The following is a 57671-nucleotide window of genomic DNA, read 5'->3' on the forward strand; positions in this document are numbered from 1 at the left end:
GTATTATCTGCGCTTTTGGCTTAGCATCTGCCGCACCTCGCTCGCCGTATCGGCACTTAGAATTATGCGGTATTGCCGGTATTTTTGCCCGCTTTGTGCATAAATCCAATCTGTCCGCGCAACACTAATGGCATACACAACACGAACGGTGCGGTTGAAAATTCCGGGCGGCAGGTTTTGCGCCCGATGTTTTGGCCGTACGGCAAGCAAAGGACGGGGGAAGATGAACAGCATTAAAGCATTTTTGAAGGCAAAAGGGCTATATCTTGTCTGCCTTGCGCTGGTGTTTGCGGCAACCATTACCGGAATTGCCGCCATCCGCAGCGTGGTGCGCGGGGTCGAGGACCTGACCCGCATCCAAAAGCAGGCCCTGGAGGAGGGAACAGACGTATGGGATTCACCGGATGCCGCCGTAAACCAGCCCGCACAGGATGTTCCTGTGGCGACAGCGCAGCCATCGCCCGCGCCGTCAGCTGCGGGGTCTGCATCGTCATCCTTGCAGCAGGGGGCTGGGCAGTCTGGCAGCGCCTCCGGCGGGACTGGCAGCTCTGCTGCTTCGTCCGCGCAGCAGGGAACCTTGCCACACGCTGGCTGGAACGGTAAAGTCAGCCAGGCGTTCAGCGGGAATACGCTGGTGTATAACCCCACCCTGGGGGACTGGCGCACCCACAACGGCACGGATTATACCGCCGAACAGGTAACGGCGGTGGCCGCCGGTACCGTGACCGCCATTGCGGATGACGCTCTGTGGGGCCGCGTGGTGGAAGTGACCGACGCGCAGGATCGCGTGTGGCGCTACTGTGGGCTGGAAGAAGTTGCCGTGACCCAGCGCGAAAAAGTAACCGCCGGGACCCGCCTTGGCACCACAGGCAACGTGCCCGCCGAAGCCCAGCAGGGCAGCCACCTGCACCTGGAATGCCGCAAAGCCGGCGCCTGCCTGGACCCGGAAAAAAATTAACACAGGCAATGCCGCTGCACCGTGGATGGTGCGGCGGCATTGCTCTGCCATGAATTCGGACAAGCTCTTAAAAAATATCCTGCTTGCCAGCAAATCCCGTTGACAAATGCACGAAACATGTGTATTCTTATGGTAAAGATATCTTACCATGTCTTATTTTATAAATTTTCTTACAACTCATTCCATACAGAAAGGAGCCCGCCATGACACGCCAGCGTGCCTTGATTTTGGAAATTTTACAGCACAGCCCCAAACATCTGACGGCGGACGAAATTTTTGCCATTGCCAGGGAGAAGATGCCCGGCATTGCCCGCGGCACCGTGTACCGCAACTTAAAGCTGATGGAACAGGCCAGGGAAATTGCCCGGCTGGAAATGCCGGATGGCCCCGACCGGTTTGATAAAACCTCCAACCCGCACGGCCATTTGTACTGTGATTGCTGCGGCAGCCTGCAGGATCTGCCGGTGATCGGCCTGGTGCGCGAAATTGAAAATGCCATTGGAACCGAAGTGCGTTCCTACCAGTTGACCATCCATTACATCTGCCCTGAATGCCGCGAAAAACAGGCTGAACTTTAACAGCGGAGAAATACGCCACAAACTGTGCTTCCCTGATTATATTTAGGGAGCACAGTTTTTTATTTTGTCATCATGCTCCGAAGCGTCAAAAAGGCTGCCGGACAGCCCTGCAGATGAGCAGGACGGGCGATATTTTAGGCAATACCGCATAATTCTAAGTGCCGATACGGCGAGCGAGGTGCGGCAGCTACTAAGCCAAAAGCGCAGATAATACTTTGTGTATTATCGAGCATTTTGGCAACGCAGATGCCGTACCGCAGCTGCCGGGGCGGTACTTAAGCCGTCAGGCGGGAATTGTGCGGTGTTGCCTTTATAAAATCAGGCATAGTATTGAATATTAATATATAAATGGTGCGGGAACATACAGGATACTCTGCTGCCGGGTGGAATATATGAAATGCGGGTACAGCACTGTGACATGGCGTTGCAGGGAAAAATGCAGCCGGAATGGGCATAACATACAAAAACAGAACACAAAGATGTTGCAATATGCCAGATACGTACAAAATTCTGCAACTATTTTAGTCAAAATGCGCCTTGCTTTTCCTCCGGTGTTGCTATACCATAAAAACAATGAGCGGGAGCGAAAGAAGCATCCCGACCTATAAAGAAGGAGAACCATTATGAAAAAAACATTAGCGTTGACCTTGGCAGCTGCAATGACCTTGAGCCTGGCTGCCTGCGGCAGTAGTGCCTCCAGTGCCTCCAGTGCCGCAACATCCACGGAAAGCACATCTACCGATACTTCGGCAGCTACCTCTACGGCTGCTGAAAGCGGTACCGTTGAAAATAAGGATAAGCCGCTGGTGTGGTTTAACCGTCAGCCTTCCAACAGCACCACAGGCGAGCTGGATACGGAGGCGCTGAACTTTAACGGCAATACTTATTATGTCGGTTTCGATGCCAACCAGGGTGCTGAACTGCAGGGCAAGATGATCGCAGATTACATTAAAGCACATGCTGACACCATCGACCGCAACGGCGACGGCGTTATCGGCTATGTTCTGGCAATCGGCGATATCGGCCATAATGACTCGATTGCCCGTACCCGTGGCGTTCGTAGCGCTTTGGGCACCGCAGTGGAAGGCAGCAGCGGCATTGTTTCTGATCCTGTCGGTACCAATGCGGATGGTTCCGCTACCCAGGTTCAGGACGGCACCATTGATGTGGATGGCACGACTTTCGCCGTTCGTGAGCTTGCTTCTCAGGAAATGAAGAATTCCGCCGGCGCTACCTGGGATGCCGGCACCGCCAGCAACGCCATCAGCGCCTGGGCTTCTTCTCTGGGAGATTCCATCGATATCGTTATTTCCAACAATGACGGCATGGGCATGGCAATGTTTAACTCCTGGTCGCGGGAAAATGGCGTTCCCACCTTTGGCTACGATGCAAACGCTGACGCAGTTGCTGCCATTGCCGACGGTTACGGCGGAACGATCAGCCAGCACGCTGACGTGCAGGCCTACCTGACCCTGCGCCTGCTGCGTAATGCACTGGACGGCGTGGACATCAACACCGGTATTGCCACTCCGGATGCTGCAGGCAATGTCCTGAGCAGCGATGTTTACTATTACAATGAGGACGAGCGTTCCTACTATGCTTTGAACGTGGCAGTCACGGCAGACAACTACACGGACTTCACCGACTCTACCAAGCCGTATGGGCCTGTTTCCAACCAGCTGGATGCCACTACCAGCCCGGAAAAGAGCGTTTGGCTGGATATCTACAACTCCGCGGATAACTTCCTGAGCGCTACTTACCAGCCCCTGCTGGAGAAATATGATGATCTGCTGAACCTGAAGATTGACTACATCGGCGGCGACGGCCAGACCGAGGCCAACATCACCAACCGCCTGGGCAATCCCAGCGCATACGATGCCTTTGCCATCAATATGGTTAAGACCGATAACGCTGCTTCGTACACTTCTCTGCTGAACCAGTGATCCAACGGCAACAGCAATAACTGACAGTTAAGTAACGGCAACGCTATTAGGGAGAATGTATTTCTCCATAGGGGAGAATGAAGTTTTCTCTAATAGCGTTTTTTTATGAAAACAGGTGAGCAGCCGTAGGGCAGTTTGCCAATTTGCAAGACGGGAGTGACGAGAATGGCAGAAGCGAAAGACGATATTGTCTTGTCAATTCGCGGTATGTGCAAGTCGTTTGGCCGCAACCGAGTACTTGATCATATCAATCTGGATGTAAAACGCGGTACAGTTATGGGGCTTATGGGCGAAAACGGCGCCGGTAAGTCTACCATGATGAAATGTCTGTTCGGTACTTATCAAAAGGATGAGGGCAAGATTTTCCTCAATGGCAAGGAGATCAGTTTTTCCGGCCCGAAAGACGCGCTGGAAAACGGAATTGCAATGGTGCATCAGGAACTGAACCAGTGCCTGGAGCGCAGTGTGATTGATAACCTATTCCTGGGGCGGTACCCGGTCAACTCTATGGGCGTGGTTGACGAAGGGCAGATGAAGAAGAAAGCAGCCGATCTGTTCCGCAAGCTGGGCATGACTGTCAATCTGACCCAGCCCATGCGTAATATGTCGGTTTCGCAGCGGCAGATGTGTGAAATTGCCAAAGCCATCTCTTACAATGCCCAGGTCATCGTTTTGGATGAGCCGACTTCTTCGCTGACGGTGCAGGAAGTGAATAAACTCTTTGAGATGATGCGCATGCTGAAAGAACAGGGCATTGCGCTGATATACATCTCACATAAGATGGACGAAATTTTTGAAATTTGTGATCAGATTTCGGTTCTGCGTGACGGCAACCTGGTTATGACCAAGGACAGCAAGGACACCAACATGGGCGAGCTGATCACTGCCATGGTTGGCCGTTCGCTGGAAAGCCGCTTCCCGCCGGTGGACAATATCCCCGGGGATCCGATCTTGTCCATCCAGCATCTGTCCACCAAATATGCGCCTTATCTGCAGGATATCAGCTTTGATGTGCGCGAGGGCGAAATTTTTGGTCTGTATGGCCTGGTGGGCGCCGGACGTACAGAGCTGCTGGAAACCATTTTCGGTGTGCGTACCCGTGCGGCAGGTCGTGTGTATTTCCGCGACCACCTGATGAACTTCAACAATGCCCACGAAGCGATCGAGCATGGATTTGCCCTGATTACCGAGGAACGCAAAGCAAACGGCCTGTTCCTGAAGAGCGATTTGACATTTAATACTACCATTGCCAACCTGGACCAGTACAAAGGTGGCCTTGGGCTGTCAATGCCCAAAATGGTAAAAGCCACAAGCAAGGAGATCAAGGTCATGCACACCAAATGCATGGGACCTGACGATATGATCACCAGTTTGTCTGGCGGCAACCAGCAAAAGGTCATTTTTGGCAAATGGCTGGAACGCGAACCCCAGGTCTTTATGATGGATGAACCTACGCGCGGTATAGACGTTGGCGCAAAGTACGAAATCTATGAGCTGATCATCAAGATGGCCAAACAGGGAAAGACGGTTATTGTTGTTTCCTCTGAAATGCCTGAGATTCTGGGTATCACCAACCGGATCGGCGTTATGTCCAACGGACATCTTTCCGGCATTGTGAATACCAAGGAAACAAATCAGGAAGAGCTTTTGAGACTCAGCGCAAAATACCTGTAATGGGGGATAATGATCTATGGCAACTGCAACACAAACTTCAAAAATTCTTTCGGCGGAGCAGGAAGCCAAGCTTCGCCAGCCAATCGATGAATATGTTGGGAAAATCCAGGCGCAGATCGATGAACTTCGTACTGACGGTACTGAAAAAGCTGTCAATATCCAGAATGAGCTGGATAACCTGAAGCGCGACCGCATCTATACCGCGCAGGAAAAAACGGAACGTGAGACCAAACTGAAGGCTGAATTGGCAGCGGCCAAGGCAGTTGAAGAAAAAAACAAGGGCCAGATCAACAAGCTGATCGCTGATGCCGAAGCCTATTTGAAAGCCCATTATGACAGCGACTATTACCAGGCGGTGGTGGCCAGCTGCAAGCAGGAAAAGGTACAAGCCCAGCAGAAATATCAGGCAACTGTAGAACAGCTGAAAAAGGAACACGAGACGGCGCTTTCCAAGCTGAGCAATCAGCAGGAAATCAAGGACGAAAAGTATGTCCACAAGAACCGCCTGTTCGACGCCAAAATGCAGTTGGATAAGGACTGCCAGGCAATCAAGGACCGCCGGCATGCCGCGTTTGATTACAAATATCACCTGATCGATATGCTGCGCCTGTCCAAGTTTACGGTTGGCGAGTCTCTGGCGCAAAAGTGGGAAAACTACAAGTACACATTTAATCGCCGTGACTTTTTGCTGCGCAACGGTCTGTACATTGCAATCGTTATCATCTTTATTATACTGTGCCTGATTGCCCAGTTCGGCAAGAAAGTGCCGCTGCTTACCGTCAACAATATTTTGAACATTCTGCAGCAGGCTTCGCCGCGCATGTTCCTGGCTTTGGGCGTTGCCGGGCTGATCCTGCTGGCCGGCACGGACCTGTCCATTGGCCGTATGGTTGGTATGGGCATGACTGCCGCTACCATCATTATGCACAAGGGAATCAACACCGGTGCGGTTTTTGGCCATGTGTTTGATTTTACCGGGCTGCCGGTCGTTGCCCGCGTTATTTTGGCGCTGCTTGTCTGCATTGTCCTGTGCACAGTCTTTACCACCATCGCAGGTTTCTTTACAGCCAAGTTCAAAATGCACCCATTCATTTCTACGATGGCGAACATGCTGGTCATTTTTGGCTTGGTCACCTATTCAACCAAGGGTGTTTCCTTTGGCGGTATCGAAGGCAACATCCCCAGCATGATCATCCCCAAGATTGGCGGTTTCCCCACCATTATCCTGTGGGCTATCGCAGCTGTGATCATTGTGTGGTTCATCTGGAACAAGACGACCTTTGGTAAAAACCTGTTCGCAGTCGGCGGCAACGCCGAAGCTGCTGCTGTTTCCGGCATCTCGGTATTCCGCGTTACGGTAGGCGCGTTTATTTTGGCAGGCATTCTGTATGGCTTCGGCTCCTGGCTGGAATGCATCCGTATGGTGGGCTCCGGCTCCGCTGCATATGGTCAGGGCTGGGAAATGGACGCCATCGCGGCCTGCGTTGTGGGCGGCGTTTCTTTCACCGGCGGTATCGGCAAGATTTCCGGCGTGGTTGTCGGTGTGTTCATCTTCACCGCGTTGACTTACTCTCTGACCACTTTGGGTATTGATACGAACCTGCAGTTCGTGTTCTCCGGTATCATCATTCTGGTTGCTGTTATGCTGGACTGCCTCAAGTACGTTCAGAAGAAATAATCTATACCGGCTGTACGGCAAAAATTCGGCTGTGTTTATAAAAAACAGGCTGAATTTCCGGCGCTCCGGTGCCTCCCGGCATAAACCGCAGCGTATCATCAGATAACACAAAAGCATGTGCATGACAAAACAAATCGAAAATTTTGGGTTTTCGAGGAGGGCGGGTGCACATGCTTTTATTTTTGACCCGCAAAATCTTTGCCGTATCCCCAAAACCGCTGCCTGTATGCAAGGCATTTGCCTTTACCCGGCGGTATGGTATAATTTGAGAAAGAAACCGGAAGGGAGGAGAGCGATGTGATTTATCTTTCGGAATTTTATTTTCCCAGCCAAAACAGCGAGGCTAACTACCTTGCCGAGTCGCCGCGGGCCAAAATGACCTGCTATGATTCTTTCTACCCCTTTGGCCTGTTTGCGGGCCGGGGCTTGAAAGCACTGGACCTGGCGGATGTGACCATTTTGTACGGCGGCAACGGCTCCGGCAAAACCACAGCGCTCAACGTGATGGCGGACGCTTTACGCCTGCAGCGCGGGGCACAGTATAACCGCAGTGATTTCTTCCCGGATTATGTTTCCCTGTGCCAGTTCCACACCCTGCATGCCATCCCGGCGGGCAGCCTGATTTTGACCAGCGACGATGTGTTTGACTATATGTTGGATGTGCGCGCCATCAACGATAACATTGATACCCGCCGCGGCAGCCTGTTTGATGAATACACCGAGGCCCGCACCGCCAAATTCCAGATGCACAGCATGGAGGATTATGACCGGCTCAAGCAGGTCAGCGCGGCACGGCGCTATTCCAAATCTCAGGTGGCGCGCAAAACTTTGTCTCCCAACATCCGTACCCACTCCAACGGCGAAAGCGCCTTTTTGATGTTCCAAGAAAAACTGCGCGGGGATGCCCTTTATCTGTTGGATGAACCGGAAAACAGCCTTTCTGCCGCGCGGCAGATCGCTTTGGCGGATTTTTTGGCAGATTCGGCCCGGTTTTACGGCTGCCAGTTTGTGCTGGCCACCCATTCGCCGTTTTTGCTGGCAATCCCCGGTGCCCGCATTTATGATCTGGACAGTGACCCGGTGCGCACCCGCCGCTGGACCGAGCTGGAAAGCGTGCGGGATACCTTTGAGTTTTTCCAACAGCACAAGGAGGAGTTTTGATGGCGGAACGCCGATTTTATCAAGGGGAAACCTTTGCCAATTATGACCCCGGCGAGCTGCTGGAAAACGCCGAGTTCGAGGACTGTGTGTTTGACCACTGCCGCTGGCTGGGCACGCGGGTGCAGAACTGCCGCTTCAACGCCTGTACCTTTGACCACTGCAATTTTTCCGGCGTGGTGTTCAGCTTTACCACCATGAAAGATGCCTGGCTGCTGAACAGTGCGTTCCGTTCCATGGCGTGGGGCGGGCTGCAGGGCAAAAGCGGGGTGTTCCAGCCGTTTGGCAAAATCAAAAACTGCGCGTTCCGCTACAATGATTTTTCCGGCATGGCACTGAACGGCTTTGACTGGACCGGGGCGGAACTGCAGCAATGCACCTTTGATGATACCCGCCTTGCCGGGGCCAGCTTTTACGGCGTGCGGCTGGGCGGAACCCGGTTCACCCGCTGCGATTTGCAAAAAGCCGACCTGCGCACCGCCGAAGAATACGCCATTGATTTGGAGACCAACAAGTTGAAAGGCGCAAGGTTCAGCTTTCCTGATGTGGTAAGGTTACTGGATGGAACGGGGATTGTGATCGAGTGAGGCGCTTAAAACGACCCAACGTAAGGTGCTTTGATAAAAACCCAAATAGGAAATTGGCTTCCCTCTGAGGGGCCGTTCTCTTTATAATGCACTACCACCATTTAACCTGCCTCTTACCCGTTGGGGCGCCCATTGTGCGCCCGCTAACCTGACAGGATAACGATTTTTAGAAAATGATAAACCGGGTAAAAAACCCAAAAACTCGCCCTGAATTTTTACAATTCGAAAATGGTGAAAATGTTGTGGAATTTTTTGGCGTGTGGTATAATAAATGAAATCGCGGTTTATGGTTGATTTTTCGGCCCGGCCGCATTTGATTAAAAAAGCAACGCGCGGCCGAACAGGCTGCCGGGTGCAGCCGGAAAATCCCCGGGTACGCCCATTTATAAGGAGGAACGAACGGAACATGCAGAAGAAAAAAATCACCGCATTCCTGCTGGCGCTGGCAATGGTGTCCGCTATGGCACTGCCCGTTTTTGCACAGGAGCCGAACCCGCAGGCTGAAACCGCTGCAAGCATTGCAGTGGTGGAAACTGCTACCCCGGAAACCGCAGCCACCGAGAAACCGGAAGTTGACGCTGAACCGGCAGAGGACAACGTGAAAGAGGATGCCGCTACCTATGATGCACCGCCGGAGAACGGCTGGTATCAGGAATACCCCGGCGGCCCCTGGTATTGGTACGAAAACGGCGTGCGCCAGGGCACCACTGGCCGCGGCAAGGAAATCTATGACCCCAAGAGCGATGCCTGGTACTGGCTGGATGCTGTTCAGGGCGGCGCTATGACCACCAATAAGGACGTCTATCAGGACTCCAACGGCGGCAAGTGGGTGCGTTACGATGCCAACGGCCATATGGTCAAGGGCTGGAATACCAACGAGAAGGGTACTTACTACTTCGATCTCGTGACCGGTGCTATGGTAAAGGGGATGTGTACGATAGACGGCATTCCCTGCGCATTTGATACCACCACAGGCATTGGCCTGGATAAGCAGTGGGTCAACATTAACGGTGACAAGTTCTGGTACGAAGGCGGCAAGCGCCAGGGCACCACTGGCCGCGGCAAGGAAATCTATGACCCCGCTTCCGATGCCTGGTACTGGCTGGATTCCGTCAATAACGGCGCAATGGCTGTCAGCAAGGATGTCTATCAGGACTCCAACGGCGGCAAGTGGGTCCGCTATGATGCCAACGGCCATATGATCAAGGGCTGGAATACCAACTCTCAGGGTACTTATTACTTTGACCTCATCACCGGCGCTATGGCAAAGGGCACCGTTGTGATCGACGGCATTACCTGCGTGTTTGATTACAACACCGGCATTCTGCAGTCCACCAGCGTGGATGTGACCAAGTACCGCGAGATCAAGCGCACCAACTACTATGCTGACGGCAGCGTGATGAATACCCTGACCACCGATTACGATGCACAGGGCCGCCTGCTGAAAGAGCAGCGCCGCGATAAGTCCGGCAACCTGCAGGTTCAGGACGACTTCTATTATGAATACAACGGCATGCTGACCAAGCATACCCACCGCGAGTACGGCAACGACAACTACTCTTACGAGTATCGCTATGAGTATGATAACAGCAACCGCTTTGCCAAGATCTCCGTTTACCGCTACAATGGCGGCTGGTACCTGTACAGCTACTGGACTGCCAAAGAGTGGGACAGCCTGGGCAGCGTTTCCAAGTTCTGGGAATACAACGGCCAGAACAAAGTTACCTGCATCGTCAACCTGACCAGCAGCGGCAGCCGTAACCGTTACACCAAGATGACCATTGTGAACAGCAGCAACAAGACCGTGCGTACTGACACCTGGAGCTATGACAGCAACGGCCACCTGGCCGGCTGGACCAACAGCGGCAACTCCAACGGCTATTCTAACGTGCTCAGACTCTCCAGTGATAACAATATTGGTGCTGGCAACCCGCTGTTCGACCGTCATTGCGGCAAATTTGTCACCGATGACAAGATCACCAGCGCTTCCATCAAGTTCCAGAACGATGAAGTTGTCGAGATCCGCCAGAACAACCAGCGCATCTCTTACACCAACCAGGAAAGTATGGGTATGAACAGCAGCAACAATCTGACCCGTACCTTTGCTACCTACACCGATGGCGGCAACTTCCGTTACCGCACCCTGGTTGAGTACTTCAAGTACAAGAACTAAGGCAACACCGCACAATTCCCACCTGACGGCTTAAGCACCGCTCCGGCGGCTGCGGCACGGCGTCTGCGTTGCCAAAATGCTCGATAATACACAAAGTATTATCTGCGCTTTTGGCTTAGCAGCTGCCGCACCTCGCTCGCCGTATCGGCACTTAGAATTATGCGGTATTGCTCTAAGCGTAACAGCTTAGCTTGATGTTGGCTTAACCCTAAAACCACGGCCCCCGGCAGAGTATTTTACGCTCTGCCGGGGGCTTTTTGTGTATTGCCGCCCATTTGCGGGCATACTGAACAATGAACCCCGATGACGAAAGGAGCACTGTATATGCCTGCAAAAATGAACCCCTTTGAGGTAAAAACCAAACCCGCCGACCGCTACTATATGGACTGGCAGAAACTTTACCCCCGCCCCTATGACAAAAACGAGGTGGACCCCTACACCCGGCTGCGTATTATTTTAATGAACGGCACCGAGTACGAGGCCAACTGGTTCTCCCACCAGTTCCACCGCCACTGCACCAACAACGACCTGCGCCGGGAACTTGCCGTGCTGCGCCGCACCGAGCAGCAACAGCAAAAGCGCATTGCCTGCTTAAAGCCGATCGACGAAAGTATTCTGGAAACCACCATCGGGTACGAGCAGCTGGCCGTGGACCTGACGGCTATTCTGGCCCAGCGGGAGCCGGACGCCTATGTGGTGCAGGTGATGAACCTGGCTCTGCTGGAGGATTTTGACCACCTGTACCGCTATGCGGATCTGCTGGAACTGGAACGCGGCATCCACGCCGAGCGGCTGGTGGGCTGCTATACCGAGATCATGCCCGGACGCCCCACCATTGCGGAGCACCGCCACCCGCGGGACAGCGTGCGCAAGCCCATCAGCGCGGCCACGGCGGCCCCCATCACCAAGCTGAACGCCGCCATTATCACCGCCGCCGAACAGCAGACGATGAACTATTATATGAACATCGGCACCTTTTATGATAGTGACCTTGGCCGCAGGCTGTACCAGGAGATCGGCATGATCGAAGAACAGCATGTGACCCAGTACGGCGCTCTGCTGGACCCCGGCATGACTTGGCTGGAAAACCTGCTGCTGCATGAATATACCGAGTGCTACCTTTATTGGTCCTGCGTGGAGGATGAAACCGACCTGCATATTAAAAAGATCTGGGAGCAGCATTTTGAGCAGGAGTGCAGCCACCTGCATGCCGCCGAAGCCCTGCTGAAACAGTACGAGGGCAAGGAAGCCTGCCAGATCATCCCGGATGGGACTTTCCCGGAACTGCTGCGCTTTGGCCCCCAGAAAGAATATCTGCGCAAGGTGCTCAAAACCACCATGTTGAACACCGCTGTGCAGGATGACCCCGCCATTCCGGTGGAGACCCTGACCAAAGATGCACCCTACTATGCTTACCAGGCTGCCGTCTGCCCGGATGCTGCCCGCGTGGCCAGCCACCAGGTGATTGAAGAGCACATTGGCACCAGCGGCAAGGACTACCGCTTTGAAGAAAAGCCCCATCCGGTTGAAGCCCTGCGCGACCGCACCCAGGATAATACCACGATTGCCCGAGGCAAAATCTGAACCACCCGAAGGGGCAGAGGATGGCAAACCGCCATCCTGTACATGAAAACAGGCTGTTTTTTGTAAAAAATGCCGGAGTGGATGGGAGGGCCTGCCCTCTTGAACTGCCGTGCCGGGGAACGTATAATAATAACATTGCTGTGTAAGCAGCCGGCAGTGGTTACCGGGCGTTGAAAAGTGATGTTGCGCGGGGGTGATGGGAGCATGATGTACGCCCGCTGACCGCGCCCCAACAATGCTTTTTGACATGCGGCAACTACCTGCCGCTGCTTACAATGAGGGAGGATGTTGAGATTGAAACGTGAATCATTTGCTTCACGCATTGGCTTTTTGATGGTCAGCGCAGGCTGCGCCATCGGCATTGGCAATGTGTGGCGCTTCCCAACCGTAACGGGCCAGTATGGCGGCGGCGTATTTGTGCTGTTCTACCTGCTGTTCCTGGTTTTGATGGGAGCACCGGTGCTTACCATGGAGCTGGCTGTTGGCCGTGCGGGCCACGGCAGCGCGGGCACAGCCTACCGTGCGCTGGAACCCAAAGGCAGCAAGTGGCACCTGCACGGCTGGGCCTGCCTGATTGGCTGCTGCGTGCTGATGATGTATTACACCACCGTCAGCGGCTGGATGCTGGCCTATTTCTTCCGGTTTGTCAAGGGTACATTCACCGGTCTGGCCGCCGATGCCGTCAGCGGCGTGTACGCCGACCTGCTGGCCGACCCGTTCGAGCAGATCGTCTGGATGGCCATTACCGTGCTGCTGGGCTTTTTTGTCTGCAGCCGCGGTTTGCAGAACGGCATTGAACGCATTGGCAAATGGATGATGGGCGCGCTGTTTGTGCTGATCCTGGTTCTGGCTGTGCACAGCTTTGTGCTGCCCGGCGCGGGCGAGGGCCTGGCGTTCTACCTGCTGCCGGACTGGAACCGTGCCGCCGAAATGGGCATTGGCAATGTCATTGTGGCTGCCATGAACCAGGCGTTCTTTACCCTCAGCCTTGGCGTTGGCGCTATGGAAATCTTTGGCAGCTACATGAGCCGGGATTATACCCTGGCGGGCGAGTCCCTGCGCATCTGCGCGCTGGATACCTGCGTGGCCATCTGTTCCGGCCTGATCATCTTCCCGGCCTGCTTCTCTTACGGGGTCAGCCCGGATGCAGGCCCCAAGCTGATCTTTATCACCCTGCCCAATGTATTTGCCAATATGGCGGGCGGCCGCCTGTGGGGTACACTGTTCTTTGTATTTATGACCTTTGCCAGCTTTTCTACCATCATTGCTGTGTTCCAGAACATTCTGGCCTGCCTGCAGGAAAGCTTTGGCTGGAGCCTGAAACGCGCCTGTGCCGTTGGAACGGTGTTCATCCTGCTGGCCAGCGTGCCCTGCATTCTGGGCTTTAACCTGTGGAGCGGTGTGCAGCCCATGGGTCCCGGCAGCACCGTGCTGGATGCTGAGGACTTTTTGGTCAGCAACCTGCTGCTGCCCATTGGCAGCTTGATCTACCTGCTGTTCTGCGTAACCAGGTGGGGCTGGGGCTTTGATAACTACTTAACCGAAGCCAATACCGGCAAGGGCCTGCGCCTGCCGCGGTGGTTCAAGCCGTATTTCAGCGTGGTGCTACCGCTGCTGATCGTGTTTATTCTGGTGCAGGGCCTGTAAAATAAAGCCGTACCGGAACCCGGCAAACCGCAAAAAAATACCTGCCTGCTGCAAACTGCCCAAAAGGCATGGCGTGGCGGGTGGTATTTTTTTGAGGGATTTTGTTAATAATGTGTCAAATACCCCTTGCGCAAACCGCAGATTCTGCGTATAATATAGGCAGGGCAAAAGGGGCTGTCTGCCCCCTGTGCCAAACAGTACCAAAGCACAAGGCTAATATAAATTACCGAGAGGAGTTTTTTACCATGGGTTTGGGCAAAAAGACGATTGATGACGAAAACTACGCTGGCAAGCGTGTGCTTGTCCGCTGCGATTTCAATGTCCCGATGAAGGACGGTGTGATCACCAACGACAACCGCATCAATGCGGCTCTGCCGACCATCAAAAAGCTGATCGCTGACGGCGCAAAGGTTATCCTGTGCAGCCATCTGGGCAAGCCGAAGAACGGCCCCGAAGCCAAGTTCAGCCTGGCTCCCGTTGCTGTTCGCCTGAGCGAAAAGCTGGGTCAGCCGGTTACCTTTGCTGATGACGACAACGTTGTTGGCAACCAGGCCAAGGCTGCTGTTGCCACCATGGGCAACGGCGATGTTGTTCTGCTCCAGAACACCCGTTTCCGCAAGGAAGAAACCAAGAATATCGACACCTTCAGCGAAGAGCTGGCCAGCCTGGCTGACGCTTACGTTGACGATGCTTTCGGCTCCTGCCACCGTGCACACTGCTCCACCGCAGGTGTGACCAACTATGTTAAGGATACCGCTGTTGGCTACCTGATGGAAAAGGAAATCAAGTACCTGGGCAACGCCGTCAACAACCCGGAGCGCCCCTTCACCGCTATTCTGGGCGGCGCTAAGGTTGCTGATAAGCTGAACGTTATCTCCAACCTGCTGGAAAAGGTCGATACCCTGATCATCGGCGGCGGCATGGCCTACACCTTCCTGAAGGCACAGGGCTATGAGATCGGCAAGAGCCTGGTTGACGATTCCAAGATCGACTACTGCAAGGAAATGATGGCTAAGGCACAGGAAAAGGGCGTTAAGCTGCTGCTGCCCGTTGACGCTGCCTGCGTTGCTGACTTCCCCGATCCCATCGACGCACCTGTCGAAGTTAAGGTCGTTCCCGTTACCGCAATCCCGGCTGACATGGAAGGCTGCGATATCGGCCCCGAGAGCATGAAGCTGTTTGCTGATGCCGTCAAAGCTTCTAAGACCGTTGTCTGGAACGGCCCCATGGGCGTGTTCGAAAACCCGACCCTGGCAGCCGGCACCCTGGCCGTTGCCAAGGCTATGGCTGAAAGCGGCGCTACCACTGTGATCGGCGGCGGCGATTCTGCAGCTGCTGTGCAGCAGATGGGCCTGGGCGACAAGATGACCCACATCTCCACCGGCGGCGGTGCTTCCCTGGAATACCTGGAAGGCAAAGAGCTGCCCGGCATTGCCGTTATCCAGAACGCATAATTAAAAAACCGCAGGAGCGCGGCGGCTTAGCCGCTGCGCTCTTTTTGTTATGTGGCCCGCATGGTAGACAACAAAGAAAATCCACGCAAGCAAATAAGTAGTTAATAAGAAGGAGTTTTTATCATGGATAAACAGAACCGTAAGGCAATTATTGCCGGTAACTGGAAAATGAACAAGACTGCTACCGAGGCTGCTGAACTGATTGACGCCCTGATCCCCGCTGTTAAGGATGCAGGCTGCGAAGTTGTGATCTGCGTGCCGTTCACCGACCTGGTGACCGCCGTTGCCAAAACCAAGGGCACCAACATCCATGTTGGCGCTGAGAACGTTCACTTTGAAAAATCCGGCGCTTTTACCGGCGAGATCAGCGCTGACATGCTGACCGACCTGGGCGTTGAGTACGTTGTGGTTGGCCACAGCGAGCGCCGCCAGTATTTTGCTGAAACCGATGAAACCGTCAACAAGCGCGCCAAGGCTGCACTGGCCGGCGGCCTGAAGCCCATCATCTGCGTGGGCGAAAGCCTGACCCAGCGCGAACAGGGCGTGACCGAAGAGCTGATCCGCATGCAGGTCAAGATCGCTCTGAACGGCGTGACCGCTGACGAGCTGAAGAACGTTGTTATCGCTTACGAGCCCATCTGGGCCATCGGCACCGGCAAGACCGCTACCGCTGACCAGGCTGAGGAAGTCTGCGCAGCCATCCGCAAGGTGGTTGGCGAGCTGTACGGCGCTGACGCCGCCAAGGCACTGACCGTTCAGTACGGCGGCAGCATGAACCCCAAAAACGCAGAGGAACTGCTCTCCAAGCCCGATGTTGACGGCGGCCTGATCGGCGGCGCATCCCTGAAAGCAGACCAGTTTGCTGTTATCGTGGAAGCTGCTACCAAAGGCTGAGAATGAATGAGCAATTAGGAATGAGAAATTAGGAATTGGCTGAACCGGAAAGGCTTGAGCCGATGGAACCACCTTTCCGTCTGCTGCGCAGACAGCTTCCCTCAAGGGAAGCCAAGTGTGGCACCAAAATGGTATCTATTATTCTGTGCGCCCCTACGGTGGGATGCGTAACGAGCCTTTGTCCACCACAAACTCCTAACTTCTCCCTCCTAACTTCTAACTTCTAACTAAAACTAAGGGAGAACCAATCAATGGCAAAGAAACCTGTAATGCTCTGCATCATGGACGGCTTCGGCTGGACCCCGGACGAAACCTATGGCAACGCCGTTGTTGCTGCCAACAAGCCGCATCTGGATGCACTGATGAAAAATTACCCTATGACCACCATCAACGCATCTGGCATGGCTGTCGGCCTGCCAGATGGCCAGATGGGCAACTCTGAAGTTGGCCATACCAACATGGGTGCTGGCCGCATCGTGTACCAGCAGCTCACCCTGATCACCAAGTCCATCAAGGACGGCGAAATGTTCAAGAACCCTGTGCTGGTCAAGAACATGAAAGCTGCCATTGATGCCGGCAAGGCCATCCACCTGATGGGCCTGGTTGGTACCGGCGGCGTTCACAGCCATGCCGATCACTGGTTCGGCGTGCTGGAAATGGCTAAGCATATGGGCGCAACCAAGGTTTATCTGCACTGCATCATGGACGGCCGTGATACCGACCCCCATTCCGGTAAGGGATTCCTGGCTGACCTGCAGGCCAAGCTGGACGAGCTGGGTATTGGCACCATCGCCAGTGTCAGCGGCCGTTACTATGCTATGGACCGTGACAACAACTGGGACCGTGAAGAAAAGGCTTATGCCGCTTTTGTTTACGGCGAGGGCAACCATGCCGCCAATGCACAGGAGGCCATTGAGGCTTCTTATGCGGACGGCAAGACGGATGAATTCGTGATCCCTGCCGTTACCTGTGAGGGTGGCCGCGTGGAGGATGGCGATACCATCATCTTCATGAACTTCCGCCCCGACCGTGCCCGCCAGATGACCCGCATTTTCTGCGATGATGCCTTTACCGGCTTTGAGCGCCGCGGCGGCCGCAAGCAGGTTCACTATGTCTGCATGGCCGAGTATGATGCTACCATGCCCAACTGCGAAGTTGCCTACCCGCCGGTTGAGCTGAGCAACGTTCTGGGCGAGTATCTTTCCAAGAACGGTAAGACCCAGCTGCGCATTGCCGAGACCGAGAAGTACGCCCATGTGACCTTCTTCTTCAACGGCGGTGTGGAAGCCCCCTATGAGGGCGAGGACCGCAAGGTGATCCCCAGCCCGAAGGATGTGCCCACCTATGACCTGAAACCCCAGATGAGCGCCCCGGAGGTTGCTGACGAGTGCAAGGCCCGCATTGAGAGCGGCAAGTACGATGTGATCATCCTGAACTTTGCCAACTGCGATATGGTCGGCCATACCGGCGTGTTTGATTCCGCTGTCAAGGCTGTGGAAGCTGTTGATGCCGCTGTGAACGAGGTTGTGACCGCTGTGCTGAACGCCGGTGGCTGCGTGTTTCTGACCGCTGACCACGGCAACGCCGAAAAGATGAAGAACCCGGACGGCACCCCGTTTACCGCCCACACCACCAACCCGGTGCCGTTTGTGGCCATCGGCTGCGGCGATGTGAAGCTGCGTGAGGGCGGCTGCCTGGCAGATATTGCCCCCACCATGCTGCCTTATATCGGCCTGCCGGTACCCTCGGAGATGACCGGTAAGAGCTTGATCGTTGACTAAGCACTCAAATAAAGTAAAAGAGGCCCGGAACTGTCGAAAAGACAGTTTTTGGGCCTCTTTTTTGTGCAAAATGGAAATAATGAAGAAAAAATTTCAATGTTAACATATGATAATGAAATGCGGAAGTCATATGTGTTATAATACCGAATATGTTGGCTATGAACAAAAACGAATAAAACAGGAACACATATTATTTATGGGGGGGGGGGGGGTAACACTGCCAGCAAGTTGCGGGCTGGCTGTGTGCCCCGGATGCGAAGAGACAAAAAAAGATATGCCTGAAGGGGAGAAACACACATGGAGAAAGCACGGAATGTTGATATCCGGCAGTTCTACCGGGAAGATCTTGGGGTCCATTCCGAAGAACTGTTGGATAAGCTGGAGGCGGTATCCCAGGCGGTAACGCTGCAAAAAGGGGAGATCCTGAATAAAAAAGGGGAACGCCAGACCATGCTGCCGTTTTTGATCGAAGGCATGATGCGCTGCGTTACCTTGGATAGTGAGGGCAAAGAGAAAACCCTGGGCTTTACCATGAACCGCGGCGATGTGGTGCTTTCCAACATGGACCTGACCGGCTGCCATATCAGCACGGACCAGGCACTGGTTCCATCAACCCTGATTTTGCTGCCCATTGATTATGTGTTGCAGAACATGAAAGATGAGCCGGAGGTGATCCGCGTCTATCAGGAGCAGATCGTCAAGTGGGGCATGATCTATCAGTCCCGCGCCGTGAGCCTGAGCCAGGGGGACGCGACCGAGCGGTTCGAATGGTTCTGCAAGGAGTATCCCGGCATGGTAGATATGGTCAATAACCGCTATATTGCATCGTTTTTGGGCATTACCCCGGTCACTCTCAGCCGCCTGCGCCACGGCGTTGCCACAAAAGTGGGCCGCGAAAAGCGGACAGACGAAGAATAAAGAAATAATAATCCTGATATGCAGCAGCGCCCGCACCGGACTGTAAGGATCCGGTACGGGCGCTGATTTTTCTTTATGTGGTTTTGCCTGTGTATATCACTGGATCAGTACGCCGGTGGTTTCATCAAAGTGGTAGGTTTGACCATCAATGGTGCTCCAGCCCTTGTACATGGCACCGGTGTTCAGGTCGTAATACCAGCGCTTGCCATCCTGGGCGTACCAGCCTTTGATCATAGCGCCGTTGGCGTCATACCGCACCCACTTGCCGCCGTTGGAATCCTGGTATACTTCCTTGCTTACGGCTTTGGCACCCTGCTGCACGCTGTCCAGCCAGTACCAGGCACCGCTGGCGGGGTCATAGATCTCTTTGCCGCGGTAGTTGGCGTTGCTGGGCTGCCAGCCCTGGCGCACCCAGTTTTCGTACCAGTAGCTCTTGCCATCAATCGTGTACCAGAAGTTGCCCGGCGTGCCGCTGGTCATTTTGCCGTAAACGGGGTCGAAGTAGTACAGCTGGTTGTTTACCGCAACGGAACCATACTGCATAATACCGGTCTTGGGGTCATAGTACACCTTGCGGCCATCCGGCAGGGTCCAGGGGCCTTTGATCATGGCACCGGTGACCGGCTCAAAATAGTACCACTTGCCGTTCTGGCAGTCCTCACCTTTTACCATGTGGCCGTTGGCATCATAGCGCACCCATTTGCCGCCGTTGGATTCCTGATAAACGTCTTTATTCACGGCCTTGGCACCGCCCTGGTTGGCATCCAGCCAGTACCAGGCGTTGCTGCCGGAATCGTAAATTTCCTTGCCGCGGCCTGTGGTGCCCTGCTTTACGCCGTTCTCATACCAGTAATCGCGGCCGTTCTCGCTGCGCCAGCCGGTGTAGTTGTTGTTATTGCCGGGATACTCGCCAAACCAGTAATTCAGGTCAACATTGGCATTCACACCGGGAACCGTACCTTTGTTGCTGTACTGCCACATGTTGCAGCTGCTGCCGTCATAGCTTACGCCGGAACGGTAGTCGGCCATCCACTTGTACCATCCGGAATTACTGAACCGAGAGTCCGTCAAGTAATTCTGGAAGAAATAATAGTAAGAGTAAATGCCCACGCGGTAGCCGGCGTTGGAAACCATGTTGCACCAGGTCTGGGCAATATCGCCGTAAGTAGAGTTGCTGGCGATGGGGTTGCCGTCACGGGTATGTTCAATGTCCAGAAATACCGGCAGGGTGGGGTTGTGCCCGCTCAAAAGGCTCAGGGTATGGCGGGCCTCACTGGCGGCCATATCGGTATTTTCAGCGTAAGAGTAAAGGTACACGCCATAGGGGATGCCAAGCCGTTCACACTCGCTTACGTTGCGGTACCACTGGGCGTCATCCTGTTTGTTTTCGCCCACGCCATCGTATTCGCTGCCAATGCCGCAGCGAATCATGACAAAATCAATGCCGGAATTTTTAACGGCGTCCCAGTCAACGGTGCCCTGATGGTAGCTGACATCAAAGCCGTTATAAGTAACGCTGCAGGTGGCAATGCCGTTGGAACTGTAGGTGGCAGCGTCCTGTTGGACAATATCCTCCCACTCGATGGCGGGCACGGAATCATCATAGATCGGCACGCCATCTTTGTAGCGGAAGCTGTTTTCCAGCCCGTTTGCCACATCATACGGTACGCCGGAATCTTCCTGTGCGGTTTCCGGCGTGCTGGTTTCGGCCGCCGCAGGCAGCGCCGCAAACAGCCCTGCTGCCATAACAGCTGCCGCAGCCAGGCTGGCTGTGCGCAGTTTTAGAGTCCCTTTCAAAATTTATTCCTCCTTCAAAGTGAACATCATTAACTATCATCATACCACAACCGCATAGCCTTGGGAATGGTTACATATGTAAAATTTGAAAGCAATACCGCATAATTCTGCGTGTCGATGCCCCTATCGACGCTTGAATTTGCAGGGCAGGGAAGGTTCGGTGCAGCCCAAAAGAAAAACGTGCATTCTGACGTGTCTTGCGCTGCGCGCTACTTGCCAATGCAGGCAAAATCGGGTATGATAACAATAAGTAGAAATATTCTGCCGGACACCCGGCAGATTGGGTAAGAAACAGCAAAGGAGAACCTGTTATGCGTTATTGCAAAAAATGTACCATGCCGGACACCCGCCCCGGTATCACCTTTGACTCTGAGGGCGTTTGCAGCGCCTGCCGCCATTACGAAAACCGCAAAAATGTGGACTGGGACGCCCGCTTTAAGGAGTTTGAAGCCTACTGCAACAAGTACCGCGGCATGAACGGCCCCGGCGGTTATGACTGCGCTGTTGCTGTTTCCGGCGGTAAGGACAGCCACTTCCAGGTTTGGATGCTGAAAGAAGTCATGCACATGAACCCCATCCTGTTCAGCGTGGAGGATAACTTCCCCATGACGCAGGCCGGCATCCATAACCTGAAAAACATCAGCGAGGAATTCGGCTGTACCATCATCAGCTGCAAGCCCAACATCCGCGCCCAGAAAGTGCTGATGCGCAAGTTCTTTGAAAAATACGGCAAGCCCACCTGGTATGTGGACCGCCTGATCTATACCTTCCCGCTGCACATGGCAGCCAAGTTCAACACCCCCATGCTGTGCTATGGCGAGAACGTCAGCTTTGAATACGGCGGCTGCTCCGATAAGGAGACGTATTCCGCCATGGATCAGATCGAAAATGGCGTGGCGGTCGGCTTCCCGATGGAAGAGCTGGTGGGCGACGGCGTGACCGAAAACGACCTGTCCCTGACGCTGGCCCCCTCTGCCGAAGAGCGCGCGAAGCTGGACCCGTTCTATATGAGCTACTTTGTGCCCTGGAACAGCTACAAGAACTACCAGATCGCCAAGGCGCACGGCTTCCATGACCTGACCCATGAATGGGACCGCACCCACCATGCCGAAAACTTTGACCAGATCGATTCCCGCGCCTACCTGGTGCACTCCTGGCTCAAGTACCCCAAGTTCGGCCATGCCGCTGCAACCGACTATACCGCCCGCTATATCCGCTATGGCATGATGACCCGCGAGGAAGCCATTCCCATCATCAAGGCCCGCGATGGCAAGCTGGACCCGCTGTGCGTGCGTGATTTCTGCGATTTCTGCGGCTATACCGAGAGCGAGTTCTGGAAGATCATGGATAAGTTCTATAACCGTGATCTGTTTGAAAAGAACGACTGCGGCGAGTGGGTGCTGAAACACCCCATCTGGGAGGAAAACAAATAATGGTACGTCATGTTATTTTGTGGAAGCTGAAAGAGATGCCCGCCGCTGAACAGGAAACCGTCAAGGCGGATATCAAAGCCGGGCTGGAAGGTCTGGCCGGGCAGATCCCCGGTTTGGCGGAGATCCATGTTTACACCAAGGCCCTGCCCAGCTCCGCCAATGCGGACCTGATGCTGGATACCACCTTTGTGGATGAAGCCGCCCTGAAAGGCTATGCCGTTCACCCGGCCCATGTGGCTGTGGCTGATGGCAAAGTGCGCCCCTATACCGCCGTGCGCACCTGCCTGGATTTTGAAGTATAACAGGGTAAGCTATTAAGCTGAAAAAGGATCCATCAATGATGCAGAATACAGAACATACCGCCGCGCCGCTACTGGTGCGCGGGGGCCGGGTTCATGATGCCGTTCACCCGGAACCACAGCAGATCGACCTGCTGCTGGAAAACGGCCGCATTGTTGCCATGGGGCATGAACTGAACGTGCCCGCCGATATCGCCGTGCTGGATGCTGCCGGGCTGGATATTTTCCCCGGTTTTGTGGATGCGCACACCCATATCGGCCTGGATGGTTATGGCATCGGGTACGAAGGCTGCGACTACAACGAGATGAATGACATCTGGACCCCGCAGCTGCGCGCCATTGACGGCATCAACCCTCGCGATCCCTCTTTTGCCCATGCACGGGAAGCAGGCATTACCTGCGTGTGCACCGGGCCGGGCAGCGCTAATGTGCTGGGCGGTACCTTTACCGCCATCAAGACGGTGGGCGAGCGTGTGGACAACATGATCGTCAAGGAAGCCGTTGCCATGAAATGTGCCTTTGGCGAAAACCCCAAGCGCTGCTATAAAGATAAATGCGATTCTACCCGCATGTCCACCGCTGCGTTCCTGCGCGGGGCGCTGGCTTCCGCCAGGGATTACGGTGCCCGCAAGGCTGCCGCCAACGGCGATGTGACCAAAATGCCCGCTTATAACCAGAAGCTGGAAGCCTTGCTGCCGGTGCTGGACCACACCATTCCCCTGAAAGCCCATGCACACCAGGCCAACGATATCTTTACCGCCATCCGCATTGCCAAAGAGTTCGATGTGGGCCTGACGCTGGAACATGTGACCGAAGGCCACCTGATCGTGGACGAACTGGCCAAGGAAAGCAATATTCCCATGGCCGTCGGCCCCAGCCTGACCTTTGCCAGCAAGTTTGAACTGCAGAACAAATCCTGGGAAACGCCGGGCGTTTTGGCAAAAGCGGGCTGCCATGTTTCCATCATCACCGATAACTCGGTCATTCCGCAGCAGTACCTGCCGCTGTGCGCCGGTATGGCGGTCAAAGCCGGCATGGATCCGTTTGCCGCATTGCAGGCCATCACCATCAACCCGGCCAAGCACATCGGCATTGCTGACCGTGTTGGCTCCATCGAGGTCGGCAAGGATGCAGACCTGGTGCTGACCGATGGCTGCCCGTTTGAGGTTATGACCAACGTGAAAGCTGTTCTGATCAACGGCGCAGTGGTCAGCCAGAAATAAAAAGCACTGCACCGATGTAAAAAATAGGCTGGCATCTTGCAAACAGCAGGGTGCTGTGCTATAATATCCACAGAACAGCAAAGGCGCTGTCCGATAGCATTGCTATACGGACAGCGCCTTTTTTGGTTCAATAGGAATTACCACGGATGGAATGAGAGTGAGAAATATGGAAAAGAATCCTCGTTATGTCGAAATCGATTACGCCAAATACGCGCCCGATATCCCGGAGGATCAGCTGGAAGCTTATTACGGCCTGCCCAAACATGTACAGTTCTGTAATGAATGCGTGATGAGCAACCAGAAGCCGAACTCCTGCTATGAATTTGAACATACGATCAAGTCCATTAAAAAGACGATGGTTATTCAGGACGACGGCACCTGCGATGCCTGCCATGCCTGCCACAATAAGGCGAACGGCCATATTGACTGGGCTCTGCGCGAAAAAGAGCTGCGTGAGCTGTGCGATGAATACCGCAAAAATGACGGCAGCTATGACTGCCTGGTGCCCGGCTCCGGCGGCAAGGACAGCTTTTATGCCGCTCACATCCTGAAATACAAATACGGCATGCACCCCCTGACGGTGACTTGGGCACCGCATATCTACACCCCCTGGGGCTGGGATAACATGCAGGCCTGGATCCACGCCGGGTTTGATAACTACCTGTGTACCCCCAACGGCATGACCCACCGTCTGCTGACCCGTTTGGCGACCGAGAACCTGTTCCACCCGTTCCAGCCGTTCATTTTGGGCCAAAAGCAGCTGGCCCCCAAGATGGCCGCCAAGTTCGGCATTCCCCTGGTGTTCTATGGCGAGAACGAGGCCGAGTTCGGCAACCCCATTGCGGATAACAACTCTGCCCTGCGCGATGAGCACTTTTTTGCCGTCAATGATTACGACCATATCTACCTGGGCGGTGTCAGCCTGCGCCAGCTGGAAGAGGATTATAAGGTGGATAAAGCCGACCTGGCCATCTACCTGCCGTCCGAAACTTCCAACCTGGAGAAAAACCATGTTCAGGTGCGCTACCTTGGCTATTACGAAAAATGGCACCCGCAGGGCGCCTACTATTACAGTGTAGAACACGGCGGCTTCCGCCCCGCACCGGAGCGCACCCAGGGCACCTATTCCAAGTATAACTCCATCGATGATAAGATCGACGACTTCTTCTATTACACCACCTACATCAAGTACGGCATCGGCCGCACCACCTATGACGCTGCACAGGAGATCCGCAACGAGGAAATCACCCTGGAAGAGGGCAAGGCGCTGTGCAAAAAGTTTGACGGCGAGTATCCCGACCGCTTTGAAAAAGAGATCTTCCAGTATCTGTCCCTGGACCGCCAGCACTTCCCGTGGGCCAGCCAGCTGTTTGAACAGCCCAAAATGGACCGCGAATACTTTATGCACCTGGCCGACCGTTTCCGCAGCCCCCACCTTTGGAAATGGGAGAACAACATGTGGAAACTGCGTCACACCCCCTACGAGGGCGACAGCGAAGTGCTTTGGGGCGACCCGAAGGGCACCCACCACGAAATATAAGGCCAAGGGCAATACCGCATAATTCTAAGTGCCGATACGGCGAGCGAGGTGCGGCAGATGCCAAGCCAAAAGCGCAGATAATACTGGATGTCTTATCGAGCATTTTGGCAACGCAGCTGCCGGAGCGGTGCTTAAGCCGCAAGGCGGGAATTGTGCGGTGTTGCCCAAGAGCTCTGGAACTGAGGAATTTTTTATGGCTAAGAAAAAAATCCGCCTGATTGCACGGCTGGATGTCAAGGATACCAACCTCGTCAAAGGCATCCAGTTGGAGGGCCTGCGCAAGCTGGGGGATCCCAACCTGTTTGCACGGGAATATTATGAGCAGGGCATTGACGAGCTGCTGTACATTGATATTGTGGCCAGCCTGTATAACCGTAACAACCTTTCGGATATTGTGCGCAAAACCGTGGATGATGTGTATATCCCGGTCTGCGTGGGCGGCGGTCTGCGCAGCGTCGAGGATGTGCGCCACATTCTTTCCATGGGGGCGGATAAGGTTGCCATCAACACGGCGGCCATCAAACGCCCGGAGCTGATCACCGAGGTTGCCAACGCCTTTGGCAGCCAGTGCATGGTGCTTTCCATCCAGGCCAAGCGCAACCGCACCTGGCCCGGCAAGTGGGAAGCTTATTATGACAACGGCCGCGCTCATTCTGGTTATGATGTAGTGGAATGGGCCAAACGCGGCGTGGCGCTTGGGGCAGGGGAGATCCTGCTGATGAGCGTGGACAACGAGGGCCTGCAGCGCGGCATGGACCTGGAACTGATCGAGGCTGTGACCAAGGCGGTCAATGTGCCGGTCATCTGCGGCGGCGGTGTTGGCTGCGGGGATGACATTGTGGACGGTGCCAAAGCCGGTGCCGATGCTGTGGCCTGCGCCGCAGTGCTGCACTATAAAAAAGAAACCGTGCAGGAACTGAAAGATGAAATCCGCGCAGGCGGGGTGGAGGTGCGCCGGGTATGAAAGTAACAGTGATCGATTACGGTCTATCCAACCTGCTCAGCGTGCAGCATGCGTTCGCCCATTTTGGGGCAGAAGTACAGGTGACCAGCAGCCCGGCAGATGTTCTGGCAGCCGATGCCCTGGTGCTGCCCGGCGTGGGCGCTTTCCAGGACGGCATGCAGGGGCTGGAACAGCTGGGGCTGATCGAGCCCATCAAGCAAAAGACGGCCCAGGGTACCCTATTGCTGGGTATCTGCCTTGGGATGCAGATGCTGTTTGACGAATCCGAAGAATTCGGCCTGCACAAGGGCCTTGGCCTGATTCCCGGCCGCGTGGTGCGCATCCCGGATGTGGACGCGGACGGCAGCCCCCAGCGGGTGCCGCACATCAGCTGGAACCCACTGTACCCGGCGGGCGGCCGCACGGATTTTTCCGGTACCGCCTTGCAGAATGTGCAGCCGGGACAGGAATGCTATTTTATCCACTCTTATGTAGCAAAGCCCGCAGCGGAGGAATACCGCCTGGCCGATACCGTGTATGGCGGCCGCAAGGTGTGCGCCGCTGCCCAAAAGGGCTGCGTGATCGGCACCCAGTTCCACCCGGAAAAATCCGGCCCGGTGGGGCTTGGCATCATCAAAGCCTACCTGGACCTGTGCGCCCAGGCAGAATAACAGGGAAATAAAGCGGATTTTCAAACGTAAGATAATCCAATGCTGGGGAACGTTCTGCGCGAGCGTTCCCCTTTTTGTTGTTGGTTTTGCTAAACTGATGGGTGAATTTTGGGCGAAGTTGTACAATTTGGTGCAAATTTGCCTGCAAAAATGGCACCAAAAGTCCATAAAAGTCCAAAAAATGGTCATTTATCTATTCCCAAGGACAAAAGTTTGGTGTATAATAATACCTGTAGCTTGGTTAATTAAATGACAATCTTTCTGGAGAGGTGTCTGTGCATGAAAAAGCTGATATTGGTCACAAGCCCGCCGGCCTGCGGAAAAACCTTTATTTCCAAGCAGCTGGCAAAAGCGCTGAACCACGTTGTCTATCTGGATAAGGATACCTTGATCCCTTTGTCCAAGCAAATCTTTGCGGTGGCGCACCAGCCGTATGACCGTAGCAGCATCTTTTTTGAAAAATATATCCGTGACCTGGAATATCGTGTGGTTCTGGACCTTGCTATGGAAGCGCTGGAGTACGATGATATTGTGCTGATTAACGCCCCCTTTACGCAGGAGATCCGTGACCTTGACTATATTACCACCCTGCGTGCCGAACTGAAAAAGAAGCAGGCGGAGCTGGTTGTGATTTGGGTAGATACTAACCCCAAAGTGTGCCACCAGCGCATGATCGACCGCGCCAGCGACCGTGACATGTGGAAGCTGAACCACTGGGACGAATATATCCTGGGTGTCAACTTTAACCCGCCGCTCAGCTTAAAGCTGGAAAACCAGCCCGATTCGCTGCTGATCTTCCACAATTCTTCCGATGAAGAGTTTGAAGAGAGCATGAAAACCATTGTTGCCCAGTTGGAAGCCGCTGTGGCCAACCGTGTGGAGATCCCGCGCACCCGGTATTGATACTGTCTGTTTTTTATTCCCATTGTGCCGCTTTGGCATGATGGGATTTTTTATTTGCTGTCTGAAATTGCTTTAATTGCTTTTACCGCCGGGGTATGGTATAATCTATTCTGTATCAATCTGCAAAGCAGGGCGCTGCTTTGCGGCAAAAATCAACAGCAAAAGGGGCAGGGCATATGGCAAAGGATCTTCTGGTCGGTTCCACCGGTTTTGTGGGGGGCAACCTGGCGGCAAAACATGCGTTTGCCGCGGTATGCCATTCCACCGATATTGCCACGCAGTTCGGTGCCAAGCCGGATCTGTGCGTGTACGCCGGGGTGCCCGCCGCCATGTTTTTGGCGAATGCAGACCCGGATGCCGACCTTGCCGTGATGGCCGCCGCGCGGGAAAACCTGCGCCAGATCGCCCCCAAACAGCTGGTGCTGATCTCCTCTATCGCTGTCTATGCCGACAGCAGGGGAAAGGACGAGCAGAGCCCCATGACACCGGACGGCCTGCCCGCCTATGGCCGCAACCGCCTGCAGCTGGAACGATGGGTGCGGGAGGATTACCCCAATGCGCTGATTGTGCGGCTGCCTGCCCTATACGGCATTGGGCTGAAAAAGAACTTTTTGTTTGACCTGCACACCATCACCCCGGCTATGCTCAAGCCGGAAAAATATACCGAACTTGCACAAAAATCCCCCCTGGTACGGGATGGCTATACCCTGGCAGATAACGGCTTTTATAAGCTCAACGGTGCGGTGGATGCCGCGGCCCTGCGGGAATTTTTTGCGGGCAATGATTTTAACGCCCTTGCCTTCACGGATTCCCGCAGCCGTTACCAGTTCTATCACCTGGCCCGCCTGTGGCAGGATGTGCAGACCGCGCTGCAAAACGGCCTGACCACCCTCAACCTGACCACCCCGCCCGTTACGGCGGCGGAGGTTTACACCACAGTGACCGGCAAAGCCGACTGGCACAACGAGCTGCCCAAGCCCCCGTTTGATTATGACCTGCGCAGCCGGCATGCTGCGCTGCTGGGCGGGGCGGACGGATACCTGTGTACAAAACAGCAGGAGCTGGATGAGATCTGCGCCTTTATGCGCGCATGGAGGAACTGAGGATGTCCGAACTGAAACTTGCAATTTCCAATATTGCGTGGGATAAAGCGGATGACGAAGCTGTTTACGCTGCCATGCAGCAGAACGGCTTTACCGGGCTGGAAATTGCCCCCACCCGTATTTTCCCGGAATATCCGTATGAAAACCTGACTGGAGCCGCTCTGTTCGGCGGCTACCTGCTCAACCGCTGGGGGTTCCATGTACCCAGCATGCAAAGCATCTGGTACGGCCAGACCGGCAATATTTTTGATCCCGTGCAAGCCGAAGAATTGCTGGATTATACCGCCGAGGCGTTCCAGTTTGCCCACACCATCAACTGCCCCAGTCTGGTGTTCGGCTGCCCCAAAAACCGCCGCCTGGACCCGCCGCACACCGCGGCGGAGGGCGATGCCTTTTTTGCCAAGGCCGGTGCGCTGGCGTCCCACTATGATGTGGTGCTTGCCATTGAGGCCAACCCCCCGGTATACACCAACTACCTGAACAATACAGCCGATGCTTTTGCCATGGTCAAACGGCTGCAAAGCCCCGGCCTTGCGGTTAATCTGGACCTTTCCACCATGATCTCCAACGGCGAGCGCCTGCGGGATTTTGTGGATGATATCAAATACGTCAGCCATGTTCATATCAGCGAGCCGGGGCTGGAACCCATTGTTCCGCGCCAGGAACACAAAGAACTTGCCATGCTGCTGAAAGCCGTTGGCTACAGCGGCGATGTTTCCATTGAGATGAAGCGGACGGATGTGGAAACCGTCCGCAAGACCCTTGCCTATATTGCGGAGGTGTTTGCATGAGCCTGCAGCCAGTGCCGATCCAGAATGTTCCCGGCGTGCCGGATTATACCTGCACCGCCTTTTTGCCCAAAAGCAGCGATTACTGCCTGCTGATCCCCGTCATCAATGAGGGCTCCCGCATTTTGACCGAGTTGGGCCGCGCCCAGAAAGCCGGGGTGGACCGTTTGGTGGATATTGTCATCTGCGACGGCGGCTCCACCGATGGCAGCATGAACCCCGATACGCTGGAGCTGTACGGGGTGAACACCCTGCTGGTCAAAACCGGCCCCGGCAAACAGGGTGCCCAGCTGCGCATGGGCCTGCATTTTGCCCTGACCTTTGGCTATAAGGGCGTGCTGACCATTGACGGCAACAATAAGGATTCCATCGAGGATGTTCCGGAATTTGTTGCCAAGCTGAAAGAAGGCTATGACCTTGTGCAGGGCAGCCGGTTTATCCCCGGCGGTCATGCCATCAATACGCCCAAAACGCGCTATGCGGCGGTACGGCTGATCCATGCGCCAATCATCAGCGCGGCAGCCCACCAGTGGTTTACTGATACCACCAACGCTTACCGCGCCTACAGCCGCGAATACCTGACCCACCCCGATGTGCAGCCGCTGCGGGATGTGTTTATGGGGTACGAGCTGCTGGCCTACCTCAGCATTCGTGCCACTCAGCTGGGTCTGCGCGCCTGCGAGGTCCCCGTGACCCGCGCATACCCGGCATCCGGCAAAACGCCGACCAAAATCAGCGGCTTTAAGGGCAACAGCAATCTGCTGCAGGTGCTGTTTGCCGCCGCAACGGGCAAGTATAACCCGTAATCGGGCAGGGGTGCCCGGCATAGTAATAGATTATCGGAGGTCCTGTGCATGACAGTGGATAAAATCATTATTGGTGCTGGCCTGTATGGCCTGTACGCAGCCCAAAAGTGCGGCGCGGCAGGCCAGCGGGTACTGGTGCTGGAGCGGGACCCTGCCCCGTTCATGCGCGCGACCTATATCAATCAGGCCCGCGTACACATGGGCTACCATTACCCGCGCAGCTACTCCACGGCCATCAAGAGCGCACATTACTTCCAGCGCTTCTGCCGGGATTATGATTTCTGCCTGCACACAAGCTTTGACCAGATCTATGCCACCAGCGCACATTTCAGCTGGACCAATGCGGCCGAATTCCGCCGCTTCTGCGCCGCGGCCAAGATCCGCTGTGATGATGTTGCCCCGGAGCGCTACTTTAATAATGGTATGTGCGATGGCGCATTTTTGACCACCGAGTATACTTATGATGCCCAGGTGCTGAAAAACTGGTTCCTGGAACAGCTGGCAAAGCTGCCCAATGTGCAGGTTCTGTACAGCCATAAGCCGGACAAAATTGAAAAAGCCGGCAGTGTGTGGCGGGTAACGGCAGGGGATACCACGGTGGAAGCACCGTTCATCCTGAACGCGACCTATGCGGGCGTGAACGATATCCACGCCATGCTGGGCCTGCCGCCGTTCAAAATCAAATACGAAAAGTGCGAGATCATCCTGTGCACGGTGGATGAGCGGCTGAAAAATACCGGCATTACCGTGATGGACGGCCCGTTTTTCAGCCTGATGCCCTTTGGCCAGACCGGCCTGCACAGCCTGACCAGTGTGACCTTTACTCCCCACGAAACCAGCTATGATGCGGTAGCAACCTTCCCCTGCCAGCAGCAGAGCGAGGGCAAATGCAGGCCGGGCAGCCTGTATAACTGCAACGAATGCCCGGCTAAGCCGCAGAGCGCCTGGCCCTACATGAGCCAGCTGGCCCGCAAATACCTGAAAGAAGAGTACAGCTTTGCTTATCAGGGCAGCCTGTTCAGCATGAAGCCGATTTTGAAAGCCAGCGAAATAGATGATTCCCGCCCCACCGTGGTGCGCGTGATGAACACCGAACCGATGCTGGTCAGCGTACTTTCCGGCAAGATCAACACCGTGTATGACCTGGACGAGGTATTGAACGTATGAGTGTGACAAATAAAGAAAAGAATTTTATCTCGGCTGTGGTCTACCTGCACAACGATGGTGCCCAGGCCGTGCGGTTTTTTAAGGCGCTGAACGCCGTGCTGGACCAGCACTTTGAACAGTATGAGCTGGTTGCCGTGGATGACGCCTGCGCCGATGATACCATCCCCACCCTGCGGGACTGGGCCAAAGCGCTGGAAAAGCCGCTGACCATCCTGCACCTGAGCCTGCACCAGGGGCGCGAGACCGCCATGAACGCGGGCCTGGATGCCGCGATCGGCGATTATGTGTATGAGTTTGACTCCACCCAGACACCGTACCCCATTGAGCTGGTGTTTGAAGCTTACCGTGCCGCCATGGCGGGCAGCGACATTGTATCCGTCTGCCCGCGGTCTACGGCTGGCAGCAGCAAAATGTTCTACCGCGTGTTCAACGGCAACAGCCATTCGGCTTACAAGCTGCGCACCGATGCGTTCCGCCTGGTCAGCCGCCGCGCCATCAACCGCGTGCATGCTTCCAGTGAAACGCTGCCCTACCGCAAAGCGGCCTATGCGGCATCCGGCTTAAAAATGACCGATCTGGAATTTGATGGCCGCCTGACTGATAATTCCGGCGGGCGCTTTGCCCTTGCCATGGACAGTCTGGCGCTGTATACCGATGCCGGGTATAAGCTCAGTGCAGGCATTGCCATCGTGATGATGTTCCTGGCGCTGGCGGAGCTGGCCTACACGCTGATCATTTTCTGCGCCGGGCACCCCATTGAAGGGTGGACCACCATGATGTTTGTGCTGACCCTTGGCTTTGCCGGGCTGTTTGCTGTGCTGACCATCATCATCAAATATCTTTCGCTGCTGGTGGACCTGGTGTTCAAAAAGCAGAACTACCTGATCGAGAGCATCGAGAAAATCCAAAAGTAAACCCTGCACAGGCGGGGAAGGGAGGGAGCCACCGCATTGATGCAGCAATATGACCAGCGCCGCCTGCGGCTGTTTGCGGTGGTGCTCTTTCTGGGAATCATGGCGGCCAACCTGGGGCGCTATCTGATCTTTGACGGCCTGTATCTGTGGGATGCCCGCCTGCGCTGGCAGGAGTGTGCCTATGTGCTGCACGGGCTGAACCCCTTTGATGTGATGCACAGCCGCGTGCCGTCCATCGAATCTATCGGCTGGCTGGATGCTTCCCTGGGGGGCACAGTGCCCTGGGCCTATGTGCTGGGCAATGTAATCAACCCCGGCTTTTTGCCGTACAGCGCGATGTGCGTGTACATTCTGGCGTTGGATTTTATCGCTCCGCTTGTCACGGCGCTGTGCATGGGCCGCTTTTTGTTGCGCCACCGCTATGTGCAGGATAAATACATGGCCGTGCTGGCATCGCTGCTGGTGTTTGCCCCCAGTATGTGGGCCAATGCGGTGCTGTTTGGCAACCAGAGCGGCATTGTGTGCTGCTGTGTTATCCTTTCCATGTGCGTGCTGGAGGACAGTGAGACTTTGGCGGGCCTGCTGCTGGCTGTTGCCATGTGCAAACCGCAGGTGGCGTTTGTGTTTCTGTTCCCGCTGCTCTGCAAAAAGCACTGGAAAGCAATAACCGTTACCTCCGGCACTGTGCTGGGGTCCTGGCTGCTGGCGGCCATTTTAACCGAAAGCAGCCCCATCTCCATGCTGACAGATATCATGGACCAGGGGTTGAGCTATAATACCTCTTATTATGGGCTGTTCAACTTTTTGTTGGGCTTTGGCATCTCCACCAAGGTGGTTCTCCTGCTGGATGTCGCTGTGGGCGGTGTGATTCTGCTGGCTGCTGCGGCCTGGATGTTCCGCAAAAAGCTGGATAATGACTGGTTGCTCTGGTACGCCGTTACCGCGGTGGTTTCCGTTATGTGGTTTTATAAGCAGAGCCATGATTATATCATTCTGGCGCTGCCTGCCATCGCTATTTTCTGCCTGCCGCATATCAGCCTGCCCGCATGGGGCAGTATCCTGATTTTGCTGGTGGATGTCATTGCCTTTGCGGTACCCAAAGTCTGCACCCTGCTGTGCGGCCTGCCGAAAGATGTGGTTTCGCCCTGGGCTAAACTGCTGGAAACGGTGGCCATTATGGCAACACTGTACTATGTGTTCCAGTCTGCCAAGCGCCATGCAGCGGCATTGCAGCAGGCGAGCCAGAATGGATAATTCCATAGGGGCACACATTGTGCGCCCGCTGCCCTGGCTGGAATAAACGCCTTATTAGAAAACGAAACACACGGCAAAACACCCGCGGGCAGACCGGCCCGCACCCTTGTGATGCCATAAAGGAGGCCGTGACCCGGCATGCCGAACCTGTTATCCCGCCTGCGCGGGCTGCGGCCAGCGCTGACCCGCCGCGCATTCTGGCTGTGGGCGGCGCTTATCACCCTGCTGCGCTGCGCAGTCACCCATTTTCAGCTGGCCTATATGTGGGCTGGCGGCGCCCCGCTGGACGATGAACTGATGTTCCGCGCGGCCAACGCCATCACCAGCGGCCAGTGGCTGGGGGAATATGACTATTTAACGCTTTCCAAAAGCATGTTTTTTGCCGTCTGGCTGGCACTGCTCAACAAACTGCACCTGCCCTACCTGTTGGGCGGGGCACTGCTGTGGTGTGCTGCAGCGCTGCTGGCGGCGTTTGCTCTGCGCCCGCTGTGGCGCAAAAGCCCGGCGGGCCAGGCCAGGGCCTTGGCCCTGCTGCTGTACGCGCTGCTGGCATTTCTGCCGTCCAGCTGGGCGTCTTACACGCTGCGCGTTTACCGGGATAATATCTTCCCGGCGCTCTGCCTGCTGTTTTTTGCCGGTATGGCGGGGGCGGCGCTGCGGGCTGTGTTTTATACCCGCCAGCAGGCACCCATTTGGCCGTGGCTGCTGGCAGCGGGCGTTGGCCTTGCCTGCGGTTACCTGAACCGTGAAGATGCCGGGCTGTTTTTGCTGCCTTTTGCCATTGCGGCTACCCTTTGCATGCTGGTGGTGCTGCTGCACCGCCGCCGCTGGCTGTGCGCCGCGGCGCAGGTGATTCCATATGCGGTTCTGGCGGCAGGGGTGGGCATTTTCTGCGCGCTGAACCAGCACTGGTACGGCGTGTGGGGGCTTTCGGATTTCAGCGAGGGCTCTTTTGCCGATGCGATGGGTGCCATGACCCGCGTGGCGACGGATTCGGACGAGCCGCTGCTCAGCGTGCCCGCCGATGCGCGCGAAAAGCTGTATGCCGAGATCCCGCAGCTGCAATGCCTGCAATACTGGCTGGAGGAGGACCCCCAGCTGCAAAATGATTTCCGCGACCCGGAACTGGACGATTACCGTGCGGGCAGCTTTTATTGGGCAATCCGCCGTGCCGCCCAGTATGAGGGCATTTACGCCGACGCTGCCACCGCCGATGCCTATTGGCAGAGCGTAGCCGATGCCATCAATGCTGCCTGTGATAACGGCACCCTGCCCGCCCGCAGCGGCAGGCGCAGCGCCACCAGCCAGCCCATCCGTGCGCAGTATGTACTGCCCGCAATCCGGGAAGCTGCCAAGAGCGCCCTCTGGGCCCTGACCTTCCAGGATTGCCCGGCCTATTACCAGACCCTGCGCTCTATCGGGACCACCGAGGACGTTGCCCAATGGTCTGCCTACCTGCACTGTAACTTTAATAATGCCGCTGAAGCGGGCAAGGATACGCCCTACTATGCGCCGCTGCAAAAGCTGGCCTACCGCGCGCTTGGCGTATTGCGCTGCGTGTACGCGGTGCTGCTGCCGCTGGCCTTTGTGTGGGCTGTGATGCGGCATCTGTGCGCATTGCCCATGGTTCTGCGCCGCCGCACGGCAGGGGCAGCACTGCCTTGGCTGCTGCTGTTTGGCCTGTTGGCTATGGCAGCCCTGCGCTGCGGCATGATCGCCTTTGTTGAGGTTTCCAGCTTTGGCATTGGCACATCCACCATGTATCTTTCCACCGTGCACCCGCTGCTGCTGCTGTACACATACGGGTGCCTGATCTACTACCGCAATAAAGGAGTCATCACCGAATGACGGATCTGTTGATTATTGGCGGCGGTGCGGCGGGCCTGATGGCCGCCGGTGCCGCCTGCGCACGGGGGCTGACCACCGCCGTGGTGGAACACAACCCCAAAGGCCCCGGCCAAAAGCTGCTGATTACCGGCAAGGGCCGCTGCAATGTGACCAATGATTGTGATGTGCGCGAGTTTTTGAACTATGTGCGCCATAACCCGCGCTTTTTGTACTCCGCGCTGTACGCATTCTCTCCGGCAAGCGCTATGGAACTGTTTGAATCCCTTGGCGTGCCGCTCAAAACGGAACGCGGCCGCCGGGTGTTCCCGCAGAGCGACCGTGCCGCCGATGTGCTGGCCGCCCTGCGCAGCTATGCCGCCGACGCCAAATTTGTGCATGGCAGCGCCAAAGAGCTGTTGATTGAGGATGGTCGCTGTGTTGGCGTGCGCACCTCGGATGGCAAAACCCACCGCGCAGCCCATGTTCTGGTTACTACCGGCGGCACCAGTTACCCCGCCACCGGCAGCGATGGCTCCGGCTATAAGCTGGCACGGCAGGCGGGCCACACCATTGTGCCGCCCCAGCCCAGCCTGTGCAGCCTGGTCAGCCCGGATCCGGCCTGCCGCCAGATGATGGGCCTAAGCCTGCGCAACGTGACCTTGACCCTGCTGAAAGACGGCAAACCGTTGTTTACTGAGCAGGGCGAAGCACTTTTCACTCACTTTGGCATCTCCGGCCCGCTGGTGCTTTCGGCTTCGACCTATATTGATGATGTGCAGCTGCACCGCTATATTGCAGAGTTTGACTTGAAGCCTGCCCTGGATGAAAAAACACTGTATGACCGCCTGACCCGCGACTTTGCGGCCCTTGGCGGCCACAGTGCCCAGGGTGCACTGGAAAAGCTGCTGCCCAACTCGATGCGGCCGGTTGCCGTTAAAAAGTGGGGCGTTGACCCCGCCACCCGTGCCGCCCAGATCACCCGCGAACAGAAGATGGCACTGGTACACCTGTGCAAGCACTGGCAGGTGCCCATCAGCGAACTGGGCGATTTGCAGCACGCGGTGATTACGGCTGGCGGCGTGGATACCAAAGAGGTTGACCCCAAAACCATGCAGAGCAAGCTGTGCCCCGGCCTGTATTTTGCGGGCGAAGTGCTGGATGTGGATGCCCGCACCGGCGGCTACAACCTGCAAATTGCATGGGCCACCGCACAAGCTGCGGTGCGCGCGATAGGAAACGATACCTAGGGTGTATCAGAAAAGTCGAAAATATCGCCTATTTCTACAAACACAGTACTATAACGGAAGGAAGTTTTTCTGATGATCTCTGTTGCAATCGATGGCCCGTCCGGGGCGGGCAAATCCAGCCTTGCCAAACGCCTTGCTGCGGATATGGGCTTTACCTATGTAGATACCGGTGCCATGTACCGCTCCATCGGCCTGTACGCCGTGCGCCAGGGCAAGGACCCGCATGATGCCGCTGCCGTGGAGGCCCTGCTGCCGCAAATCCACCTGGATACCAAGCTGGAGGAGGGCACCCAGCACTTTTACCTGAACGGCGAGGATGTCTCCTCGGCCATCCGTGCCGAGGAGATCGGCATGGCGGCTTCCGCTGTGGCGGCGATTCCGGCTGTGCGCACCTTTTTGCTGGATGCCCAGCGCACTTTGGCCGCCAGCCGCGATGTGCTGATGGATGGCCGCGATATCGGCACTGTGGTGCTGCCCAACGCAACGGTAAAAATCTTCCTGACTGCCACCCCGGAAGCCCGCGCAGAGCGCCGCTATAAAGAGCTGCTGATGAAAGGCGAAAAGCACGACTACCAGAATGTTCTGGCCGATGTCCGCGCGCGCGACTATCAGGATACCCACCGTGCAGCAGCCCCGCTGCGCCAGGCCGAAGACGCTGTGCTGGTGGATACCAGCGAGCTGAACTTTGACCAGAGCTTTGAAGCCCTGAAAAAAGTCATTCAGGACCGCGCAAAATAAAAGCCGCGCTGCGAGCAGGGGAGAGCGTTGCACCTGGAAAAATGTAGGTAATCTCTTCCGACAATACACGGGGCAAATAACCTGACGGCTCAACGTACCCGAAAACACAGAACAACAAACATTTAACCAATTACTAAGAAATGGTGGAAAACTATGCTGCTTTATTGGATCCTGCTGCCGATCGTCTGGCCGCTGCTGCATATTTTGTGGCGCATTGAGGTGGTCGGCAAAGAGAACATCCCCCGCGGGCGTGCCCATGTTATCGCATCCAACCACCTTTCGGATCTGGACCCGGTCTATATTCTGGAAGCGGTGTTCAGCTGGAAGCGCTATACCATCCTGGCCAAGCAGGAGCTGTTCAAAAATCCGCTGATCGGCTGGTTTTTGAGCTGCATGGGCGCGGTGCCCATTGACCGCGGCAAGGGCGATATGGGCACCGTTAATAAAGTGACAGACGAATGCAAAAACGGCACGCCGATCCTGATCTTCCCTGAAGGAACCCGCAGCAAGACCGGTGAACTGCTGACCTTAAAAAGCGGTGCTTTCCTGATTGCCGGCAACGCCGATGCCGACATGGTGCCCTGCCGCATTATTTACGATACGCCGGATAAGCGCATGCACATGTTCTGCCGCATCCGCATCTGCTTTGGCACCCCCATCCCGGCAGAGGAGATGAAGGTAGAGGACCCGCGCCGCTCGGTACCCAAGCTGCGTGCCCTGCGCACCCGCCTGAAAACCGAACTGGAACGCCTGTACGAAGAAAATCACTTCTAAAACGCGATACAGGGAGAAATAACCATGCAAATTATTCTTGCAAAAACCGCAGGGTTCTGCTTTGGGGTAAACCGCGCGGTCAAGCTGACTTATGAATTGTTGGAGCAGGGCCGCCCGGTGGCAACCCTTGGCCCGCTGATCCATAACCCGCAGGTGGTGGAGGATCTGGAAAGCAAAGGTGCCATTACATGTGACAGTGTGGACGATGTGCCGGACGGCTGCGAGGTTGTCATCCGTAGCCACGGCGTTGGGCAGAGTGTGTATGATAAAATCTCAACACGCCGCCTGGCGTATCATGACGCCACTTGCCCGTTTGTTACAAAAATCCATAAAATTGCTGCGCGGGCCGGTGCGGAGGGCGCCATGCTGCTGGTGGCAGGCGATGCCAAACACCCCGAAGTACAGGGAATTGTGGGCCATACTACGGGAAAAGTGGAAGTGTTTGCCAACTTGGCAGAGCTGGAAAAACTGCTGCCGGAACTTACACAACAAAAATCTATTTTTGCGGTAGCGCAAACCACTTTCAATGTCCAAAGCTGGGAAACTTGCAAGGAATTTTTGAAAAACCAGTGTACAAATGCCAAAATATTTGATACAATATGTAATGCAACGTGGGCGAGGCAACAGGAAGCGGAAGACCTCAGCCAAAAATGCGATCATATGGTCGTCATTGGTGGTCATCATTCTTCCAATACCCAAAAGCTGTTGCAGGTCGCGGCCCGGCATACCAAAGCTATCAATGTGGAGACAGCTGATGAACTCGACAAAGATTGGCTTAACGGTGCCAGGATCGTGGGCGTAACAGCCGGGGCTTCAACGCCTTCGTCTATAATTGAGGAGGTACTTAACTGTATGAGTGAAGAAATCCGTGACGACATGAGCTTTGAGGAGATGCTCGCTGCATCCGAAGCAAAGCCCCTGTACGCAGGTAAGATCGTAAAAGCCAAGGTCATCAGCGTTTCCCCGACGGAATGTGTCGTCGGTATTGATGGTTCCAAGCACACTGGCATCGTCAAGCTCAGCGAGATGAGCCATGACCCCAACGCCAAGATGGAAGACCTTGTTAAGGTGGATGACGAGCTGGATTTGGTTGTTGTCAAGACCAATGACCAGGAAGGTGTTGACACCCTTTCTCGTGTCCGTTTTGAAGCCCAGAAGGGCATGAAGGATGTTTCCGAGGCTGCCGAAAACGGCACCGTTATGGAAGGCGACGTCATGGAAGCCAACAAGGGCGGCGTTGTTGTCAACGTCAAGGGCGTTCGTGTGTTTGTTCCCCGTTCTCAGGCTACCATGCGCCGCGACGAGGACTACACCAAGCTGGTTGGCCAGCACGTTAAGCTGGTTATCACCGAGTGCGCAGGCCGCAAGATCGTCGGCAGCATCAACAAGGTTACTGCTGAAGAAAACAAGGCAAAGCGCGATGAGTTCTGGAAGAACGTTGAAGTTGACAAGCAGTACACTGGCGTTGTCAAGAGCCTGACTTCCTACGGTGCCTTTGTTGACATCGGCGGCGTGGATGGCCTGTGCCACATCAGCGAACTGAGCTGGAACAACATCAAGCATCCCTCTGAGGTCGTCAGCGTTGGCGATACCATCGAAGTGTATGTTAAGAGCTATGACCCCGAGAACCAGAAGGTTTCCCTGGGCTACAAGAAGGAAGAGGACAACCCCTGGGAGAAGCTCAAGAACGAGTATCCCATCGGCTCTGAGTTCGAGGCTCCGGTCGTTTCCATCACCAAGTTCGGTGCATTTGTCCGCATTCTGCCGGGCATTGACGGTCTGGTCCACATCAGCGAGATCAGCAACGAGCGCGTGAACAAGGTTTCCGACGTTCTGAAGGTCGGCGACATGGTCAAGGTTAAGCTGATCAATGTTGACTTTGATCGCAAGCGCATCAGCCTGTCCATGAAGGCTTGCCTCGACGAGGCTGCCGAGGACGCTGAATAATCCCCGAATTGCAGCAGGGGCCTGCCTGGCAACAGGCGGGCCCCTTTTGTTATATGCCAGTGTGCACTGTTGGCGTACACTGGCGAGCAGCGCTGCAAACCTCCCTGCGCTGTGTGGTAAAGGATAAACTGCATGGAAAAATTAAGGGCTTTTATTAAAAAATATTATGAGGGGCTTGCCTACCTGTTTTTTGGCGGGCTTGCCACGCTGTTGAACCTGGTGCTGTTTGCCGTGTTCCAGGCTGTGCTGGGCACGGGCTTTGCAACCGGCATTGGCAATGTGCTGGATAATATCATCTGCATTCTGTTTGCCTACTGGACCAACCGCACCTTTGTGTTCCGCAGCAAAAACAGCGGCCAGGCTGCTCTGGCGGAGTTTGGCCAGTTTGTGGCCTGCCGTATTGGCACCATGGTCATGGACCAGGTCATCATCTGGCTGGGCGTCAGCGTGCTGGCACCGCATGTGGCATTTGCCGCAGCCAACGCTGACCTGTGGGCCATGGGTGTTAAACTGTTCAGCCAGGTTATCGTGATTGTATCCAACTATGTGTTCAGCAAGTTGTTTATTTTCAAAAAGAAATAACAACACAGAACAGATAGAAACCCGAAACAACCAAACCGACGATGATAAGGAGGGCTTTCTTATGACAAACAAAATCCGCGGCGGTGCATTCCGTCTGACCGGCCTGATCCTGGGCATTGTGGGCGCAACGGTCAGCCTGACGGCCATTGTATTTTCGACCATCGGCCTGCACCAGGCACACCTGTGCAAGACCTGTAAAAAAGGAGAAGAATTCAAATGAAATACACCAAGGAGGAAATCCTTTCCAAAGTTGACCACACCCTGTTGAAACCGGAGGCTACCTGGCCTCAGATTCAGGCCCTGTGCGATGATGCCATCAAGTATCATACTGCATCCGTCTGCATCAACACCTGCTATGTCAAGCAGGCTGTGCAGTATATGGCGGGCCGTGTTGCGGTGTGCTGCGTGGTCGGCTTCCCTCTGGGTGCAATGGATACTGCTTCCAAGTGCTTTGAAGCAAAGACCGCTGTGGAAAACGGCGCCGAGGAAGTGGATATGGTCATCAATATCGGCCGCCTGAAGAACAAGGAATATGACGCTGTGCGCGAGGATATCGCCGCCGTCAAGCGGGCCGTGGGGGATAAGGTGCTCAAAGTTATTATTGAAACCTGCCTGCTGACCGATGAAGAAAAAGAGAAGATGTGCGATATCGTGGTGGAAGCCGGTGCCGACTTCATCAAGACCAGCACGGGCTTTTCTACCGCAGGCGCAACCTTCCATGATATTGAGCTGTTTGCCCGCTGCGTGCGCGGCCGCTGCAAGATCAAGGCAGCCGGCGGCATTTCTACCGTTGAGGACATGGAAAAGTTCCTGGATCTGGGCGCAGACCGCCTGGGCACCTCCCGCGCTGTTAAACTGCTGACGGCGGAATAATTTTGCCGTAACGCAGGGTACACACAAATAAACCAAAGACCTCCATCCCAAGCACAGAACCGTGCAGGGATGGAGGTCTTTTTGTCTACAATCAGCAATAAAATCAGTATTTGTTATCTTGCACAAAGCGAACGGTTGCGCTTACAGCAGGTACGCTTCAAACCGGTGCAGGTCATCCACCTTTACGGTTGCCTTGTAATACACGCCGTTTTCGCGGTATTCTTCAGCCAGAACGCTGCCGCGGGTGCGGAACACATCGGCCAGGGCCAGCTTGTCATAGGGCAACAGTACCTCAATGGTGCGCACACGGTGTGCCAGAATCTCGTCAATCTTGGCCAGCAGGCTGTCCAGCCCGTAGCCGGTTTTGGCGCTTACCAGCAGCACATCCGGGTCATAGGGGGCAACACCGGTGCGGTCGCACTTGTTGTAGACCGTCACCTGCGGGATATCCCCGCAGCCCAGGTCGTTCAACACTTCATCGGTCACGCTCAGCTGCTCGGCGGCTTCGCTGTCGCTGGCGTCGGCAATTTTCAAGATGATGTCAGAGCAGGCAGCTTCTTCCAGTGTGCTCTTAAAAGCATCCACCAAATCATGCGGCAGGCGGCTGACAAAGCCGACTGTATCCACCAGGATCACTTGTAACCCGCTGGGCAGCGTGCATTTGCGGGCGGTGGGATCCAGCGTGGCAAACAGCATGTCGGCTTCAAAAATTTCTGCGCCGCACAAAGCGTTGGTCAGGCTGCTTTTGCCCACGTTGGTGTAGCCCACCAATGAGATGACCGGAACACCGTTTTTCTGGCGGGCGCGGCGGGTTTCACCACGGCGCTTTTCCAGCTCTTTCAGGCGGCTTTCCAGCTTTTCAATGCGGCTGCGCAGGTAGCGGCGGTCCAGCTCCAGCTTGGTTTCACCGGCACCGCGGCGGGCGCCGCCACCGCCGCCGCCACCGCCGCCCTGGCGGCTCAGCGCCTCGCCAAGGCCCTGCAGGCGCGGCATGCGGTATTTCAGGGTGGCCAGCTCAGTTTGCAGCTTGCCCTCGTTGGTGGTGGCGCGCGCACGGAAGATTTCCAAAATCAGCATCGTGCGGTCCAGCACTTCCACCTGCAAAGCCGCGCTCAGGTTGCGGATCTGGCTGCCGGTCAGCTCGCCGTCAAAGATGGCGGCCTCGGCATCGGTATTCAGGCATACCAAGCGCGCTTCCTCCACTTTGCCCTCCCCCAGAAGGGTGGCGGCTTCGGGGGTGCTGCGCTTCTGGCACACGGTAGCAACGGCCTGCATGCCGTTGGCTTCCGCCAGGGCGGCAAGCTCATCCAGGCTGCGCTGGGCGTCAAACTTGCCCTGGTCCAGCGCCAGCAGCACAACGCGCACCGGCGGGCGCTCGCTGTCCAGAGCCTTCTGCCCAACAGGGGCGTCCTCTGCCGGGGCCTGGGTAGCGGTAAAGTCCAGGGTGATGGGGTCCTTTATTTCGTCCATAGGGGTCCTTTCTGGCCGTATTCGGCCAGGTCAGCAAAAGTATGGGGCAGGGGAGTGAATGTCAGACGGTTGTCTCGGCATTCTCCGCTGGTTCCGTTGGTTCTGCCTGTACAGCGGGGGCAGCGGCTGCCGGTTCATCGGATTTCTGGCAGCCGGGATTCAGCAGGTACCAGGCCAGGCAGGGCACCTCGGTGCCGTCAAAGCGGTGCAGAACGGTATCGTGGTCATAATGGAAGCCGGTCTTGGCCAACACGCGGCTGCTTGCTACATTCTGGCTGGCGTGGAACCCGGCCAGCCAGGGCGCACCTACCATGCCAAACCAGTAATCGCGCACGGCAGCGGCGGCTTCGGTGGCATAGCCCTGGTTCCACCACTTTTTGCCCAAGGTGTAACCGATCTCATACATGCCGCCCAGCAGCTCGGTTTTCACGTTTTTCCAGGCATAGGGCTTTTCACGCTCACAGGATTCGGCGGGGGCAATGCTGATGCTGCCCATCAGCACACCGGTCACTTTATCGCAGATGCCCCAATCATAAAAATCCGGGCGGTCATATTGTTTGACGATCTCGTTCAGATATGCCATCGTTACCACCCAGTCACGGTGGGGCTCCCAGCGCAGGTAGCGGGTCACTTCCGGGTCATTGGCCCAGTTGCCAAACATCATTTCGCAGTCGTCGGTTGTCATACGACGCAGGACCAGCCGCTCGGTGGTCAACTCTTGTGTGCCGCAATGCTTCATCTTGATATACAACCTTTCCTTTGCAGTAGTTATGCTTGGCTGTGCAGCAGATACCGCCGCACAAAGCCCATAAAGATCTGCCACAGCTTGTACAGCTGGGCACGGTAAATGTTACAGTAAATAAACAGGATTGCTGCAGTTAAAACAAACTTGATGATAAAATTGTGGGCGAACACCACGCCGATCACGGCCACACCCACCGCCAGCAAAAAGCCGCAGATCGTCCGGCTGAAGCTGGGGATGGTGCGGTAGTAATACTGCCCGGTCACAGTGCGGTACAAAAACATCGTTGCATTGGCCGCTACCAGGCCGACCGCGGCACCCATTACGCCAAAACGCGGCACCAGCACGGCGCACACGGCAATGTTGGCCGCAACGCCCACGGCGGTTCCAATCGTATCCTGGAACGGCTTGCGGGCAATGGTGTTACCGTACACCGTGCCTTCGCACAGGATGGAGAACACCACGGCCAGCATCATCAGCGGAAAGTAGGGCAGGCAGGCAGATTTGGCCGGGAAGATGATGAAGATGATATCCTCAAACATGACCAGCAGACAGAAAAAGCCGAAGATCAGCAGGTTCAGCAGATCATGGATGCGGCCAATGCGCTCCTGCTCGGTGCGGTAATGCGCGTAGACATAGGGGCCCCAGTAGGTGGAAAAACCGGCCTGAATGGTGGTGACAAGCTGGGCCAGGGTGTAGGCGAAATCAAACGAACCCTGCTCCGCCGCGGGGGCGTAATTGCCTAAAAAAGAAAGGCAGATGGCGCGGTACAGCGGGATCAGGATGGCCGCAGGTGCCAACACAATGCCGTAAGGCAGTGCCGCCCGGTAAATGTGGGCATAGGGGCGCAGACCGCGCACAGGGGCCTCTTTCGTTTGACCTTTAGAAGCCCGCCGCCAATAGAACACTGCGACCCCCGCAAAGCTGCACACCGCACCCAGCACAAAAGCGCGGGCGTCCTTGGTAACAAAGCCGGGCAGCAGGTAGATCAGGTTCAGGCAGGCCTGCATCCACAGCGTTTCGGTGGTGTAGGCGCGCACATTGTTTTCCAGCCGGAGCAGCACGTTGAGGTAACGCACCAGCATGTACAGAGCAGCGTTCAGGAACAAAAACGGCACCAGCCCGGCACCGTTGGCCCCAAGGCCAAAGGCCGCCGCCAGCGGCCTGGCGAAAAAGATGCTGCCGATGCCGCCCACCAGCAGCATGACCAGCACCGAAAGCCGGGTACACGCGGCAAACATGCTGCGCCCGGTGGAACCGGCAGGCGGTTCGTGGTAAAAGCGCAGCAGGCTTTGGTCCAGCCCAAGCATGCCCACGTTCATCAGCGACATGGTGTATGCCATGAAGGAAGCAGGAACGGCGTAGCTTTCGGCGGGCAGGACGCCCTTGATGATAAGCGCTGCGCCGGAAATGCCAAAGCCAAGGTAGGTGGCAATGGAGTATTTCATCACATTTCCGGCAAAGCTTTCAGTTTTTTTCGGTTCAGACATGGCAGGCTCCCATTTGCAGCGGGCGCACCGCAGCGCGCCGGAAAAACAACTTTATTTTACATATGGCCGGATGCGCGCTTCCATGCGCTGGATCTCCTCCGGCGGGATATAGGCTTTGTCCACATAACCGTAAATGCGCTGGGCAAAGTTGGCCAGCGGCGGGCAGAAGGCAAACACCCGTTTAGGTTCCCACTTGTGGCGGTACAGCATGTGTACCCCCGCCAGTGCGCAGAACTTGAGCAGGTTGAAGTGCGGCGTAAAACCGGGCCCCATCGGTTCATCCCGCGGGGGATTTTTGTACACTTCCTCCAGCAGGTCGGCCATCCGCTTGTAGGCCGGGGCAGGGGAGGGGTCAAAATAGCCCTCAATCACATCCCGTGCAATGGGGAACGGCGGGTTCGGCTGCGCCATAGCAGCGGCAAACTCCGGGTAGCTAGTCACATAGTGAGCATCCTTGTAGATGACGGGGTCATACTCGTGCTCGATGGGCACCGGGCGCAGGATATGGCAGCTTTTGCCCGCCATGTATACTTCGGCCACAGCGGTGCTCATCCAGATGGAGATGGAATCCGCCGCCACAATCCACTGCTTGACGGAATCCGCAAAAATCACATGGAAGTTGGGGCGTTTGACGGCCAGCTCGTCCAGGGCTTTGCATTTCCATTCGCTGGGGTGGCGGCGGTATACCAGTTCCACCTCCGGGTGGTCACCCAGGTAGCGGTCAAACCAGGCCAGCGTTTTTTCCATCGAAACGCGGTTGGTGCGGGCAAAGCCGGAAAAATCCGTTCCCGCCATTTTGGAAAGCTCGGCCACTTCCTGGTCGGTCATGCTGGCATAGCCAAAGCTGGAAATGTACAGGTGCAGTTGTTTGGCGGGGTCAAGGCCGAATTCCTTGCACAGGGTTTCCTTATCCTTAAAGTAGCCCTTGAACTCCGGCCGCAGAAAGTCCATCATCACAGCGCCGGTCACGGGGGTGTTCTTGGCATCCATGCCATGGGCCTGTAACCGCTGGGCAGTGCGCTGGCCCCAGCAAGTCTGCACGCAGCGCTTGGCGTTGCCGTTCATGTTGAACCAATCGCCCTCCTCCTGCGTGTCGGAGAGCATCTGCTCCCAGTGCAGGTTGACGATCTTGTTGCATCTGCCAATGTTGTTGTACACATGGCTGTTGATGGCTTCGTTGTCATACATGCAGCTGGCAACCAGAACTTCCGGCTTATCTTTGCCAAACAGGCGCAGATCTTTGGCATCCAGCAGCTGGCGGATGCGCACGGTGTAGCCGCGGCGCTCCAGCTCCAATTTGAGCAAAAGATCGCTCTCATATTCCCGAACGGTGTGTTCGTACAAAATCAAAAAGTCCAGTGCCACAGGGGACCTCCTTTTTGGGGTGGGGCAGCATCAGCGCTGCATATCATCAAACAGTTCGGCTGTCCAGTCCGGCAGGCCGTATTTTTCGTCCAGGTGGAACCCGTCAAAAAACTGGGTGTCATCATCGGTAATGTAGCTGGTGCCCCATTCGTAATTCAGCACGGCAAAATTCTGCTTTTCCAACAGCGGCAGAACTTCGTCCTGCATCACGGCGGTAATGCCAAAGGCATCGCATACCTCGGTGCGCACATTGGCGGCCATGGGGGGCAGCACAATGGTCAGCTCCACGCCGCGGTCTGCGCAGCGCTGGGCCATAGCCAAAAACTCCGCCAGCTCGGTTTCGTTCAGTGTCCAGTTCTGGCAGCGGGTGGTGATCAGCGCCGGGTACTCATACAGCTTTTTGTGCAGCGGAATCGTGTTCCCGGCATCATCCAGGTAATCCGCCGCGGTCCAGTCGCCGGATTCAATGGTGTCCGGCGTGCCCTTTACGGTGTCCATAAACACGGTCAGGGCGTTCACGTTGTATTCCAGGTTCAGACAGTAGGCCAGCGGGTTGCGCAGGGTAGCTTCCAGCGCCGAAAAACGGTCGGTGTTATAGCTGCTGTTTAAGGTGTAGAACGAAAGCTCAAACAGAATGCGGTCCACCTGGTTGCCGGAATCCAGCACATAGTTGGCAAGGTCCACACATTCCTTCAGGGAAGCACCGCCAAAGGCCAGGTTCTGCCAGCTTTGCCCGGTCAGGGAATCCACAAGGTCCATATCAAAGTGGGCCAGGCGGCTGTCTCCGATGATCAGGTTGGTGCCGGGGCTCTGCTCATAGGCGCGCACACGGGCCACCGGCTGGCTGGAAGAGGCTGTTTTTTTGATGCCAAAATAATTGTTTGGCTCAAACGCCACAAAAAAGGCAAACCACAGATAGACCGGCACGAACAGCAGCGCCAATTTTTTGATGATATGCTTCACGCCGGAAATCTCCTTTTTTCCATAAGATTAAAACCCTGCATAGGGGCCGAACGCGTTGGCGTTAAAGCCACCGCTCTGCATGATGTACCCCACCAGGATAAAAACGATCAAAACAACATACAGCGCATTGCGGTGCTTGGCGCTTGCCAGGGCAACCTCAGCCGGTTTGTTTTTGCAGGCAAAATTGCGCCGGTGATCCAGCCAGATGCCAAGCGCCAGCGCCAGCGCAGCGAACGCCCAATAAGCCGCTACCATAATGGTATTGGCGTAAAAGCCGGTATACGCTGTGCTGTACAGCTCCCCGGCAAAGCGGGCGGGGGACCAGCTGTTCATCAGGCAGCGGCCCAGGTAGACGAAAGCATCGCCAACGCCCAGGTTTTCGGCCATGCCGGAAAGGTTGCCGGACCCCACGCGGAAGAACACCATGCTGATGGTCCACAAAACAAACACCACAACCCGCTTGCCCCACAGCACACGGGCCGGGGTGCCGCGCTTTTTGGGTTTGCCAAAGCGGCGGTGCAGCAGCTCTTCGCCCACGCGGTAAACCGCCTGCAGCAGACCCCAGATGATGAATGGCGCGGTGCTGCCATGCCAGAAGCCGGAAGCAAAGAACACGCAGAACACGCACAGCTCGGTGGGCAGGCGGCCAAAGCGGCCAAGATCTGCCCAGGCCAGCGGCATAAAGAGATAATCCTGCAGCCAGGAAGAAAACGAGATGTGCCAGCGGCTCCAGAAGCCGGAAAAGTTGGTGGCGTAAAACGGGGTCTTAAAGTTTTCCGGCAGGTCCAGCCCCAGCACAAGGCCGGTGGCACGGGAAATCTCGGAATAGCCGGAAAAGCTAAAATACAGATAAAAAGTGTACATCACCGCGGTCAAAATCAGCATGGGGGCGCTGTAATCCGCATAGTGGGGAAAAACCGTATCCACCACCATGTTCAGCACATCCGCCACGGCAATGTATTTGAACAGCCCCAGCGCGTATAGCCGCAAAGCGCGCACCGTGCGGGCGGCATCAAAGCGGTGCTCGGCGCTCAACTGCGGCAGCAGCGCACCGGCGCGGCAGATGGGCCCCTGGGTGACGGTGGCAAAAAAGTTGAGGAACAGCGCTAGCCGGATAAAGCTGGTTTCCACCTCGCAGTCGCCGCGGGTGGCGTCGATCAGGTAGGCGATTGCGGCAAAACTGGTAAAGCTGATGCCCAGCGGCATGGCCACCGCGCGCCAGCCGTGCAGCACCCCGCCCAACAGGCCGTTATACTTAAAAAAGGCCAGAATGCCCAGCATACCGATCACGCCAAGGCGCAAAAAAGCGGTTTTGTGTGCGCCGCCCCGCCAGGCAAGGCCGCGGCCGCACAGGTAGGTGAACACCGCCAGTGCAATGGTGACCGGCAGCATGGCCGGCATGGCCAGTGCATAAAACACCCACGAAGCTCCCAGCAGAAACACCGGCTGCATGCGCACCGGCAAATGCAGGTAAACGGCAGCCACAACCACCAAAAATGCACAGTATTGCAGGCTTTGCAGCCCCATGAGCGCAACCTCCAGACCTAATAGGAGCGGTACCGCACAACGCGCGGCGTGCCGCAAAAAATCCACAGGCAGCAAGGATAAAATAAGACCGCCTGCACCCGCAATATGGCAAAATGGCGCAATATCACAGATTAACTAAACTATTATACCTGTTTTGCCTACTAATGTAAAGTGGGCCGCCTGGTAGGGACAAAATACGCACGAAAAAACGTAAAGAATACTGTTTGCACAGCGGCAACAAAAGCGGCGTTAAAATGTGATAACAAAGAGCAAAACGCGGAATAAAAAGCAAGCCTACTAGGTGTGATAAGTTTCCTGGAACGGTTGCACTGAATACGTGAAAATGATATACTATCATAGTAATAAAAAATAGGCTGGGTGTGTACCAAACTGTCCGGCGGTTGAAATGCTGGTGGGACGGACAGTTTTTGCGGGACTGCAAGCAGGGTTCCGCTGCAGGCTTACGGGAGTGAAAAATATGAAAGTTGTAATTCTTGCCGGCGGCTATGGCACGCGCATTTCGGAAGAAAGCAAGTTCAAGCCGAAACCGATGATCGAAATCGGCGGTATGCCTATTTTGTGGCATATCATGAAAGAGTATTCTTAGCTATGGCTTCAATGATTTTGTGATCTGCGCCGGGTACAAGCAGCATATGATCAAGGAGTGGTTTGCGGATTATTTCCTGCATACCAGCGATGTGACCTTTGACTTCACCCAGGGCAACGAGATGATTGTGCATGACCAGCACGCCGAGCCGTGGCGCGTGACGGTGGTGGATACCGGCCTGAACACGATGACGGGCGGCCGCATCAAACGGGTGCAGAAATATATCGGCAACGAAACCTTTATGATGACCTATGGTGATGGCGTCTGCGATGTGAACATTGCCGAACTGGTCAAGTTCCATAAGCAGCATGGCAAGCTGGCAACCCTGACCGCCGTGGTGCAGGAACAGCAGAAAGGCGTGCTGGATATCGGCCAGGACAATGCGGTTCAGGCGTTCCGTGAAAAAAGCGTCAACGATGGGGCTATCATCAACGCGGGCTATATGGTGCTGGAACCGGAAGTGTTTGATACCATCAGCGGCGATGATACCATTTTTGAGCAGGCCCCGCTGCGCGAGCTGGCAGCCAAAGGCCAGCTGATGAGCTATGTGCACCGCGGATTCTGGCAGTGCATGGATACCGAGCGCGAAAAAAGTATGCTGGAAAAAATGTGGGCGTCTGGCTGTGCGCCCTGGGAAGTGTGGAACCGACAATGAACTTGGAATTTTACCGCGGCAAACGCGTGTTTGTAACCGGGCATACCGGTTTTAAGGGCAGCTGGCTCTGCCGCATGCTGGTGGGGGCCGGTGCAGTGGTAACGGGTTACAGCCTGGAACCGCCCACAACCCCTAACCTCTTCTCTCTGGCAGGGCTGGAAGGCAAAATGACCAGCGTGATCGGCGACATCCGCGATTTTGCCAGCCTGAAAGCGGCCTTTGATGCCGCTCGACCGGAAATTGTGCTGCACCTGGCGGCCCAGCCCATTGTGCGGGACAGCTACAAGGACCCACGCTATACCTATGAAACCAATGTGATGGGCACCGTGAACCTGTTGGAATGCGTGCGCACCGCCCAAACTCCGCCGCGCTCTGTGCTGAACGTAACAACGGATAAGGTGTACCAGAATAATGAATGGTGCTGGGGCTACCGCGAAAACGAACCGTTGGACGGCTTCGACCCCTACTCCAACAGCAAAAGCTGCTCGGAGCTGGTGACCCACAGCTATAAAAACAGCTTTTTTGCGGATGGCAGTGTAGCCATCTCCACTGCCCGCGCAGGTAATGTGATTGGCGGCGGCGATTTTGCCAATGACCGCATCATCCCGGACTGCGTGCGCGCGATGGCAAAAGAGGAGAGCATCGGTGTGCGCAACCCGTATTCCACCCGCCCATACCAGCATGTGCTGGAACCGCTGGCGGCGTACCTGCTGATCGCCCAGCGCCAGTATGAGGATAACCGGTACGCCGGCTATTATAACGTCGGCCCGGATGACTGCGACTGTGTGACGACCGGCACCCTGGTAGACCTGTTCTGCCAGGCGTGGGGCGATGGTGCTGCATGGGAAAACCGCGCTGAGGCAAACGCCCCGCATGAAGCAAACTTTTTGAAGCTGGATTGCAGCAAATTGAAATCCACCTTCGGCTGGAAACCGCGCTGGCATATGGCGGAATGTATGCAAAAGACCGTTGCGTTCAGCAAGGTATGGCTTTCCGGCGGGGATATCCCGGCGGAGATGGACAAAGAGATCAAGGAATTTTTGAGTGAGTAAGGGAGCAGACGATGGCAAATTGGAGCAATGAGGCCGAAGCCCGCGAGCAGATCAAGGCGCTGGTGGCAGAATATTACCATGACTTTAAGGAGAAAAAGGCGGATTTCAAGCCCGGCGACCGCGTTACTTATGCATCCCGCGTGTTTGATGAAAAAGAAATGTGCGCCCTGACCGATGCAACGCTGGATTTCTGGCTGACCACCGGCCGCTTTGCGGATGAATTTGAAAAAGAGTTTGCCAAGTGGATCGGCGTAAAGTTCGCCAACCTGGTCAACTCCGGCTCTTCCGCCAACCTGATTGCCTTTATGGCGCTCACCGCCCCGGAACTGGGCGACCGCCAGATCAAAAAGGGCGATGAGATCATCACTGTGGCATGCGGGTTCCCCACCACTGTCACCCCGGCGCTGCAGTATGGCGCTGTGCCGGTGTTTGTGGATGTGACCGTGCCGCAGTACAACATTGATGTGACCAAGCTGGAAGCCGCTCTTTCCCCCAAGACCAAGGCAGTCATGATCGCCCATACCCTGGGCAACCCGTTTGACCTGTCCGCCGTCAAAGCCTTCTGCGATGCCCATAACCTCTGGCTGGTGGAGGATAACTGCGATGCCCTGGGCACCCAGTACACCATCAACGGCGAAACCCGCTTTACCGGAACCTGGGGCGATATCGGCACCTCCAGCTTCTACCCGCCGCACCACATGACGATGGGCGAGGGCGGCTGCGTGTATACAAACAGCCCGCTGCTGAACCGCCTGATCAAGAGCTACCGCGACTGGGGCCGCGACTGCATCTGCCCGTCCGGCCATGATAACTTCTGCGGCCACCGCTTTGACGGTCAGTATGGCGAACTGCCCGCAGGCTATGACCACAAGTACGTTTACAGCCACTTTGGCTATAACCTGAAAGTGACCGATATGCAGGCCGCCATCGGCTGCGAACAGCTGAAAAAGTTCCCCAGCTTTATCGAGCGCCGCCGCCATAACTGGGACCGCCTGCGCGCAGCCCTGGAACCGGCCGCCGATAAGCTGATCCTGCCGGAACCGGCCGCCAACAGCCGCCCGTCCTGGTTTGGCTTCCTGATTTCGGTCAAGCCGGAATCCGGCCTGGACCGCAACGCCGTGACCCGCTATATTGAGGACCACAATGTCCAGACCCGCCTGTTGTTCAGCGGCAACCTGATCAAGCACCCTTGCTTTGACCAGATCCGCGGCACCGACGCCTACCGCGTGGCAGGGGAGCTGACCAACACTGACTTTATCATGAACAACACCTTCTGGGTCGGCGTGTACCCCGGCATGACCGATGAGATGATCGACTATATGGCAAAGATCATTATTGAAGCGGTGAACCAGTAAAAAGCGCTGATAAGATGAATTAATAAGAAAAAGCAAAGCCGTGCTGATAAGAAAAAATGGCTGCTGCACTGCGGTAAATTATCAATACGGGCTTTGCTTTTTGATTGCTTATAAAGAATAATAAAGGAACGGGATCCATGCAGAAATTGTTGGCACTGTTGGGAGCAAAAAGCAAAGAGGAATTTGTTGCGCTGCTTGCACAGTTTATCAAGTTTGGCCTTGTTGGCGTAAGCAACACGGCGGTATCGATGGCGGTGTATTATATCTTTTTGTGGATCAGCCCAGACCTGTATATGGTAGGCAGCGTTCTGGGAACAATTCTGAGCATTGCCAATGCCTTTTTTTGGAACGATAAGTTTGTGTTTACCGGGAATGCAAACGATTGGCGCAGTAAACTGAAACGCCTTGGAAAAACATATGTCAGCTACGGCGGCACGTCGATCCTTTCTAATGTTTTGCTTTGGATAGAGGTTACGTTCTTCAGCGTCAGCAAAACGATTGCGCCGATTGTAAATTTGCTGGTCACGATTCCGCTGAATTTTATCATCAACAAGTTGTGGACATTTAAGGAAAGATAAACGACAAAATGTTTCCCGTCAACGATGTGGAGCTTATCCGGCACGGAAAAGTGCGGTATCGGGATCCCTAACCATCATCCGACTCAACGAGGTTGGTTGGCGGTGCTTTATTGTTGAAAATAAGACTGCAAAATATATCGGTAAAAAATATGGGAAACCAGGGAATATCTGATACATAACCGGGAACAGAAATAGGGCAAGGCTGTGTATGGACAACATGACAACAAATAGCGAGAATAAATCTGGTATCAGCATTGGATTAGATCAGCTGTTGCTGGAAGATAACAAATCGGTGCAGCTGGAACTGAATTATGGCCAGAATGAATGCAACAGCCAGCGCGTGCTGAAAGAGAATAACACGAAACGGGGAAAAGGCCTTTTTGGTAAAAAAGGAAGAGGGAACAATCCGTTCTGGAAAAAAATGGCCAAGCTGTACTGTGTACTCAGCGCAGTGTGTGCCATTGTGGTTATGGTAACGCTGTATGTTACCCATGGTGATTTTCTTTCGTACTTTTTATACCATGATACACTGGATGCCGGCATGGATTTTTTCCATAGCATTGAATATGTTCGTGGACGCCAGCCGTATGCGGTGTTTGACACACTGTATCCGCCCTTGGCAAATTTGTTCTTTTATGCCCTGTTTTTACTGGTGCCTGCTTCGGTATCTGATAACTGGACCTATGACTTTGAGGCGTCAGTTGCCATGCGCGGCACAGAAACTGATTTACGTACAACACAGTCGTGCTTTTTGCTATACGTCTTTTTTGTGGTGCTGGCGGTTCTTTTGCTGGCGGTTTTGCTCCGTGACGTGATGCAAAATGCCCAGTGGGCCAGGGCCAGTACGTTTTTTGCCTTGTTCAGCTTTGGTGTGCTTAATGCGGTAGACCGCGGCAATATTATTTTGCTGGCGGCGGGGCTTTCGCTTTTTTTCGTCATGTATCACCGTTCAAAGCGCGCATGGGTGCGGGAACTGGCATTGGTTGCACTGGCAGTAGCAGCCGGACTTAAAATTTATCCCGCATTCTTAGGTGTTATGCTTTTAAGAAACCGGGATTTCAAAGCAGCAATCCGCACGGTGTTTTATGGCATTGCAGCGTTGGTGCTCCCGGTGTTTGCCTTCCAGGAGGGCGTGTACGGCTTGCAGCTTTGGCTGAAGATTTTGTTCTCTTTTGGAAGTAAAAGTAAAACACCTTGGGCAGGTAATGGCATCAACAGCATGTTCGCACATGGGGCGCATCTGGTGGACCTGATTGCCGGAACCAGCAATGCAACGGTATCTTTTTTTGCAGCAGCCTTTGCTGTGGCGGCGGTACTGGTTGTGTGTGCTCTGCTCTGCCGCCAAGAATGGCAGGCGTTGCTGCTGATTACCGTGGCTATGATGTACCAAAGCCAGGGCAACTATATTTACTGCATGGCGCTGATTCCGCTGGCGTATTTTCTTGCACAGGAAAAGGTGATGACACGTCAAAATATATTGCCTTTTGCGGTTTTGATGGTATTTAATCTGCCGCTTCCAATCTTTGAAGAGCGTAACTCTTATATTCGCAACACCATTGTACAGTTGGCAATACTGACAGCTATCATCTGGGGCGTTGTACAGGCAGTAAATTGTGTGTTGGCAGCGCTGAAAACCAAAAAGCCTGAACAATCAAAACTAGATAAAAAAGCTGCACGCAGCACGCTGGTTACTTTCGGCGCTTCACTGGGGGCATTGGCAGTTTCCCTTGCCGTTTTCTATGGCGTGTGGGTGCTGTATAATGCGCCGTCTATTACCATGCAGCTGGGGGATGGCATTTATAACACAGAATATTATACTCCTGAAAACTCCAACAAAGAGCTGCCGTTTTACTGGTGCAAGAAAAGTGCGGAGATCAAACTGGTAAACCCGCAGCTGAATACGGAAAGGTACACCTTTACCTTTACAGTGGGGGATTATTTCTTTGATATTTCTGACCGCCCCAGCATTACCATTACCTTCGGTGACAGTAGCCAGACCTTTGTGGTCAGCCAGGAAAACATGAAAATCCGCTATACTGCGGATATTCCTTTTGGTGAAAGTACAATCGATATTAGCTACAGCGGCAAGCGGGTCGATGCCCCGCAGGATTCCAGAACTTTGTATTTTGTAATGGTTCAGCCGCAGCTTGAACGGATTAAATAAAAGGAGGACACCCCCAATGAAACAGCGTCTGGCCGATTATGTGGCCGATTTTCTTGCGGCGCACGGCGTTACGGATGTGTTCAGCGTGGTGGGCGGCGGCGCCATGCATCTGAATGATGCACTGGGCCACCACCCGGCGCTGCATGTTACCTATAACCATCACGAGCAGGCAAGTGCCATTGCGGCGGAAGCATACGCCCGCATTGATAACAAAATTGCCGCCCTGTGCGTTACCACCGGCCCCGGCGGCACCAACGCCCTGACCGGTGTGGTGGGCGGCTGGCTGGATTCCATCCCTATGTTCGTGATCTCCGGCCAGGTTCGGTACGATACCACGGCCCGCTATGCCGCGCAGTTTACCGATGGCCTGCCCCTGCGCGCGGTGGGCGACCAGGAATACGATATCACCAAATCTGTTGCCCCCATGACCAAATACGCCACCATGCTGGAAGACCCGAACCAGATCCGCTATGTGCTGGAAAAAGCCTGGCACCTGGCAACCACCGGTCGCCCCGGCCCGGTGTGGATCGATATCCCGGTCAACTATCAGGGCGGCTACATTGAAACCGACAGTCTGCCCGGCTATGACCCGGCGCAGGACGATGCCCGGCTGCCGCCCCCGGTGGACGATGCCACCGTGCAGATGGTGCTGGAAAAGATCCGCAACGCCAAGCGCCCGGTGTTCCACGCCGGGTACGGTATCCGGCTTTCCGGCGGGTACGCAGCGTTCCGCGCCGTGGCGGAAAAGCTGAACATCCCCATTGTGACCTACTGGAACGCCGTGGACCTGATCGAGGACGAAAACCCGCTTTACTGCGGTCGTGCCGGCAATATGGGCGACCGCCCCGGCAACTGGGCCATCCAGAACGCAGACCTGATTCTGGCTGTGGGCACCCGCATTTCCATCCGCCAGGTGGGCTATAACTGGAAAACCTGGGCCCGCGCGGCGGAAGTCATCATGGTGGATATTGACCGCGCCGAGATGAAAAAGCACACCCTGCATGTGGAGCACCCCGTGTGGGCGGATGCCAAGGACTTTCTGCAAAAGCTGGATGCCGCCGCAGCGCCGCTGACCCCTGTCAGTCAGGCAGCGGACTGGCTGGCAACCTGCCAGCGATGGAAAAAAGATTACCCCGCCGTGCTGCCACGCCAGTGGGAAGAAAACGGCACCACCGCCAATGTGTACGCCTTTGTGCGCTACCTCAGTTCCCGCCTGCCGGAAAACAGCCTGACCGCAGTTTCCAACGGCGCCTGCTGCGTGGTGGGCAATCAGGCGTATGTCATCCAAAAAGGCAGCCGCATGGCCAACAACAGCGCTATTGCCAGCATGGGTTACGGCCTGCCCGCCGCTATTGGCACTTGCATTGCAGGCGGCCGCCGTACCACCATCTGCCTGGAAGGCGATGGCTCTATCATGATGAACCTGCAGGAATTGCAGACCATCCTGACAAATAAGCTGCCGATCAAGATTTTCCTCATCAACAATAACGGCTACCACTCCATCCGCCTGACCCAGAACAACCTGTTCAAAGACCATTGCAAGATCGGCATTGGGCCGGAGAGCGGGGATCTGTCCTTCCCGGAGTTCCGTAAAATTGCCGAAGCGTTCGGCTACCCGTATTCCTGCGCACATTCCAACGCTGAGATGAAACAGGTGGTGGATGCCGCCCTTGCCGCAGAAGGCCCGACTTTCTGCGAGATCTTTACCGATACCCAGCAGGTCTGGGAGCCGAAGAGCGCCACCAAGCGTCTGCCGGACGGCACACTGGTCAGCCCGCCGCTGGAGGACCTGGCACCATTCCTGCCGCGGGAAGAGCTGGAACAGCAGATGTTTATCCCCTTGGTGC

Annotated in this window: 47 protein-coding genes and 1 pseudogene (1 of these 48 running past the window's edge); 41 read left to right on the plus strand and 7 right to left on the minus strand. The window is 55.4% G+C overall.

Annotated features, from left to right (window positions below; all coding sequences use genetic code 11):
• Positions 1 to 223 precede the first annotated feature (223 nt).
• The 14 genes from C4885_RS01955 (at position 224) to C4885_RS02025 (ending at position 19027) form a co-directional block, all read left to right on the plus strand.
• Complete coding sequence (locus tag C4885_RS01955) at positions 224 to 958, plus strand: M23 family metallopeptidase (protein WP_158538778.1); 735 nt, start codon at positions 224 to 226, stop codon at positions 956 to 958.
• 203 nt (positions 959 to 1161) lie between these two features.
• Positions 1162 to 1536 carry a Fur family transcriptional regulator gene (locus C4885_RS01960; RefSeq protein ID WP_113998781.1) on the plus strand — a complete coding sequence of 125 codons (375 nt, stop codon included), beginning with the start codon at positions 1162 to 1164 and terminating at the stop codon, positions 1534 to 1536.
• Positions 1537 to 2159: 623 nt separating this feature from the next.
• A complete protein-coding gene (locus tag C4885_RS01965) occupies positions 2160 to 3479 on the plus strand; it encodes a substrate-binding domain-containing protein (RefSeq protein ID WP_113998782.1) in 1320 nt (439 codons plus the stop codon).
• A 165-nt stretch (positions 3480 to 3644) separates the two neighbouring features.
• Positions 3645 to 5153 (plus strand): sugar ABC transporter ATP-binding protein, encoded by a 1509-nt coding sequence (locus C4885_RS01970; RefSeq protein ID WP_113998783.1) that lies wholly within the window; start codon positions 3645 to 3647, stop codon positions 5151 to 5153.
• A gap of 16 nt (positions 5154 to 5169) precedes the next feature.
• Entirely contained in the window at positions 5170 to 6831 is a 1662-nt protein-coding gene (locus C4885_RS01975) for a galactoside ABC transporter permease (protein ID WP_113998784.1), read from the plus strand.
• 297 nt (positions 6832 to 7128) lie between these two features.
• The gene (locus C4885_RS01985) at positions 7129 to 7992 is read left to right on the plus strand and encodes an AAA family ATPase (RefSeq protein WP_242979454.1); all 864 of its coding nucleotides are present in this window, start codon (positions 7129 to 7131) and stop codon (positions 7990 to 7992) included.
• Complete coding sequence (locus tag C4885_RS01990; protein ID WP_113998786.1) at positions 7992 to 8576, plus strand: pentapeptide repeat-containing protein; 585 nt, start codon at positions 7992 to 7994, stop codon at positions 8574 to 8576. Before C4885_RS01985 ends, C4885_RS01990 begins: the two co-directional genes overlap by 1 nt.
• A 406-nt stretch (positions 8577 to 8982) precedes the next feature.
• The gene (locus C4885_RS01995; protein WP_113998787.1) at positions 8983 to 10749 is read left to right on the plus strand and encodes a hypothetical protein; all 1767 of its coding nucleotides are present in this window, start codon (positions 8983 to 8985) and stop codon (positions 10747 to 10749) included.
• Positions 10750 to 11085: 336 nt separating this feature from the next.
• The gene (locus tag C4885_RS02000; RefSeq protein ID WP_113998872.1) at positions 11086 to 12333 is read left to right on the plus strand and encodes a hypothetical protein; all 1248 of its coding nucleotides are present in this window, start codon (positions 11086 to 11088) and stop codon (positions 12331 to 12333) included.
• A 294-nt stretch (positions 12334 to 12627) separates the two neighbouring features.
• The gene (locus tag C4885_RS02005) at positions 12628 to 13980 is read left to right on the plus strand and encodes a sodium-dependent transporter (protein ID WP_113998788.1); all 1353 of its coding nucleotides are present in this window, start codon (positions 12628 to 12630) and stop codon (positions 13978 to 13980) included.
• Between the two features lie 245 nt (positions 13981 to 14225).
• Positions 14226 to 15434, plus strand: coding sequence for a phosphoglycerate kinase (gene pgk / locus C4885_RS02010; protein ID WP_113998789.1), 1209 nt, complete (start codon positions 14226 to 14228; stop codon positions 15432 to 15434).
• Positions 15435 to 15557: 123 nt separating this feature from the next.
• Positions 15558 to 16328, plus strand: coding sequence for a triose-phosphate isomerase (tpiA, locus tag C4885_RS02015; RefSeq protein ID WP_113998790.1), 771 nt, complete (start codon positions 15558 to 15560; stop codon positions 16326 to 16328).
• A 251-nt stretch (positions 16329 to 16579) separates the two neighbouring features.
• A complete protein-coding gene (gpmI, locus tag C4885_RS02020) occupies positions 16580 to 18109 on the plus strand; it encodes a 2,3-bisphosphoglycerate-independent phosphoglycerate mutase (protein WP_113998791.1) in 1530 nt (509 codons plus the stop codon).
• Positions 18110 to 18406: 297 nt separating this feature from the next.
• Entirely contained in the window at positions 18407 to 19027 is a 621-nt protein-coding gene (locus C4885_RS02025; protein ID WP_113998792.1) for a Crp/Fnr family transcriptional regulator, read from the plus strand.
• A 96-nt stretch (positions 19028 to 19123) separates the two neighbouring features.
• Here the strand turns inward: C4885_RS02025 and C4885_RS02030 are convergent, their stop codons facing one another.
• Positions 19124 to 20824, minus strand: coding sequence for a glycoside hydrolase family 25 protein (locus tag C4885_RS02030; RefSeq protein ID WP_113998793.1), 1701 nt, complete (start codon positions 20822 to 20824; stop codon positions 19124 to 19126).
• A 311-nt stretch (positions 20825 to 21135) separates the two neighbouring features.
• Between C4885_RS02030 and C4885_RS02035 the strand changes: the two genes are divergently transcribed.
• The 21 genes from C4885_RS02035 to deoC all read left to right on the plus strand — a co-directional run bounded on the left by C4885_RS02035 (position 21136) and on the right by deoC (position 41856).
• Positions 21136 to 22257, plus strand: a complete 1122-nt coding sequence (locus C4885_RS02035) for an N-acetyl sugar amidotransferase (protein ID WP_113998794.1) — start codon at positions 21136 to 21138, stop codon at positions 22255 to 22257.
• Positions 22257 to 22559 (plus strand): Dabb family protein, encoded by a 303-nt coding sequence (locus tag C4885_RS02040; protein WP_113998795.1) that lies wholly within the window; start codon positions 22257 to 22259, stop codon positions 22557 to 22559. Before C4885_RS02035 ends, C4885_RS02040 begins: the two co-directional genes overlap by 1 nt.
• A 35-nt stretch (positions 22560 to 22594) precedes the next feature.
• Positions 22595 to 23779, plus strand: coding sequence for an amidohydrolase (locus tag C4885_RS02045; protein ID WP_242979455.1), 1185 nt, complete (start codon positions 22595 to 22597; stop codon positions 23777 to 23779).
• Between the two features lie 166 nt (positions 23780 to 23945).
• Entirely contained in the window at positions 23946 to 25319 is a 1374-nt protein-coding gene (locus C4885_RS02050; protein WP_113998797.1) for an N-acetyl sugar amidotransferase, read from the plus strand.
• 193 nt (positions 25320 to 25512) lie between these two features.
• A complete protein-coding gene (gene hisF, locus C4885_RS02055; RefSeq protein ID WP_113998798.1) occupies positions 25513 to 26283 on the plus strand; it encodes an imidazole glycerol phosphate synthase subunit HisF in 771 nt (256 codons plus the stop codon).
• Positions 26280 to 26933, plus strand: a complete 654-nt coding sequence (hisH, locus tag C4885_RS02060; protein ID WP_113998799.1) for an imidazole glycerol phosphate synthase subunit HisH — start codon at positions 26280 to 26282, stop codon at positions 26931 to 26933. The genes hisF and hisH overlap by 4 nt, the downstream gene beginning before the upstream one ends.
• Before the next feature lie 279 nt (positions 26934 to 27212).
• Positions 27213 to 27836, plus strand: a complete 624-nt coding sequence (locus C4885_RS02065) for an AAA family ATPase (protein WP_113998800.1) — start codon at positions 27213 to 27215, stop codon at positions 27834 to 27836.
• Between the two features lie 176 nt (positions 27837 to 28012).
• Positions 28013 to 28939 (plus strand): sugar nucleotide-binding protein, encoded by a 927-nt coding sequence (locus tag C4885_RS02070; protein WP_113998801.1) that lies wholly within the window; start codon positions 28013 to 28015, stop codon positions 28937 to 28939.
• 2 nt (positions 28940 to 28941) lie between these two features.
• The gene (locus C4885_RS02075) at positions 28942 to 29730 is read left to right on the plus strand and encodes a sugar phosphate isomerase/epimerase (protein ID WP_158538779.1); all 789 of its coding nucleotides are present in this window, start codon (positions 28942 to 28944) and stop codon (positions 29728 to 29730) included.
• Positions 29727 to 30533, plus strand: a complete 807-nt coding sequence (locus C4885_RS02080; RefSeq protein ID WP_242979456.1) for a glycosyltransferase family 2 protein — start codon at positions 29727 to 29729, stop codon at positions 30531 to 30533. Before C4885_RS02075 ends, C4885_RS02080 begins: the two co-directional genes overlap by 4 nt.
• A gap of 48 nt (positions 30534 to 30581) precedes the next feature.
• The gene (locus C4885_RS02085) at positions 30582 to 31700 is read left to right on the plus strand and encodes an FAD-dependent oxidoreductase (RefSeq protein WP_113998803.1); all 1119 of its coding nucleotides are present in this window, start codon (positions 30582 to 30584) and stop codon (positions 31698 to 31700) included.
• Positions 31697 to 32614: a glycosyltransferase gene (locus C4885_RS02090; RefSeq protein WP_113998804.1), complete on the plus strand. Its 918-nt coding sequence runs from the start codon at positions 31697 to 31699 to the stop codon at positions 32612 to 32614. The genes C4885_RS02085 and C4885_RS02090 overlap by 4 nt, the downstream gene beginning before the upstream one ends.
• A gap of 39 nt (positions 32615 to 32653) precedes the next feature.
• Positions 32654 to 33868, plus strand: a complete 1215-nt coding sequence (locus C4885_RS02095; protein WP_113998805.1) for a glycosyltransferase family 87 protein — start codon at positions 32654 to 32656, stop codon at positions 33866 to 33868.
• A 138-nt stretch (positions 33869 to 34006) separates the two neighbouring features.
• Positions 34007 to 35716 (plus strand): hypothetical protein, encoded by a 1710-nt coding sequence (locus C4885_RS02100; RefSeq protein WP_113998806.1) that lies wholly within the window; start codon positions 34007 to 34009, stop codon positions 35714 to 35716.
• Positions 35713 to 36942, plus strand: coding sequence for an NAD(P)/FAD-dependent oxidoreductase (locus tag C4885_RS02105; protein ID WP_113998807.1), 1230 nt, complete (start codon positions 35713 to 35715; stop codon positions 36940 to 36942). The genes C4885_RS02100 and C4885_RS02105 overlap by 4 nt, the downstream gene beginning before the upstream one ends.
• 72 nt (positions 36943 to 37014) lie before the next feature.
• Positions 37015 to 37680 carry a (d)CMP kinase gene (gene cmk, locus C4885_RS02110; protein ID WP_113998808.1) on the plus strand — a complete coding sequence of 222 codons (666 nt, stop codon included), beginning with the start codon at positions 37015 to 37017 and terminating at the stop codon, positions 37678 to 37680.
• 153 nt (positions 37681 to 37833) lie between these two features.
• On the plus strand, positions 37834 to 38454 hold the full coding sequence (locus C4885_RS02115) for a 1-acyl-sn-glycerol-3-phosphate acyltransferase (protein ID WP_113998809.1): 621 nt from the start codon (positions 37834 to 37836) through the stop codon (positions 38452 to 38454).
• Between the two features lie 24 nt (positions 38455 to 38478).
• Positions 38479 to 40401 carry a bifunctional 4-hydroxy-3-methylbut-2-enyl diphosphate reductase/30S ribosomal protein S1 gene (locus tag C4885_RS02120; RefSeq protein WP_113998810.1) on the plus strand — a complete coding sequence of 641 codons (1923 nt, stop codon included), beginning with the start codon at positions 38479 to 38481 and terminating at the stop codon, positions 40399 to 40401.
• A 132-nt stretch (positions 40402 to 40533) separates the two neighbouring features.
• On the plus strand, positions 40534 to 40983 hold the full coding sequence (locus C4885_RS02125) for a GtrA family protein (protein ID WP_113998811.1): 450 nt from the start codon (positions 40534 to 40536) through the stop codon (positions 40981 to 40983).
• A 61-nt stretch (positions 40984 to 41044) separates the two neighbouring features.
• Entirely contained in the window at positions 41045 to 41203 is a 159-nt protein-coding gene (locus C4885_RS16610; RefSeq protein ID WP_199488066.1) for a hypothetical protein, read from the plus strand.
• Positions 41200 to 41856, plus strand: coding sequence for a deoxyribose-phosphate aldolase (gene deoC / locus C4885_RS02130; protein ID WP_113998812.1), 657 nt, complete (start codon positions 41200 to 41202; stop codon positions 41854 to 41856). Before C4885_RS16610 ends, deoC begins: the two co-directional genes overlap by 4 nt.
• A 141-nt stretch (positions 41857 to 41997) precedes the next feature.
• On the opposite strand, the gene hflX is transcribed toward deoC, so the two are convergent.
• From hflX to C4885_RS02160, 6 genes are all read right to left on the minus strand, one after another.
• Positions 41998 to 43326 carry a GTPase HflX gene (hflX, locus tag C4885_RS02135; protein WP_113998813.1) on the minus strand — a complete coding sequence of 443 codons (1329 nt, stop codon included), beginning with the start codon at positions 43324 to 43326 and terminating at the stop codon, positions 41998 to 42000.
• Between the two features lie 61 nt (positions 43327 to 43387).
• Positions 43388 to 44065, minus strand: a complete 678-nt coding sequence (locus C4885_RS02140) for a GNAT family N-acetyltransferase (RefSeq protein WP_113998874.1) — start codon at positions 44063 to 44065, stop codon at positions 43388 to 43390.
• A 29-nt stretch (positions 44066 to 44094) separates the two neighbouring features.
• Positions 44095 to 45558 (minus strand): lipopolysaccharide biosynthesis protein, encoded by a 1464-nt coding sequence (locus tag C4885_RS02145; protein WP_113998814.1) that lies wholly within the window; start codon positions 45556 to 45558, stop codon positions 44095 to 44097.
• Between the two features lie 51 nt (positions 45559 to 45609).
• Positions 45610 to 46923: a surface carbohydrate biosynthesis protein gene (locus C4885_RS02150; protein WP_113998815.1), complete on the minus strand. Its 1314-nt coding sequence runs from the start codon at positions 46921 to 46923 to the stop codon at positions 45610 to 45612.
• A 30-nt stretch (positions 46924 to 46953) separates the two neighbouring features.
• On the minus strand, positions 46954 to 47886 hold the full coding sequence (locus C4885_RS02155; RefSeq protein ID WP_113998816.1) for a hypothetical protein: 933 nt from the start codon (positions 47884 to 47886) through the stop codon (positions 46954 to 46956).
• A 27-nt stretch (positions 47887 to 47913) separates the two neighbouring features.
• Entirely contained in the window at positions 47914 to 49413 is a 1500-nt protein-coding gene (locus tag C4885_RS02160; protein ID WP_113998817.1) for an MBOAT family protein, read from the minus strand.
• 478 nt (positions 49414 to 49891) lie between these two features.
• Here C4885_RS02160 and rfbF point away from each other — a divergent pair.
• The 6 genes and pseudogenes from rfbF to C4885_RS02190 all read left to right on the plus strand — a co-directional run.
• A pseudogene (rfbF, locus tag C4885_RS02165) lies at positions 49892 to 50675 on the plus strand (glucose-1-phosphate cytidylyltransferase).
• The gene (rfbG, locus tag C4885_RS02170; RefSeq protein ID WP_113998818.1) at positions 50672 to 51727 is read left to right on the plus strand and encodes a CDP-glucose 4,6-dehydratase; all 1056 of its coding nucleotides are present in this window, start codon (positions 50672 to 50674) and stop codon (positions 51725 to 51727) included. Before rfbF ends, rfbG begins: the two are co-directional and overlap by 4 nt.
• An 11-nt stretch (positions 51728 to 51738) precedes the next feature.
• On the plus strand, positions 51739 to 53082 hold the full coding sequence (gene rfbH, locus C4885_RS02175) for a lipopolysaccharide biosynthesis protein RfbH (protein ID WP_113998819.1): 1344 nt from the start codon (positions 51739 to 51741) through the stop codon (positions 53080 to 53082).
• Positions 53083 to 53219: 137 nt separating this feature from the next.
• Positions 53220 to 53660: a GtrA family protein gene (locus tag C4885_RS02180; protein ID WP_113998820.1), complete on the plus strand. Its 441-nt coding sequence runs from the start codon at positions 53220 to 53222 to the stop codon at positions 53658 to 53660.
• A gap of 340 nt (positions 53661 to 54000) precedes the next feature.
• Positions 54001 to 55824: a glycosyltransferase family 87 protein gene (locus C4885_RS02185; protein ID WP_158538780.1), complete on the plus strand. Its 1824-nt coding sequence runs from the start codon at positions 54001 to 54003 to the stop codon at positions 55822 to 55824.
• Between the two features lie 16 nt (positions 55825 to 55840).
• A protein-coding gene (locus C4885_RS02190; RefSeq protein ID WP_113998822.1) for a thiamine pyrophosphate-binding protein crosses the window boundary here: on the plus strand, positions 55841 to 57671 show its 5' portion. 11 nt of this gene lie beyond the right edge of the window; 1831 of the gene's 1842 nt are visible here — the first part of the coding sequence; it begins with the start codon at positions 55841 to 55843; its stop codon lies beyond the right edge, outside the window.

Origin of the sequence: Subdoligranulum sp. APC924/74 (assembly GCF_003324125.1) — a bacterium.
Taxonomy (GTDB): domain Bacteria; phylum Bacillota; class Clostridia; order Oscillospirales; family Ruminococcaceae; genus Gemmiger; species Gemmiger qucibialis.

Coding starts and splice junctions, on each gene's coding strand:
- C4885_RS16610 (WP_199488066.1), top strand. CDS start 41,045: ATGACAAACAAAATCCGCGGCGGTGCATTCCGTCTGACCGGCCTGATC.
- C4885_RS02045 (WP_242979455.1), top strand. CDS start 22,595: ATGATGCAGAATACAGAACATACCGCCGCGCCGCTACTGGTGCGCGGG.
- C4885_RS02180 (WP_113998820.1), top strand. CDS start 53,220: ATGCAGAAATTGTTGGCACTGTTGGGAGCAAAAAGCAAAGAGGAATTT.
- C4885_RS02105 (WP_113998807.1), top strand. CDS start 35,713: ATGACGGATCTGTTGATTATTGGCGGCGGTGCGGCGGGCCTGATGGCC.
- rfbG (WP_113998818.1), top strand. CDS start 50,672: ATGAACTTGGAATTTTACCGCGGCAAACGCGTGTTTGTAACCGGGCAT.
- C4885_RS02050 (WP_113998797.1), top strand. CDS start 23,946: ATGGAAAAGAATCCTCGTTATGTCGAAATCGATTACGCCAAATACGCG.
- C4885_RS02095 (WP_113998805.1), top strand. CDS start 32,654: ATGCAGCAATATGACCAGCGCCGCCTGCGGCTGTTTGCGGTGGTGCTC.
- C4885_RS02075 (WP_158538779.1), top strand. CDS start 28,942: ATGTCCGAACTGAAACTTGCAATTTCCAATATTGCGTGGGATAAAGCG.
- C4885_RS02145 (WP_113998814.1), bottom strand. CDS start 45,558: ATGTCTGAACCGAAAAAAACTGAAAGCTTTGCCGGAAATGTGATGAAA.
- C4885_RS02115 (WP_113998809.1), top strand. CDS start 37,834: ATGCTGCTTTATTGGATCCTGCTGCCGATCGTCTGGCCGCTGCTGCAT.
- C4885_RS01960 (WP_113998781.1), top strand. CDS start 1,162: ATGACACGCCAGCGTGCCTTGATTTTGGAAATTTTACAGCACAGCCCC.
- C4885_RS02090 (WP_113998804.1), top strand. CDS start 31,697: ATGAGTGTGACAAATAAAGAAAAGAATTTTATCTCGGCTGTGGTCTAC.
- C4885_RS01970 (WP_113998783.1), top strand. CDS start 3,645: ATGGCAGAAGCGAAAGACGATATTGTCTTGTCAATTCGCGGTATGTGC.
- C4885_RS01975 (WP_113998784.1), top strand. CDS start 5,170: ATGGCAACTGCAACACAAACTTCAAAAATTCTTTCGGCGGAGCAGGAA.
- C4885_RS02025 (WP_113998792.1), top strand. CDS start 18,407: ATGGAGAAAGCACGGAATGTTGATATCCGGCAGTTCTACCGGGAAGAT.
- C4885_RS01990 (WP_113998786.1), top strand. CDS start 7,992: ATGGCGGAACGCCGATTTTATCAAGGGGAAACCTTTGCCAATTATGAC.
- C4885_RS02160 (WP_113998817.1), bottom strand. CDS start 49,413: ATGGGGCTGCAAAGCCTGCAATACTGTGCATTTTTGGTGGTTGTGGCT.
- hisH (WP_113998799.1), top strand. CDS start 26,280: ATGAAAGTAACAGTGATCGATTACGGTCTATCCAACCTGCTCAGCGTG.
- C4885_RS02000 (WP_113998872.1), top strand. CDS start 11,086: ATGAACCCCTTTGAGGTAAAAACCAAACCCGCCGACCGCTACTATATG.
- C4885_RS02085 (WP_113998803.1), top strand. CDS start 30,582: ATGACAGTGGATAAAATCATTATTGGTGCTGGCCTGTATGGCCTGTAC.
- rfbH (WP_113998819.1), top strand. CDS start 51,739: ATGGCAAATTGGAGCAATGAGGCCGAAGCCCGCGAGCAGATCAAGGCG.
- tpiA (WP_113998790.1), top strand. CDS start 15,558: ATGGATAAACAGAACCGTAAGGCAATTATTGCCGGTAACTGGAAAATG.
- C4885_RS02125 (WP_113998811.1), top strand. CDS start 40,534: ATGGAAAAATTAAGGGCTTTTATTAAAAAATATTATGAGGGGCTTGCC.
- C4885_RS01995 (WP_113998787.1), top strand. CDS start 8,983: ATGCAGAAGAAAAAAATCACCGCATTCCTGCTGGCGCTGGCAATGGTG.
- gpmI (WP_113998791.1), top strand. CDS start 16,580: ATGGCAAAGAAACCTGTAATGCTCTGCATCATGGACGGCTTCGGCTGG.
- C4885_RS02035 (WP_113998794.1), top strand. CDS start 21,136: ATGCGTTATTGCAAAAAATGTACCATGCCGGACACCCGCCCCGGTATC.
- C4885_RS02140 (WP_113998874.1), bottom strand. CDS start 44,065: ATGAAGCATTGCGGCACACAAGAGTTGACCACCGAGCGGCTGGTCCTG.
- pgk (WP_113998789.1), top strand. CDS start 14,226: ATGGGTTTGGGCAAAAAGACGATTGATGACGAAAACTACGCTGGCAAG.
- C4885_RS02065 (WP_113998800.1), top strand. CDS start 27,213: ATGAAAAAGCTGATATTGGTCACAAGCCCGCCGGCCTGCGGAAAAACC.
- C4885_RS02040 (WP_113998795.1), top strand. CDS start 22,257: ATGGTACGTCATGTTATTTTGTGGAAGCTGAAAGAGATGCCCGCCGCT.
- C4885_RS02070 (WP_113998801.1), top strand. CDS start 28,013: ATGGCAAAGGATCTTCTGGTCGGTTCCACCGGTTTTGTGGGGGGCAAC.
- cmk (WP_113998808.1), top strand. CDS start 37,015: ATGATCTCTGTTGCAATCGATGGCCCGTCCGGGGCGGGCAAATCCAGC.
- deoC (WP_113998812.1), top strand. CDS start 41,200: ATGAAATACACCAAGGAGGAAATCCTTTCCAAAGTTGACCACACCCTG.
- hisF (WP_113998798.1), top strand. CDS start 25,513: ATGGCTAAGAAAAAAATCCGCCTGATTGCACGGCTGGATGTCAAGGAT.
- C4885_RS02120 (WP_113998810.1), top strand. CDS start 38,479: ATGCAAATTATTCTTGCAAAAACCGCAGGGTTCTGCTTTGGGGTAAAC.
- hflX (WP_113998813.1), bottom strand. CDS start 43,326: ATGGACGAAATAAAGGACCCCATCACCCTGGACTTTACCGCTACCCAG.
- C4885_RS02100 (WP_113998806.1), top strand. CDS start 34,007: ATGCCGAACCTGTTATCCCGCCTGCGCGGGCTGCGGCCAGCGCTGACC.
- C4885_RS02080 (WP_242979456.1), top strand. CDS start 29,727: ATGAGCCTGCAGCCAGTGCCGATCCAGAATGTTCCCGGCGTGCCGGAT.
- C4885_RS01955 (WP_158538778.1), top strand. CDS start 224: ATGAACAGCATTAAAGCATTTTTGAAGGCAAAAGGGCTATATCTTGTC.
- C4885_RS01965 (WP_113998782.1), top strand. CDS start 2,160: ATGAAAAAAACATTAGCGTTGACCTTGGCAGCTGCAATGACCTTGAGC.